Raw genomic sequence first — 57,671 nt, 5'->3', positions numbered from 1 at the left:
CTGACCATCGACTTTTCCTTCAATATATTCAGCGTTTTCGTGATCTAAACGAATGTTTCTAACAGCAGTTCCTTGTTTGGCAACCATGCTAGAGCCTTTTACTTTAAGATCTTTAATCAAAACTACAGAATCTCCGTGTTGTAAAACAACGCCGTTGCTATCGCGGTGAACCAGTTTATTTTCGTCATCTTCTCCTTCTCCTGTTGCTTGCGCCCATGCCAGCGTATCTTCGTCTAAATACATCATGTCAAGTAATTCCTGAGGCCATCCTGCAGCGCGCATACGGCTTAGCATTCTCCAGGCTACAACCTGAACCGGAATGTTTTCATTCCACATGCTGTCGTTTAGACATCTCCAGTGATTTAAATCTACATTATCAGGGTTTTCAATTTGGTCAATACAGGTATTACAAGCTAAAATGCTTTCGTCAAGTCCGCCTTTTTGAGTTGGTAAAACTTGATATACTTTTAGATTTTCCTCGGCGCCACAAAGTTCACATTTCGATCCGCTTCGCTTGTTTAATTCTCTCTCGATGCTCATTATTTCTTGTTTATTTTAAAAATGCGAAATTACTTATAATTTGCTTCGCTTACAAATTTATGGTTGGAAGTGTTAGTGTCTAACTACTTCGTAAATTTTATTTTCAGTGAAAAGTTTTTGCAGCTCTCTTTTGGCTATAGTTTTTTTGTTTACATAATTTTCTTTCAGATCAATTTTTCCAGTTTCCTCTTTGTTGTCAATTTCCATATTGTTGACTAACAATACCAAACTGTCTTTTGAAATTTCATCCAATTGCATTGTTGAGTAAAATCCAGTTGAGCTATTTATAAGATAAACGTCGCCAATTTTTGGGCTTTTAATGAAATTTTCAGTATCTTTTGTTGTTTGTACTGAACTGTAAAAGCCATAAAGAATAAAAGCACTTACAATCATCAATCCTGAAAACATCCAATAGGGACTGTTGACTTTTCCTTTCGATCGGTCGATTTTTTGCTGAGTTGGCGTTGGAAGTTCGTGTCTTTCAAATGTCTTTTTACAGGAATTACATTCTGCAAAAATTAATTTTTTGATTGGAAAAAAAGGAATCCAATAGATGTGAACATATTTTTCAAATATGCTGTATCTCATGGAAACTTTCGAATCGCAATGTGAGCAATCTACGTTTAAAACTTGGTCATTTTTGATGTTTGCAGCTTTGGTTCCGTAAAAAATCATTATTTAGGTTTTAAGTGTTAGGTAAACAAAAATAACGATTTATCTTACCTGTGCAAATAAGTTTGCTTATTCCCTTATTTCGTAACTCTTACAGCGTCTGGAACTAACATTTCATATTCGCCGCCATTTCTTAATACATCACGAACAATACTTGAACTGATAAAAGAAGTTTTTGCGGCGGTCAATAAAAATACCGTTTCGATTTTTGAAAGTTTTCTATTTGTATGAGCAATTGCTTTTTCGAATTCGAAATCGGCTGGGTTGCGTAGGCCTCTCAAAATGAAATTGGCTTTTTCTTTTTTTGCCAAATCAATCGTCAGTCCTTCGTAAGTTATTACCGAAATTTTCGGCTCGTCTTTAAAGGTTTCTTCGATGAAACGTTTTCTTTCTTCTAATGAAAACATGTATTTTTTCTCGGCATTTACACCAATAGCAATTACGATTTCATCAAATAAAGAAATTCCTCTTTTGATGATATCTTCGTGTCCTAACGTAATTGGGTCAAATGATCCCGGGAATATGGCTTTTCGCATTTTTTTTGAGGTTCTAAGGTTCTAAGGTTCTAAGATACTAAGATTCTAAGTTTTTTTCTTGGATGTAAAATCTCAGAACTTAATTATTAATCAAGTTTTTTCTGGAGATTTTTATGATTTCGTCGTCTTTATATAATTTTAAAAGTTCTTTTCTGGAATACGAAAACTTTTTGTCTGAGTAATTTTCGGGTTTGTTTAAGTCATCAACTTCATAAGACATGTATGCATTAAAATCGTTGTGAGTTGCATAAATACTATCAGTGGTTACTTTGTCTATTCTCATATTGGAATAATAACCATTTGAGAATTTCAAATTATAGACATCACCTTCAGCCGGATTTTTTATAAAAATAGCCGTTTCATTCTTTGCATTGAAATAGTTGTTTAGAAAAAAAATGAAAACTATTAAAATAATTATAGATCCCGAATATGTCCATAAAGAAGGATCTAATTTTTCAGATCTAATTTTTAATTGACCAGTTTCAGATAAATCTTCATAATCAAAAGGTTCTTTGCAATTATTGCATTCAACGATTAAAATTTTCCCAACAGGAAATAAAGGAATAAATGTAAGATGTGTATATTTTCTATAAATACTAAAATGCAACGAATTTTCCGCATTGCATTTTGGACATTTTTCATTTGAAATCACTCCATTTTTTACATTAAAATCTCGAGTCCCGACTAGAAATAGCATTTTTTAGATTTTGAGTGATTAAATTTAAAACAAAAGATGCTAAGATCTTAGAACCTTAGCATCTCAGTATCTTAGCACCTTTAAGAAAGCGCTAGCTCTATCGCATTTGTAAATAAATCTTCCAAAGAAATTCCGGCTGCTTTTGCTTGTTGCGGAATCAAACTTTCGGTTGTTAATCCTGGAATAGTATTCATTTCGAGCATATATGGTTCGTTGTCTACGATGATGAATTCGCTTCGTGAGAAACCTTTCATTTTTAAAACTTTGTAAGCACGCTTTGCTGTTTCTCCGACTTTTTGAGTTAACTCATCAGAGATTCTTGCTGGCGTGATTTCTTGTGATTTTCCTTCGTATTTGGCTTCATAATCGAAGAAATCATTGTCAGATACAATTTCTGTAATTGGCAAAACTTTGATTTCGCCTTTGTAATTGATTACACCGACAGAAACCTCAGTTCCGTCAAGGAAACTTTCAATGATGATTTCGTTATCCTCTTTATAAGCAACTTCAATTGCGATTGGAAGTTCAGCTTCTGATTTTACTTTTGAAATTCCAAAACTTGACCCTGCTTTATTTGGTTTTACGAAACAAGGAAGTCCCACTTTTTTAACGATTTCGGCAGTATTGATTTCGTCGCCTTTGTTTAGATAATATGAAATTGCCGTTTTGATTCCGTATGGTTTTAAAACCGATAATAAATCTCTTTTATTGAAAGTCAAAGCCGATTGATAATAATCGCAAGATGATTGTGGAAGACCAATTAATTCAAAATAGGCCTGCATTAGTCCGTCTTCGCCCGGAGTTCCGTGAATGGCATTGAAAACACAGTCAAAAGTGATTTTTTCTCCGTTTACAGTTACAGAAAAGTCGTTTCTGTCAATTGGGAATTCGGCGTCGTTTGCGTCTACATAAACCCATTTTTCTTTGAAAATATGAATTCGGAATCCGTTGTATTTTGTTTTGTCAAGATATTGGTACACAACGTTTCCGCTGATAAGCGAAATTTTGTATTCGCTTGAATATCCGCCCATTATTATGGCAATGTTTTTCATTGACTTGTTATTTATTTGTTTAATCGTTAATTTGTTTAACTGTTGATTCGTTTAATCGTTTTGTTTGCCACGAATTTCTCGAATTATTTTTTGTTCGTTTTGCTTGTCAGACTGAAAATGTCTTTTGAAACCGAGTGACCTAGCCCTGATGGGAGCGACATCCTTTTGTGCCGGGGTTCGGCGCAAAAGATACAGCGGACAGCAGGAAACAGCTCCTAAAAATTGAAATTTTAAATTCTAAAATACCAAATTCCAAAGATTTTAGTTTTTAATAGAAATAACAATCGCAGGGCATTTTTGTTTTAAACAAAATTATCATTTTTTTTGAAATGAAATACTTTATCTTTGCGTTCAACTAAAAATTAATTTATGAGTTTACGTAAGTATTTAACTAGCCGCGTATTTTTTTTACAATTGTTGAGTGCGGCAGCTATCATTGCAGTTTTGGGTTATTTGTTTATGCATTGGCTGACTTTTACGACTGATCACGGACATGAAATTGCGGTTCCGAATTTAGCAAGATTAACTGAAGAACAGGTTGAAGAGAAATTAGACGAACTGGACTTAGATTATGTGCTTTTGGATAGTGTTGATTACCGAAGTGAATTTCCGAAATTCAGTGTTGTTGAGCAGGATCCATTGCCGGGAACTAAGGTAAAAGTTGGAAGAAAAATATATATTAAAATTAACGCATCAGGATTTTCATCTGTTAAAATTCCTGATTTAATTGAAAAAACATATCGTGAAGCAGTTCCTACTTTGAAAGCTTTAGGGCTTGAGCCGGGAACGATTACTTATATTCCGAATCTTGGAAAAGATATGGTTTTGGAAATGCGTTACAAAGGAAGAAACTTAAAAGTAGGAGACCGCGTATTGAAAGCTTCTAAAATTGATTTGGTTTTAGGAGACGGAAAAGCGAGTTATGTAGATGACAGCCAGGCAGACAGTACGGCAGTGCCTGTAGAAACCCCACAAGATGAACAATAATATTGAAGAAAATTTAGATCTGGAAGACGAATTATTCGAGCATTACAGATTTGAAGTCCCTAAAGGTCAGGCGTTTTTGCGTATTGACAAATATTTAATGTATTTGATTCCGAATGCTACACGAAATAAAATTCAGAATGCAGCAACTAATGGAAATATCTTTGTAAACGATATTCCGGTAAAATCAAATTACAAAGTAAAACCTTTTGATGTGATAACGGTAATGTTGTCGCATCCTCCATTTGAAAACCATATTCTTCCTGAAGATATTCCGTTGAATATTGTTTATGAAGATGACGCACTTTTGCTAATTAATAAAGAGCCGGGAATGGTTGTGCATCCAGGGCACGGAAATTACACTGGAACGCTGGTGAATGCTTTGGCGCATCATTTTGATAATTTGCCAATGAACAGCAGTGAACGTCCGGGATTGGTTCACCGAATTGATAAAGATACGTCAGGACTTTTGGTTGTTGCCAAAACTGAAGCGGCAATGACACATTTAGCGAAGCAATTTGAAGCTAAAACTACCGAACGTGAATATATTGCTCTTGTTTGGGGAAATGTGGCTGCAGAAAGTGGTACAATTGAAGGAAACTTAGCAAGACATTTGAAAGACCGTATGCAAATGGCTGTTTTTGCTGATCCAGAAATTGGAAAACCGGCAATTACGCATTATAAAGTTTTGGAGCGTTTTGGTTATGTGACTTTGATTTCATGTAAACTTGAAACAGGAAGAACCCACCAGATTCGTGCACACATGAAACATATCGGGCATCCTTTATTCAATGATGAACGTTACGGCGGACATTTGATTTTGAAAGGTACGACGTTTACTAAATACAAACAGTTTATTGAAAATTGTTTTAAGGCTTTACCACGTCAGGCGCTGCATGCTAAAACACTTGGTTTTGTTCATCCAAATACGGGAGAATTGATGCGTTTTGATACGGAATTGCCGCAGGATTTTCAGGATTGTATCGAAAAATGGCGTACGTATGTGAAATCACATAATACTGAAGATGACGAGAATTAATTAGATAATGTGTCAATTAGATAATTAGATAATTTCTTAATGAGAATAAAAAAAGCTCCTATTTGGAGCTTTTTTTATTCTGCGGTAATATCAAGTAATTTTCTAATTGACACATTATCTAATTGACTAATTCGGAATGAAATTTTATTTTTCCGATTGAACCTGTTGGATTTGGCAAAAGCTCGAAAACAGAAGTAGGAGCGAGGCCAGCTTCAATTCGGTGTGAAACGTATAAAATAGCAACGTTTGTTTCTTGTTTTATGGTATTGATAAGCTGAATTACTAAATCTACATTTTCGTCGTCTAGGCCTTCTACAGGTTCGTCTAAAATTAATAATGGCGGATGTTTTAAAACGGCGCGAACAATCAGCGCCACTCTTTGCTGACCGATTGAAAGATCTATAAAGCGTTTTTTACGCAAATGCGTCATTTCAATTACATCAAGCCATTGATTTACAATTTGCAGTTGATGCGTCGTTGGTTCGTTATAAAGTCCGATGGAATCAAAAAAACCGGAAAGAATCATTTGTTCCAAAGTATGACCTTTTTGAAATAAATCGGTCATAGAAGTGGTGAAGATTCCGATTTGTTTTTTGATGTCCCAAACGCTTTCTCCGCTTCCTTTTTTTCTTCCAAATAAATATAAATCCTGACCAAAACCTTTTGGATTATCGCCCGTAATCAATGATAAAATGGTGCTTTTTCCAGAACCGTTTGGGCCAATTAACTGCCAAAATTCACCTTGCTTTATTGTCCAGGAAATTTTGTCAATAATTTTGCGTTCTTCGTAGCTTACCGAAACTTCTTCCATTTTGATCAGCACACTGTCATGAAAAGAATGTGGTTCAATTGCTTTTGGAATTGCAGCTGTATTTAAGGTTTTAAAATGATTTTCGGTTTTTAAAATAGGATGTAATTCAAATGAATTGTCTTTGATTTGCGCTTTATTCGGAACAAATTCTAAAACATCTGAAACGCGATTTACAATTTGGATTATGGCAATTTCATCTGTCAATTTTTTTAAGGATTCTGCTAGCACAACACGCGATGCCTGATCCAAATGATCAAATGGATTATCAAAAATGATAAAATCAGGTTTTTGGATGATGCAGTATTTTAAAAACTCTTTTTTGCGTTCGCCAGAAGAAAAAGTCCTCAATTGACGATGCGATTCCGGAGAAGCTTCTACGATATCATATTGATACTCTTTTTCAATGAATTTTTCAATTGCGATATCTGAGAACAGAATTCCTTTTTTATTGTTGAAAAAGGCTAATTCTCCTTTTGATTCGCTATTGAGTATATTGTCAATAAAAGCTTTTTTGTTTACCTGGTTAGATAAAAGTATGTCCCAGTGTTGCATTATAAAATCTTAAAAATAATTATTCTAGTTTTTTTGTTGCCATTTCGCGGTCATTTCTCGACCATTCGCTCCATGAGCCAACATATAGTTTTGGAATCGGAATTCCGGCATAATCCATTGCAAGTAAGGTATGGCAGGCTGTTACACCAGAACCGCAATGCACAATTACATTTTCTGAATTAATATCGCCTAAAATGGCACTGTACTTTTCTTTTAAAATTTCAGGAGATTTGTAAATTCCTTCTTCATTTAAATTTTCACTAAACGGAACATTAATTGCGCCTGGAATATGTCCGGCAATTAAATCCAATGGTTCTGTCAAGCCGTCAAAACGATTTTTATCTCTAACATCGATTACTATATTTTCGCTGTTATTTCGAGCTTTTTCAACTTCTTCAATATCGGCTAAAGCCAATTCCCAATTTGAAACGGGATAATTGCTTTGTTCAAATTGCTCAATTTCTGAACTTATTGGAAAACCTGCTTTTACAGCTTCCTGCAAACCTCCATTTAAAACCTGAACTTTTTCGTGTCCCACTGCTCTCAGCATCCACCAAAATCTTGATGCAGCATTTGAGCCGTTTTTGTCATCATAAATTATGACATGGCTTTCGGGCCAAATTCCTGTTTTAGAAAGTACATTAGCGAACTTTTCTAACGACGGAAGAGGATGTCTTCCACCATTTTTCGGATTACAGTCGACTGTTGCCAAATCTTTGTTTAAATCAATATATCTCGCACCTTCTAAATGCTCTTTTTGATAATTTTCTTGCGCATTTAGTCCGGCTCTGGCATCGATTAAAACAATTGCTTTTGAATGCGACAATTGAATTAATTCTTCAGAATTTATAATTGGAGAAAGTTTGTCTGACATTTTGAGATTATTTACTTTTTTTATTTCCAAACAAAAGCAAAGCATTCAAAATTACTTTGTTTTGTATTTCATTTTCAAATGTATACGAAAGAGTTTTGTTTGTCTTACCTTCATAATCAATATCATTATGTCCCATATTTACATAAAGCATTTTGTATTTTTTATTCGTCCAAACAACTGGATAATAACCGCTGTGCCAAATTTCATGTGCTTTCGGGCCTGTTCCTAACGGAAAACTACTTTCGTTAATCGCTAACAGAATTTTAATGTCTGGATTTTTTGTCAAATCATTGCCCCATCGGTACCATTCGTTTGGTTGTGATTTGAAAGTTTTAGGAATACTTTTAGTTATCGGATCCTGGTTTTCAACTCTCAAAATTGCTGATGTTGGTTTCCAGGTATTACTTCCATATTCTCCAGAACCCAGAAAAGTATTGTGGTACCAGTCCCAGTTTTGTGGATAAGAGGAATTATTTAATGCAAAAGCCGAAAAATGAAACCCGAGGAAACATCCGCCATTTTCCATATATTTCTGAAAAGCTTCGCGTTGTGATGGTGTTTCTGGTCTTGTATCTAAAAATAAAACGACCTGATAATTAGCTAAAAACTTTGCATTCAGATTGTCCCAATTGCTTGTTGAATCGTATACAAAATGATTTTCTTCGGCAATTTTTGGAAACCATTTATTGGCTTCGTGCACAAAACTGATGTGTGCCTGATCGTTTTTGCCTGTATAAAAAGCAATTACTTTAAATTTTGGTTTATCTTTTTTATGTTGTGAAAATCCTGTAAAGCAAATTAGAAAAAGTGCTCCTAAAACTAGATTTATTATTTGATTAAAAATCTTCATTCTTTAAAAATTAACTAGGGATTTTTTCGATTAAAATTTCATTTTCTGCTTTATCAAAATAAGTACAAGTCATTTCGACAATATTAACACGCCATTTTGCGATTCCGCATTGTGCACATTGCATACAAAAAGTCATATAATCGGATTCACCATGCTGATGCTTTACCAAAAATTCAATAAAAAGTTCTTTATTAGGAAAATCAGCGACTTTTATTTCAGGATATTTTTCTTCAGCTGCAGCGGTATAATTATTTAATCCAAAATAAATTACACTTCCGTCATGCACAAAAGTATCATAACCTTTTACGCCAAGAATGATTAAATCTTGAATATAATTTGGAAAATCAGCACCGCTTTTGACTTTAGAATGTGCTTCTTTGATTTGGTCGATAGTAAACATAATAGTGTGGTTTTAAATAATTATTCTTTCAAAAATACGATTAATGGTTTTATAAATTGATCAAAAGATTCAATATGTGGCAAATGCCCTGTATTTGGAATTTCGACCAATTTTGAATTCGGAATTGCTTTTTGAGTTCGTTTGCCTAATTCGGTATAATTTCCCATTGTTGCCTGAATATCTTCTGAAACTAAAGGTTTTCCTAAAGCTGTTTTGTCTCTCGTTCCAATAATTAAAAGTGTAGGAACCTGAATATTTTTGAATTCATATAAAACAGGTTGAGTGAAAATCATATCATACAAAAGCGCCGAATTCCACGCGACTTTTTCATATTCTGGATCTTTTGTCCAACCAGCGCTAAGTTCGGCCCATTTTTGATAATTGGCATTCCACTTTCCGTTATAATAATTAGCCATTTGATAATTTTTGATGGTCTGAAAGTTTTGTTTCAATTCTGATTCGTACCACCAATCTACAGGTTTATAAGGAACGACTAATTTCCAGTCTTCCAAACCAATTGGATTTTCTAAAACTAATTTTTCCGTCATTTCCGGATACATCAAGGCGAAACGGGTTGCCAGCATTCCACCCATAGAATGCCCTAAAATAGTCGCTTTCCCGATTCCAAGATGATCTAATAATTTTTTGGTGTTTTCTGCCAATTGCTGAAAAGTATATTGAAAATTATCGGGTTTAGATGATTTTCCAAAGCCAATCTGATCTGGAACAATCACCCGAAAACCTGCTACGGTTAAAGCTTTTATGGTAGTTTCCCAATACGCTCCGTTGAAATTTTTTCCGTGAAGAAGTATCACATTTTTGTTGTTGTAATTTTCCGGAGTTATATCCATATAAAACATTTGCATGTACTGACGCTGGCTGGTCAATTCTAAAAATTGAACAGGATAAGGATATTCGTAATTGGTCAAATTAATATCTAGAGGTTTAATATTGGCATCTTGTGCGAAAACCAAAAAAGGAAACAGGAACAATAAAAGCTTTGCAATTTTCATTTCAGGGCCGATTATGGGTTAAGAAGTATAAAATTACCGTTAACCATTTGGAAATGCAAAAATTAATGTCTTAAAGTTATCAGAAAAAGAGCATCAAGAATAATTTAATGATTTTTAATGTTAATAATCGATGATTTATTTAAATTTTGTCGATTAAATGACCCTGATTTTAAAAATAATGCATTTTAACGGGTAATGTAGCATTTTAGGGAACATCTTTACATTAATAGTAAAAATGTATGTAACTTAGTATCAGAATGTTGTAAGCTAAAAAATAGTATTATGAAAAAAACAATACTTTTATTCCTGCTCACAGTCCCCACATTTGCCCAAGAAATCAACACATTTGATTTCGCCGTTATAAACTCAACCTTAATTTCTGCAAATATCGATCTGGATAAAGGGCGAAGCGTTGTCGCGGCCAATAAAGATCAATATTCGGCTTATTTTCAGTATGCTTTTAGTATGTGTGATGACGATATTATTTTTGGCGCTGGAATTGACAAATCGGAAATTGACCGGACTTACATTGGCTATATCGGAAAAATTTGCGGTAAGTTCAGAGCCACCATTGGTGTAGGATATCTGGAATCGCGGAGTGGTTATGATGGAACTTTTACAGGTTTTAGCGTTTCATGGCATTTTTCTGAAAACACTTATATTGGCGGAAATCTTGAAAATCTGCATTCAACAAGTGTGGATTATGAAACCGATGAAAGTTTTGATTATTATAAAAAATTGGTTCCGAAAGTTTTTGGAAGCTATGAAATTATACCCCATGTGATTGCTTTTGGACAGCTGAGTTCAAGAGTGAATGATATTGGTTTGAAATATCAGGTTCATCGATTTTCAGCCGGCGGATTTTATTCAGGGCATTCGGTTGGAGGAATCTTCGGAACTGTCAATGTTGGCCGGTTTGCTTTTTCCTGCAGTACGACTTTTGAGAAAGTAAATTTTGGGTTAAAGTTTGAATAAAATAACGTCTATATTTTCTAACACATAGAAACATAGATTTTGTTTAACGAAAAGAGTTGAGAAAGAAACTAGTTTCTAACACATAGTCCCGAAGTCTCGGGATGCATTTAAATTAGTGTAATGCCTTATTTTGAGTTATAGGATCTATTGTTTTATGTGTTGAAATTTATTACTGCTTGATCGTCACCACTCTTTGCGGATACGGAATATCGATTTTGGCTTCATCAAAACGTTTTTTAATGCTTTGCAGTAGATCGCAATACATTATGAAACCGTCTGTAGAGTTTTTTGCCCAAGCCCAGGCTTTTAAATTCACGCTTGAATCGGCGAGAGCTACAACTCGCGCCACAACAAGAGGTGCTTTTTGATTTTTGGCTTCTTTTGTGCGTGTATCAATAAAAAACGGATGTTTGGCAATTTCCTCTTTCATGATTTCCAATGCTTTTTCGAGATCAGAATCATAACCAATTCCAATTTCAATTATTTTGCAACATTTTGTATCGTGCATATTTGTATTGACAATAATTTGGTTGCTGATAACGGAATTTGGAATTATAATTCGGTTGTTTTCAGCATCTTTCAAAACGACTTGTCTTAAATTGATATCTTCCACAGTTCCAACAAAATTGTTGATTGTGATTTTATCGTTGATTTTGAAAGGCTTAAAAATCACCAAAAAGATTCCGCTGACAATATTGCTTAAAGCTTGTTGCGACGCTAAACCAGCGACGAGGGAAATAACGCCGGCACCAGCTAAAAATGAATGCCCAATGATTTTAAATTCAGGAATTTGGATTAAGGCAAAAGCAAATCCAAGAATGTAAATTACTGTTATGATTAAGTGCTTTAAGAATCTAAAACCAGTGGCGTCATATTCTTTGTCGTTTAGTTTTCGATATAAAAAATAACGAAGAATTTTATCTGTTAAGCGCCCAAAACTATAGTTACAATGGCGATAATAACGATAAAAAATACAATTCTAAAGTCTTTTACGTAATCAATCATAGATTTTGATTTTGAGAAAAAAAATCCAAAAAACAATATTCACAATTGTTTTTTGGATTTTATAAAGTTAAAATAAATATTACCAGTTAGGTGTAATACATGAAATTTTTATTTAACACATAGAAACATAGATTTTATTTGTAAAAAGAGTAAAAAAAGAAACCAGTTTCTAACACATAGCTCGCTATGTTTATTTAAAACAAGTGAAACGCCTTTTTAAGCATCCTAAATCTATGTTTCTATGTGTTTGAATTAATTACACCCAATGGGCTAAATTTTACTAGTTTTTATAGTCCAACAAAATCGTCGCTTTTTGGGAAAATGCTTAGCGCTTCGATTGCAATTTCTGGCGTTGGAGAAGCCAGTTTTCGTAATTTTGTGTCCATCCATGCACCGTCAACAGTAATTGTTGCGCAAAGTGTATCGTCTTCTCTTCTAAATTCATGAATGATTGACCAGCGTGAAGCATCGGCTTTCATTTTTGAAGTTTTGGTATGAATGAAAATTTTATCCGAAAGTTTTAATTCTTTTCTAAAAACACATTCTTCTCTAAACAAAACAGGACCAAAACCCTGCGTTTGCATTACTCTCAAAGTCAATCCTAGCTCTTCAAGGATTTCTATACGATGCTGTGCACCAAAATCGTAATAAGCACTATGACGAACGTGAAAATTTGGGTCTAAATCTGACCAGCGAAAAGAAATTTCTTTAATAAATGAAGCCATTTTGTAATTGTAATTTTAATGAGAAATCGAAATTACGAATAAAAAATAAACGAATATCATAAAATTACTATGCGTGCATATTTTTTTATTTCATTAGATATAAAAAAACATTTTCAATTATACTCGTTCGACTAAACAGTTATAGCAGCCTTGTCTTGCATTATGGATGTGAATGTAATTTATTTTTTCGTTTTCAAAAGTTTTAATAATACTTTCTTTGAGAGTATTTCCTTCTGCGACAGATGCTTCTTTCATTATGCCATTTTCGTCATAACCACGTAACGAAAGTAATCTGTGATTAAGCATGAGTGGAATTTGGTTGATTTCGAATGTTGGCGTAGTGGTCTTTTTTCGTATAAAAATCGGTCCGCTTGCTTGGTAAGGTGAGGCTGTTTTATGATGGTTGTAGGGCAATAGAATAACTTCTTCACCAATTTGAGCATCTTCCAGACTTATTCTGCAAGGAAAACCTGGGAATTTATCTACAGTCATTTTAATTGCGCCGATTTTTTCTAGTTCTGGATTTGTTAATTCGAAGTAGCCTGAAAATTCTGTATGATTTAAAGGCTTGATTTTAAAATTTGTTTCCATAATATTTTTTAAGCAAAAATCACATTTGTTAGGAAGCAAAAAAATCCAAATCTTGCTATGTTTCTTTAAACCATATTTACAATGTCATAAGTTTTATTTTGAAAGAAGTTTTTTGATTTCAGCGGCAAGATTATCTAGATTTCCTTCTACATTTCCTGTGGTTGCAAATTTTATAACTCCATTTTGGTCAATAAGGAAGTTTTTTGGAATTGAACTGGTGGCATAATCATTCCATATTTTTTTATCTGGATCGATTCCATAATTAAAATCAAGACCATCCTTTTTTAGTTTTGTTGCTTTTTTCACAACGAGATTTTCAGCTTCGCCACTTGAGATGGCCAAAAATATAAAATTATCGTTTTTAAATGGTTCTGTAATTTTTGCCGGGACATCGTAAAATTCCTGAAGACAAGGTGCACACCAAGTAGCCCAAAAATTAACAAGAACCACTTTTCCTTTTAGATCGGAAAGTTTTATTGTTTTGCCATCAAGGAGTTTCAAAGTAAAATCTTTAGCAGTATCATTTATATTTAAAAGATATTCCTCAGTTTTCTTTGGAATTTCATTTCTTGGTGCATCAGCAACGCTGCTTTTTTTTCCAAGGTTTTCTTGTTCAGTAAAAACCTCAACAACTGTTATAAATTCTCTGTCTCCAATTTTATCGCCATATTTTTCGGCTAATTTGTTTCTTTCTTCTTCAGTAACGCCTTTATTCATTGATTTAATTCTGCCTTCCTGAGCATATTTCTCAACTTGTGCCATTGTTACAATTTCATTGTTGATTATAATGACAGTTTCGGGCTTTTTGGCGACTTTATTTTGTGCGTAAAAAAATGATGTAATTAAGAGAAGAGTAAAACAAATTAATTTTTTCATGTGGTTTGATTTGATAGTTTTGTGATAAATATACTATTTTTTTAAAAGAGAACTTTTAAATTTTATGGCTTAGAGCAAAATGTCGTTTGTGTTAAGCACTTAATCTAGAGCGGTTTTTTCTTTGTTCAGAAAATTTAAGAAGAAAATCAGCAATCATTTCAATTTCGTCATTTAGAAAGCTTGCGTCGAAGTATTTTATATAAGGAAGTAATTCGTCTAATGTGACAATTTTTACAAATTCAAATTGCTCTAAAGGTTTATTGTTGGTGAAAACAATTACGTTTTTGATAGGTACTTTTCTATTTCCCCAGTAATGTTGGGCAAAATTTTTATTCAAGCTGCCTAATTCGGTATTAAGCATTTTATACAATGCAAAATTAGTTCTGAGAATTTGCCGAACGGGAGATCGAAAATCTGGATTATCTATTGAATTGTTACTCCAATTTTTTGTTTCAATTAAAAAGATACCAGCTGGCGATAAAAGCAAGTGATCAATCTGAATAGAATGAATGCGATCTTTATCGTTTTTATTATAAATTGGAGGATGGAAAGAGCAACAAAAATCATTTATCAAAATATAATCGTTAGAGAGTTTTTTGAGTACAGTTTCTACTTTTTGTTCGCCAATTGCGCCGTAAATTATGTTATTTAGATTTTCAACGATTTCTTTTTTCTTTTCTAGCGCTTGTAAATCAGGGAAACAGCTTTCATTTACAGCATCTTGAAAATTTGTAGAAAGATATTCTAACCGTTTATTTTTTTTGGAAAGTATTTTTTTTGCTTGATAATTAAAAAGTAAAATATCAAAATGGAATTTAAGTTGTACCAACCAAAATTTTATGCAGATAACAAGGTTGAACCAGTAATCTTTTATTGTTGGAATAATTCTGGAATGGGTTTCGGGGAGGTATTCAATTTGCAGATTTAAATCTTCAAGTTTTTGTTTTAATTGTTCTTCAAGATCGATTTTCTTTTGTGGAATAACTAGGTTTAATTCAGCAATATCTTTTTCAACACTTTTTTTTTCTTCTTCTATAAATAGAGAATGATCAGCGATAATCTGTTCTTCAGTTGCACGATAATTTTTCCGAAAATTAATCAGCTCATTTAATGTGTGAAAGTGATCAGCATTATATCTGATAAGTTGAATTTGTAAAGTATTCAGACATCCAATGGTATTATAAACTCTACACATAATCTTTCTCGATTAATTACCATATGATATATTTTATAGATGTTTATGACTTCATTTTCGATAATTCAACTTCGAGTTTATCAAAGTTTTCTTCATTTTTATCGACAACGTAAGGTTTCAGTTTTTGGCATTCCTCAACAGTTTCAAAAAGCATTTTAAAAACTACTTTCGTTTGATTTTCGGCAACGGTTTCAAATGTGGTCAGAATTTGGAACAGCGGTTTAGAATGGCGTTTCCATGCAATAAGATTCGGTTTGTCTATTTTTATGAATTCACATTCATTGGCATAATTTCCAACTTCGGGGCCGTGCATAATAAAGCTCCATTTTCCACCTTCGCAAAAATTAAATTCATGAAAAGTATTGGTAAAACCTTTTGGTCCCCACCAATTTTTTAAATGGTCAGGGTCACTCCAGGCTTTAAAAACCAATTGTTGCGGAAAATTCAGAATTCGTGTGGTAACAATTTCTGATTCTGGCGTGGTTACTGTAATTTCTGATTCCATTTGATATAATTATTTAATTAAAAAGATAGTATCAGGGTCTTTCTAAGTTATCCCATTCATATTCAATTTTATTAATTTTAATGAAATAAGGAATTAACAATAGAAGTTCTAAACGTAATTGAATATGTCCATCTCCAGAAGTAAATGGAAGTACAAACATCGAAATAACACAAATTACAACACCAATAATTGCATCAATTTTGGCAATTGAAATCGCATTTGCTTTTTCGAACCAAAGTGAATATCCTGCATAACCTTTTAAGGTCATAACTGCTATAAGAAAAATTCCGATACCAGAGTATGCAGTGTTGGTTTCAAAGCCATATAACGAAAGTTGAACATTTGTAGAGAAAGCACTTCCTATCAAGGTCCCTAATCCGCAAAACGCTAAAATCATAAAAATCCAGCAGAATGTTTTCATCCACCAAGGAAGTAATTTTCTTCTGATTATTTCTGTTTTTTCAAATTCGTCAAAATTGCTTTGTAATTCTTCACTCATTTTTTTGTTTTTGGGCGTTAGTAAATGGTTTATCGAAAGTACGTAAAATATTAAAATTCGTAAGCGTATTTACTTATAAATTACTTCTGAGCGAGCTCTTTGTCTTTATTGGTTGAGTTTATTTTTTTAACTACCCACGGTTAATGGTGGCTGAAATTTCAAAAAAAATGATTCTTGGATTAATCTCGATTTCATTCATCGTCGGAATAATCTGATTGCAACCCGAACAATAATCAAAATAATAGGGAAGGGCAGTTTTGATTTTCCGGCAAAAGCAGAATACCGATTACAATGGTTAATATGAAAATGATTATGGTGTAGTTTTCCACTTTAATTATTCAGCTGTTTTTCTAAATTTTCAATTTCAGATGGCCCGCTTAGTCTTTTATTAATGATATTTCCATTTTCATCTGTCAAAAAATGCCACGGAATTCCAATGGACTGACTACCATATAATTGTCTTAAATCAGCATCTAATTTTTCATTTGCTCTGATATGAAAACCTTCTAAATTGTAAAATTGAACCATTTCCTGCCATTGTTTTTCGCGATTATCTTTGTCGATTGAAACGTAAACCATTGTAATGTTTTTGGATTTTAACAATTCATACAATTTTGCATTACCTTTAAATTCTTCTTTGCATGGCCCGCACCAAGTTGCCCAGATATCAACATAATATTGTTTACCACTTAATGTTTTCAGTGCGTCTCTTACCGAATTGAAAGTTGTTGTGTTAGCAATGAATTTTATTTTTTCATTTAACGGTTCAGCCTGTTTTTTATGAAAAGTAATAATGGGAATAATTACAGGTTCTAAGAAATGGGTGTACGAACTTGATGGATATTCTTTTTTGAATTGCTCAAAAAGCGTTATCAGTTCCTTTTCATAATTATTATTAATGGCTTCGTAATAAATGTACGCAGCGAAGTAATATTCTAATTGAAGACCTGATAAATGTTTTTTAGCATAATCAATATTATGAGTATGAATAAGTCCTTGTTTATTAAATTCAGTTAAAGTTGACCTATCTATCGCATCTATTATTAACTCATTATAGCGTAAATAATTTTCGACATAAAAATAAAACCATGGCGAACCTAAAAGCTCAGGATTTGTTACGGGATTTGTCTCGAAAATTCCCGCCCAAAGCTTTTTATATTCAGCAGGAGAAAATGAATTGTTTTTTTGCGCCGAAATCAAATAATTTATAAAAGCAAGACTTCCCTGCATACCTTTATAGAAATAATCTCGGTCTGATTTTACCAGATTATAAAAATCTTTAGAAATGGTTTTGTCTTTTAGTAATTGTTGAAATCCGGAAATTTCGAGTTCTCTTTGGTGTTCAATTTTTTGTTTTACTTCGGAGGAAACACTGTCATTTTTATATTTTTTTGTTTCGGATTCAAAATGACCATCACCAGTAATCATGTTTCGGGTTGGAATTTGATTGTATAAAGTTTGTCCTTTCTCATTTTTAGAAGTAACCCTAAATTTATTTTCAGGAGATTCAGTATTGATGGAAATGTTATAAGTCATTCCAGGTTCTGTAATTAAAGTTCCGAATGATTTGTAACTATTTGATAAATCTATAAAACAAGCTTTATTGGAATAAACATTAATTTCAAAATTCCCCTTCGAATCCGGCTGTATGGAATTGGTAAAACCAAAATATTCAATTCCGTTAATGGGTAAAGTATATTCAATTGTTTCAGGAACTTTTCCGGCTATTTTTCCGATTATCTTAATATTGTCCTTTTTGGTTTGGCAGACTGCAAAGAAGGGAAACAGCAGTACAAGTATTAATTGAAACAACTTCATGGTTCGAGGTTTAATTAATTTTGATCATCTCAAATATAGATTTTTTATTCGGAAAAAAGAGATTTCAAAAGAGATAACTGCCTTGTAATTATATCATAACCGGAAAGTTTGTTGAATATTAATGACAGCTTTAAGGCTAATATGCCATGCATGTCATGTATTTAAAATGTCATGTTGTCAGATGATTTTTAAACTCCCGACAGTAAAACTGACAATTTTATTTAGTTTTTTATCTTGGCACAAAGATTGACTTATGCCACATGAGTTTAAAATTTAAATCAAAAATTAAATATATAAAAAATGGGTAAAATAATCGGAATTGACTTAGGTACGACGAACTCTTGTGTTTCTGTAATGGAAGGTAACGAAGCAGTTGTTATCCCTAACGCAGAAGGAAAAAGAACTACACCATCTATCATCGCTTTTGTTGAAGGTGGAGAAATTAAAGTAGGTGATCCTGCAAAAAGACAAGCAGTAACGAATCCTACAAAAACGATTGCTTCTATTAAACGTTTTATGGGACACACTTTTGCTGAAACTCAAGATGAGGCAAAAAGAGTTCCTTACAGTGTTGTAAAAGGTGACAACAATACGCCACGTGTGGATATTGACGGTCGTTTATACACTGCTCAAGAATTGTCTGCAATGACACTTCAAAAAATGAAAAAAACTGCTGAAGACTATTTAGGTCAAACAGTAACTGAAGCGGTTATTACGGTTCCTGCTTACTTTAACGATGCGCAACGTCAAGCTACAAAAGAAGCTGGTGAAATCGCTGGTCTTAAAGTTATGCGTATCATCAACGAGCCAACTGCTGCTGCACTTGCTTACGGATTAGATAAAAAAGGAAATGATCAAAAAATCGCGGTTTACGATTTAGGTGGAGGTACTTTTGATATCTCTGTTCTTGAATTAGGAGACGGTGTATTTGAAGTATTATCTACAAATGGTGATACTCACTTAGGTGGTGATGATTTTGACCAAGTTATTATTGACTGGTTAGCTGACGAATTCAAATCTGAAGAAGGAATTGATTTACGTTTAGACCCAATGTCATTACAGCGTTTGAAAGAAGCTGCTGAGAAAGCTAAGATTGAATTATCATCTTCTGCTGAAACAGAAATCAACTTGCCATATGTAACGGCTACTGCTTCTGGACCAAAACACTTAGTAAAAAAATTATCTAGAGCTAAATTTGAGCAATTATCTGATTCTTTAGTAAAACGTTCTATGGAACCAGTTGCTAAAGCATTAAAAGATGCAGGTTTATCTACATCTGATATCGACGAAGTAATCCTTGTTGGAGGTTCTACTCGTATGCCAAGAATTGCTGACGAAGTGGAGAAATTCTTCGGTAAAAAAGCATCTAAAGGTGTTAACCCTGATGAGGTTGTTGCTATTGGAGCTGCTATTCAAGGTGGAGTTTTATCTGGAGATGTAAAAGATGTATTGTTACTTGACGTAACGCCTCTTTCTTTAGGTATCGAAACTATGGGTGGTGTATTGACTAAATTAATCGAGTCTAACACAACTATCCCAACTAAAAAATCTCAAGTATTCTCTACTGCTGCTGATTCTCAACCATCTGTTGAAATCCACGTATTACAAGGAGAAAGAGCAATGGCTGCTGATAACAAAACTATTGGTCGTTTCCACTTAGATGGTATTCCACCAGCACCAAGAGGAGTTCCTCAAATCGAAGTAACTTTCGATATCGATGCTAATGGTATCATCAAAGTTTCTGCAACTGATAAAGGAACTGGAAAATCTCACGATATCCGTATCGAAGCTTCTTCTGGATTAACAGCTGAAGAAATCGAAAAAATGAAAAAAGATGCTGAAGCTAACGCTGATGCTGACAGAATTGCAAAAGAAAGAGCTGAGAAATTGAACGAAGCTGACAGTACTATTTTCCAAACTGAATCTCAATTGAAAGAGTTAGGAGATAAATTGACAGACGATCAAAAAACAGCTATCGAATTTGCTTTAACTGAATTAAGATTTGCTCACCAATCTCAAGATCTTGAAGCAATCCAAAAAGGATTAGACAATGTTAATGCAGCTTGGAAAACAGCTACAGAAGCAATGTACGCTCAAGGTGGTGATCAAGGCCAACAAGCTGCTCCACAACAAGAGCAATCAGGAGACAATGTTGAAGACGTTGAATTCGAAGAAGTAAAATAATTTACTCTTAAATTGAATATGAAAACCGAGTCAGAAATGGCTCGGTTTTTTTATGTTTAATTTTTATTAATGTAGAAAAGAATTGCAGTTTTTCTGCATTAAGGTTTCTACAAACTGACAATTGTCATTTCCCATTCCAAATCTTTTTCGTAATATTACTATTGTAAATTTTCATGAATGAGAAAGATAAAATACAAGAAAGGACGCAAAGTTCAGCATATAACATTAGAGTATACAGGATTACATAAAGAGCATGAAACTGAAATGCAACTTTTTGTATATGATGATACAGATGTTGTTGAATATGATAAGTTTACGGTTTTAGCATTGAATTCTTGTTTTGATTATACTAAAAACAATTGGTTAAATGTTCATGGCTTAAATGACATTGGCTTGCTTAAAACAATTGGGGCACATTTTAAACTTGACGACTTCCTTTTAGCAGACATTTTAAATACAACGAAAAGAACTAAATTAGAAGAACAACCAAATATTTTATTTTTCAATATAAAATCACTTTTGCCTTCTGAGTACTCTGATAATATTAGTGTTGAGCAGCTTAGTTTTATTTTGAAAGAAGGAATTCTGATTTCATTTCAGGAAAAACGAAGTGATTTTTTTACGCATATTCGTGAGCGACTTCGCACACATGCAGGAATCGTAAGAACTAAAAAAGTAGATTATTTGCTGTATTTGCTTCTGGATGCCGTAATGGAAAACTTCTACATTACGATTGAAGATGAAGAAGATAAAATTGAAGAATTAATTAATCAGGCCAAAAAAGGAGCGCATCCGGTTATTCTGGAAAAAATTGAGAATCACCGAGATAATTTTAATTTTTTAAAACGTTCCATTGTGCCGCTTCGAGATTCGTTGTATTATCTGAAAACAATTAAAGATGATGATGAAAATAATGGCTTGATTCAGAAGGAAACATTTAATTTCTTTATTAGACTTCATCAAAAGAGTTTAGAGCTCTTAGAACAAATAGAATCCGATATGAGCGCATTAGAAAGCGCATCCAATTTTTATTTTTCGGAACAAAGCCGAAAAATGAATGAGATTATGAAAACGCTGACTATTATTTCGGCTATATTTATTCCGCTTACCTTCATAGTTGGAGTTTATGGAATGAACTTCGAAAATATGCCAGAACTCAAAACCCAAAACGGCTATTTTATTGTCATGGGAATCATGTTTTTATTAGTTGTTGCCCTGATTATATATTTCAAAAAAAGACGTTGGTTTTAATGCCAATTAATAAAATATCAGCAAATTAAAAATTTAGTTTAAAAATATAAATTATGAGCAAAGCAATTTATATTGCCACAAGTGACCACAATAGCGGAAAATCAATTATTACGCTGGGAGTGATGAGCATTTTGATTGGCAAAACGGCCAAAGTGGGATATTTTAGGCCAATAATTGAAGATTTTGTAGACGGAGAAAAAGATAATCATATTGAAACTGTTTTGTCTTATTTTAATCTTGATATTAAGTTTGAAGATGCTTATGCAATTACCAAAAGCAAACTGATCAAGAAGAAAAATAAAGGTAAAATTGGAGAGGTTTTAGATCTGATTATTGAAAAGTATAAAAAACTCGAAGACCGCTTTGATTTTGTTTTAGTGGAAGGAACTAGTTTTACTGGCGAAGGAACATCAATTGAATTAGATTTAAATGTTTTAATTGCTAAAAATCTTGGAATTCCAACGATTATTATTGGTTCAGGGGTTGGAAAAACACTGGAAGAATTGGTAGACAGCTTATATCTGGTTTATGATTCTTTTAAAGTAAAAGAGGTTGAGGTTTTATCTGTTTTTGCTAATAAAGTACAACCAGAAAACATCAAATTGGTAACCAAAAGTCTGCAAAAAAGTCTTCCGCCAAATGTTTTGGTCAATACAATTCCGCTGATATCGAGCTTAGACAATCCTACAATGCAGGAAATTGTAAATGAGCTTGGTGCCAAAGTTTTGTTTGGAGAAAATTATCTTAATAATGAAATTGGACATTACAGTGTTGGAGCGATGCAATTGCATAACTATTTGGTTCACTTGCATAACAATGCTTTAGTAATTACTCCAGGAGACAGATCTGATATTATTTTAGGCGCTTTACAGGCCAATGAATCGGCAAATTATCCAACAATTTCCGGAATCATTTTGACAGGAAATATTGTTCCTGAAGAAAGTATTTTAAAACTAATTGAAGGACTTTCAGCCGTTGTTCCTATTATTGCGGTTGATGGCGGAACATATAATATTACAAATAAAATCGGTTCGATAAAATCAGAAATTTATGCTAATAACACACATAAAATTGAAACCTCGATAAGTACATTTGAAAAATACGTTCAAATAGAAGCTTTATCTGAAAGGGTAATTACATTCGAACCAGAAGGAATGACGCCAAAAATGTTCCAGTACAACATGGTAAAAAGAGCCAAACAGCACAGAAAACATATTGTACTACCAGAAGGAAATGATGATCGAATTATTACTGCTGCATCAAGATTATTGGATATGAATGTAGTTGATATTTCTATAATTGGCGACAAAAAACAAATTGAAAGCAAAGTTGTTGAACTCGGACTAACATTTGATTTCTCAAAAGTCAATATCATCAATCCAAAAGAATCTCCGTTGTATGAGGATTATGCCAATACGTATTATGAGCTTAGAAAAGCGAAAAATGTAAGTATAACTATGGCAAGAGATTTAATGGAAGATGTTTCGTATTTTGGAACTATGATGGTTTATAAAGGTCATGCAGATGGAATGGTTTCAGGAGCAGCGCATACCACTCAACATACTATTTTGCCCGCTTTGCAATTCATTAAAACAAAACCAAATTCATCTGTAGTTTCTTCAGTATTTTTTATGTGCCTGGAAGATCGAGTTTCTGTTTTTGGGGATTGTGCTATTAATCCAAATCCAACTGCGGAACAATTGGCAGAAATCGCAATTTCATCAGCAGAATCAAGCTCTGCATTCGGAATTGAACCAAAAATTGCAATGCTTTCGTATTCATCTGGAGCGTCTGGAAAAGGAGATGAAGTAGACAAAGTAAGAACAGCCACAGAAATCGTAAAACAAAAACGCCCAGATTTAAAAATCGAAGGTCCAATTCAATACGATGCCGCAGTCGATCGTGCTGTCGGAAAAAGCAAAATGCCAGATTCAGAAGTTGCCGGACAGGCGAGCGTTCTTATTTTTCCTGATTTAAATACAGGAAATAATACATACAAAGCCGTTCAACGAGAAACCGGAGCTTTGGCAATTGGCCCAATGTTACAAGGTTTAAATAAACCAGTAAACGATTTAAGTCGCGGCTGTACAGTCGATGATATTATCAATACGGTGGTAATTACGGCAATTCAAGCACAGGGATTGTAGTTAATTGTGAATTGTAAATTGTAAATTATGCCGAGTCTTTAATAAAAAGCTTAGCACCTTAGAAACTTAGCATCTTAGCACCTTTTAAAAAAAATGAAAATACTAATTATAAACTCGGGGAGTTCGTCAATAAAATATCAATTAATGGTTATGCCAGAAAACGAAGTAATTTGTTCAGGTATGATTGATAGGATTGGTTTAGAAACTTCAAACGTGACTTTTAAAACAGCTTCAAATTCGATAGAGGAATTACTTCCAATTCCAAATCACAAAGTTGGTCTGCAAAAAGTAGCCAATATGCTTTTGGATGCTGAAAAGGGCGTTATAAAATCAACTTCAGAAATTGCTGCAGTCGGACATCGCGTGGTACATGGGGGTAGTGATTTTAGCGATACAGTAAAAATTGACGAGAAAGTAAAATCAAAAATAAAACAACTTTTTGAGTTGGCTCCGCTTCATAATCCTGCAAACTTAGAAGGAATTAATGTTGCTGAAGAAATATTTAATTCGGCTGAACAGATTGCTGTTTTTGATACCGCTTTTCATCAAACAATGCCAGAAGTGGCATACAAATATGCAATCCCGAATTATCTTTTGACAGAAAACAAAGTACGCGTTTATGGTTTTCACGGAACAAGCCACAAATATGTTTCTGAAAAAGCAATTAAATTTCTAGAAAATCATTCGAAAATAATTACCGTTCACTTAGGAAATGGATGCAGTATGGCAGCTGTAAAAGACGGAAAATGTATTGATACTTCAATGGGATTTTCGCCTTCAAATGGTTTGATTATGGGAACGCGAGCAGGAGATATTGACCAGTCAGTAGTTTTTTATATGATAAAAAACCTCGGTTATACTCCAGATGAAGTAAATGCTGTTTTGCTAAAACAAAGTGGTATGCTTGGTCTTACTGGTTACAGCGATTTGCGCGATATTGAAGCTGAAGCAGCAAAAGGAAATAAGGATTGCCAACTAGCTTTATTGATGAATGCTTATCGAATTAAAAAAACAATTGGAGCTTATGCAGCTGCTTTAAATGGATTAGATGCTATTGTTTTTACGGCCGGAATTGGTGAAAACTCTTCCTATATGCGCAATCTGGTTTGTACAGATATGGATTATTTCGGAATTGAAATTGATTCTGAAAAAAATCAAATTCGCTCAAAAGAAGTTAGAGAAATCAATAAAATCAATTCAAAAACTAAAGTCTTGGTTGTGCCAACAGACGAAGAATATGAAATTGCAAATCAGGTTTATCAGTTATTGAACAGTTAAGATTTTAGCCAATTTACATAACAAAGCTTCTCGTTAGAGGAGCTTTTTTTACGCCTGAAATTAAATATTTGTCAGTATCTTTGACTATAAAACCGAATATCTTGAAATCGATACTTTTTAAACTAGTTTTCTTCTTTTTCATTGCTTCGAACTTACAAGCACAAGAATTACTTCCTTTTGTCGAAAATTACAATAAATCAGATTATCAGGGCGATAATCAAATCTGGAATATTGTTCAAGGACAGGACAAAGCCATGTATTTTGCTAATAATCATTATCTATTGCGATATGATGGTGTTGTTTGGGAAAAATATTCTTTGCCCAATAAAACAATCATTCGTTCCATTTTAATTGAAGGGGATCGAATTTATTCAGGTTCTTACAAAGAGTTTGGTTATTGGCAAAGAAAAGATGGAAAAATGTATTACGTTTCGATTACAAAAAATCTGCGTTTGTTTGATGAAAAAGATAATGAAGAAATCTGGAAAATTTTTAGATTCAACGGTTCATTGTATTTTCAATCTTTTAATGATGTTTTTATTTATGACGGCAAACACATTAAAAAAATCAAATTTCCTTTTCTGATATCCTATTGCTTTGTTGTTGATCAAAATCTTTATGTAGCGTCTGTCGATAAAGGAATTTTTAGAATGAACGGATCAAAAATTGCAAATCCGAAAGGATGGAATGTTTTAAAAAATACCGTTGTTCATGCTATCGAAAAATACAAAGGCAAAACTTATATTTTTACTCATAAAAAAGGAATTTTTATTGTTGAAAAAAATGGATTATCAGCTTGGAAAAATCCATTAAATGAAACGCTGAAAGGAACAGGAATTAATGTCGCAAAATTTATTAAAAACAATAAATTGGTCATTGGGACAGGAAATAAAGGCGTTTTTATTTATGATTTCAGTACTCAGACTTTTAAAAATATTGACCGAAATAATGTTTTGATGAACAATTCAGTTTTATGCATTGGTTTTGATAAAGAAGAAGATTTGTGGCTCGGACTTGATAACGGAATTGCACATGTTGAGGTAAATTCGCCAATTTCATTTTTTTACGATAACTCAGGCATTTTAGGTTCTGTTTATTCGGTTGCTACAATTGATAAAGGATATTTAATTGCATCAAATCACGGTATTTTTGAATTTGATTCGGGTAATTTTAAAATGTTGCCTAATACACAAGGACAAGGCTGGAATATTACCAAAATCGCTAATAAATATGTTATAGGTCATAATGACGGAACTTTTGTTTATGAAAATGGTGCATTGACAAAAATCAATAATGTCAGCGGTGGATGGAATTTATCAAAAAGCATTATTAACGATACCTATTTTCAATCTACTTACAGCGGAATTTTAGTTTATAATAATGCTTCAAAATTGACAGAAAGTTCTAAGTTTAATGATCTTTCAAAACCAATAAAATATGTTGCACAGAACAAAAGAAATGAAATTTGGGCAGCAGATAATTACCGCGGATTATATAGAGTTCTTTTTGACGACAATTTTAAAACGACAAAAGTCGAAAATATCACACAGCAAAGTAAAATTGAAAATGATTTTGGCGTTAAGATTTTTGAGTTTAGAGAAGAAATCCTCTTTTTAATAAACAATGTTTGGTACACATTTAATTCAATTACCAATAAATTAGAAGAGAATGAATTGTTCAATACAAACTTTAAAAATATTTCTGATGTCGTAGCGATTGACGAAAACCATTTTATAGTACTTCAGGAAGGAATCTTATATCATATTTATGCAAATGGAAATAAGTTTGTCTGGAATATGATTCAGGAGAAATATTACAAAGGAAAATTAATTAATGAAAACCTGCGCATCTTCAAAAGCAAAAATCATTATTTAATGAATCTTGATGATGGTTTTATTTCGTTGCAGCTGTCATATGAAAACAAGCAAAACAAAGGAGTAAAAGTTGAAGCATTCAACAATAATATTTTGTTGCCGAATGAAGGTAAAATAAAACACAATACTGAATTACGTATTAATGTGATTTCAGGAATTTATGGAGCAAGCAAGCCAAATTTATTTTACCAGATCAATGGAAGTAAAAATTATATTCCAATTTCAAATGGAACAATTGTCTTAAATAATCTTAACAGTGGTTTTCATTCTGTCGAAATTTTTAAACACGACGGAGCAAATTATGATAATGTTGCAACATTTGAATTCAAAGTTGCTCAACCCTGGTATTTTTCTTTTTGGATGATTCTGCTTTATTTATTGGTAATAGGCGCTGTATTGTTCTTTTATTACAAATGGAACAAACTTCGATATACGCAAAAATTAAAATTGCAGGCAGAGGAACTGAAACATCAGCGTGAAATTCTTGAAATGGAACTGAAAAAAGAGAATGAATTGAATGTTCAGGAATATGAAAAGCACATTTTAGAATTAGAATTGCAAACAAAATCCTCAGAAGTTGCTGGTAAATCATTGTCCATTGCAAAGCAAAGCGAAATGATTGAGAATATTCAAAATATTTTGGACTCTGAAAAAGATTTCAATAAGCTTAAAAGCGAAATCAAAAAAGCGATTAAAATTAATGAAGTGAATAAACACGAATGGGAGATTTTTGAAACCAACCTGAATCAAATCCACAATGAGTTTATTATTAATCTTTCCAAGAAATTCCCAAATCTCACTCCGAAAGATATAAAACTGTGTGTTTATCTAAAAATGAACCTTTCTTCAAAGGAAATTGCCCCTATGATGAACATCTCTTTTAGAGGTGTAGAATTGCATAGATATCGCTTAAGAAAGAAACTAAACCTTAATCAGGAAGAAAACCTGTCAAAGTTTTTATTAACTGTGTAAGATTAGCATTTAAATTTTAAAGATATTCTATTTTTTTAGTTCTTTTTTTATATAATTCCAATACATCATTACTACATCATAAGGTTATGTTAAAGAGAATAAATTAACATTTATATGGCTGAATTTTAGTTAGATATATTAAGTTTTTAACATAATGATGTAGCTGTGTAGTAGTGGTATTTGATGTACTACAACGTTGTAATTGTTTAATTTGGCTCTACTAACTTAAACGATTACATACTGTATGAAAAATTTTATTTTTAGCTTTTTAGCGCTATTGCTTCTTCCAGCATATATGTCTGGACAAGCAATTAAAGGAAAAGTAGTAGACGGTAGCGGAATGGGGGTTCCAGGGGCGGTTATCAGCGCTTCTAATTCCAGAACAACTGCTGATGCTGACTTCGACGGTAATTTTACAATCAATGCCAAGGAAGGTGAGATTTTAAAAATCTCAATGCTGGGTTTCGATGCTGTCTCTGTACCAGCAACCCTGACACCAATGCGAATTACATTAAAAGAATCTGATGACACTGCTTTAAAAGAAGTAGTTGTAATTGGATATGGAACCAGAAAAAAGGTCGATAATACCACAGCAATTTCTTCTATAAAAGCAGAAGAGATTACGAAAACAAAAGTTTTAAACGCATCTCAGGCCATTCAAGGTAAAGCTGCTGGTGTACAAGTTACTTCATCAGATTTGCCAGGAAGCACACCATCTGTTGTTATTAGAGGTTTAGGTACGGCTTTAGGAGGAAGAACACCACTATATATAGTTGACGGAATGGCAACGGAGAATATAAACAATATCAATACTAATGATATTACTTCGTATGACATTTTAAAAGATGCATCTGCATTAGCTATTTATGGAACAAGAGCTGCAAATGGAGTTATCATTATTACTACTAAAAAAGGTAAAGGTGATAAAGTTTCTGTTGAATTTGAAAGCTTTGGAGGTATAAGAACACCGCTTAAGAAAGTAAAAATGGCTGGTAGTAATAAATTTGCATATTACACAAACTCAGCTTTACAATCAACAACTTTTTCTCAGGATCAGCCAGTTAATACAGATTGGTTTGATGAAATCACAAGAACTGGAAGTTATACGCAAAACAACGTATCTGTTTCAGGAGCAACTGAAAGTATTAAATATTTTTTCAGTTTAGGAAACTATGAAGAAGATGCAATCTTAAATGGTCTAAGTTACGGACGTACTACATTTAGAAACAATAATGAGTTTAAAATTTCTAAGAAATTAACTTTAACTCAAAACTTTAGTTTAACATCAACTAAATCAGCTCCAAAACCATTGTCAGCATTTACTAATGCTTACAAGCAATCACCAGTTGTTCCAGTATTTTTTCCTGATGGTAAATATGGAGTTTCTCGTGTTGGAGATAACGGTTTTGCAAGCGAAACAGGAAGTTCAATCAACAACGTTGGAAATCCAGTTGCACAGTTAGATTTTTATGATGAGCAGCAAAGAAGTGTTTTCTTGCAAGGAGGTTTAAAATTAGATTATGAAATTTTGCCATCTTTAAAATTTACTTCACAATATAACGGCGAGTACTATACTTGGAAACAGTATAATTTCGACGATACAAAAAATATCTGGTTAGCTGCAAATCCAAACAAAGTAGCTAGTGATTATGAAAAAGAATTTCCTAATGCTAACATTAATTTATTAACAAAAGGAAGAGAAGATTATTACAACTGGAGTTTGTCTAATTATTTGACATACAATAAAGTGTTTAATGAAATTCACGATATCGAAGTTACTGCAGGTATCGAGACATATGTAAAAGGAGCTAGAGAAAAACTGACTATCAAAAGAAAGAATGTGAATTCTGATGCTGATTACTGGTCATTAAAAGATGTTGAATATGCTACAAATGTAACTAGTTATAAAGATGAACTTTTTAATGAAACTAAACTTGCTTCTTATTTAGGTCGTTTTCAATACAAATTAATGGACAGATACTTATTAACTGGAACAGTTAGACGTGATGGTTCGTCAAATTTTGGAAAAGACTACCGTTGGGGAACTTTCCCAGCATTTGGAGCAGGATGGATTATTACAAAAGAGAAATTCTTAGCGGATGCAAAAGGTATCAACTTATTGAAATTAAGAGGAAGCTGGGGTAAATTAGGAAATCAAAATGTACCGCTTAACAGCCAAGGTTATACTTCAGGTTTAAATGCTTATTTAGGAGGTTCAATTTTGAATGAAGGAACAACTATCAACTCTCAAATTGATCCAAGTTTATCTTGGGAGATTACAGAAGAAATTTCTGCAGGTTTGGATTTTGAATTTTTGGACAGCAGATTAAAAGGAACTTTTGATGTGTATGACAAAAATACAAACAATGTAATTTTAAATACAAAACCTTATTTTACATCTGGAATTACTGCTGCTTCGCCTGCACACGTTGGAGAAGTTTCTAATAAAGGATATGAAATCTCATTACGTTGGGATGATAAAATTGGTGAAAACTTCAGCTACTACATTGGAGGTAACTTTTCAAACAATAAAAACGAGCTTACTGGTTTAAAAAATGTTGTTTTGTCTCCAGTAATTGGTGGCGGATTAGGAAATGGTCAAGATACAAAATTACTTGACAATACTACTGTAGGTCAGCCATTAGGAAGTTTTTATATCTATGAATATGCTGGTTTTGACCCAACAAATGGAAAAATGTTGTACTACAATGCAGCAGGAGATAAAGTAACTCAGGATGCTTTAAGTGCTACAGCTGATAAAAAATATGTTGGTTCAAGTTTGCCAAAATCTAACTATGGAGTTTCTTTAGGATTTGTTTACAAAAACTTCGATTTTTCTGTTGACGGATATGGTACTTCTGGAGCAAAAGTTTACAACGGAAAAAAAGCACAACGTTTTTATGGTGAAAACATTGAAAACTCAATTGCTACAGATTTCTGGACACCAAATAACTTAACAGCTTCAAATCCTGCACCATTTAATCAGGTACCAGTTGCTTCTACTTATTATTTAGAGTCTGGTGATTTCTTTAGAGTGAACAACATTACTTTAGGATACAAACTGCCATTACAAGGAGATAGTTTTGTAAGCGCATGCAGAATCTATGTAAATGCTATTAATCCATTTATTACACAAAAATTCTCAGGATTTTCTCCAGAGTTAAATGGTGATGGAAATCCTTATGGAACTCAAGGAGTAGAGCTGGATGCGTATCCAACTTTAAGATCATTTGTAATTGGTGCTAATTTAAAATTTTAATATTATGAAAAAGACATATATAGCGGCGTTTGTATTATCAGCGTTCTTTTTTACGGGATGTGCAGACGACTATTTAGACGTAGATCAAACAGAATCTATTTCGACCGGCGATGTAGAGCTGTTTAACAATGAGGCTGGGGCGGCTCAGTTCGTAACGGCAATTTATAACAAATTTTTAAATTGGGATATGACCTCTTTTGGTTGGATCGGTTTATCAAGTATTACATCTGATGATGCTGATAAAGGTTCTTCTGCAGGTGATACAGGAACAGATAAAGACGTATTAGATGCTTTGACTTACAATGCTTCTAATCCTTCTGCTGAAAGTACATTTATTGCCAATTATGATGGAATCAACAGATGTAATCAAGCTTTAAATATGCTTCCAAAATTAGATAAAGTTGATGCTAATTTAAGAAACAGATTAGCTGGTGAAGCTAAGTTTATGAGAGCTTTTATGTATTTTACTTTAGTAAAATGTTATGGAGGTGTACCAATCGTTGATCACTTGCCAGTTCCAGGTTCAGATGCAGATAGAATTATGCAGTTAACACGTAAAACGTCTGCAGAAGTTTATGCTTTTATTGAGGCTGATTTGAATGATGCAATTGCAGCATTACCTGAAAAAACAGCTTATTCAGCTAATGAAAAATCAAGAGTTTCAAAAGGTGCCGCTTATGCATTATTGGCAAAAGTAAGTTTGTACCAAAAGAAATGGCAGCAAGTAATTGATAATTGTAATAAGGTTACAGGATATTCACTTGTAAGTGATTATGCATCGCAGTATAAAGCGACAGGAAAATTTGATTCTGAGTCTATTTTCGAAATCTATGCGCAAGGTGCTGTACCTGCAAAAGGAATCGAGGGCTATTCTAATACACAAGGCGCTCGTGGTACAGGAGGCTGGGGTTGGGGCTTCAATACGCCATCTCAAAGTTTAGTAAATGCATACGAACCTGGTGATGTTAGAAAAGCGGCAACAATTATTTTTAGAGGGCAAACTTTATATGACGGAAGAGTAGTGCCAAATACCGTTGAAAATGAAAGATACAACTACAAAGCTTATTCATCTGCTTATACAGATGCGTGGGAAACAGATGTTGATATTAAATATTTAAGATACGCTGAAGTTTTATTAATGAAAGCGGAAGCATCAAATGAATTAGGACAAACTTCTGCCGCTATTCCATTATTAAACCAAATCAGAAACAGAGCTGGATTAGGAAATACTACTGCAAGCTCTCAGGCTGATGTAAGAACTGCAATCTGGAAAGAAAGAAGAGTTGAGATGGCTTTTGAGCACGACAGATTCTTTGATTTAGTGCGTACAGGTCAGGCTAAAGCTGCTTTTGCAGTTGATGGTAAAACTTTCACAGAAGGTAAAAATGAATTATTCCCAATTCCGGCATCATTCATTAAACAAGCTGGTGGTTTATCAGCTCAAAATCCTGGTTACTAATCCTTAATTCTAATTAAAATGAAAAAAAATAAATCTATTTTATTACTTTCTTTTGCTTTGGCTTCACAAATTTTTGTAAGCTGTGAGGATAGTATAGATAAAGTTAATAGTCCAATTCCATACGAGTCAATTGGCGGATATGAGAATTCAGATGAAGTAGCTGCAACACACTTAGTATCTAAATTAAGTTTTGACGGAAATATTACTGATTCAAAAAGTAATATAACAGGTGGAGTAGGAACAAACGTAGGATATGATACAGGTATAAAAGGGCTGGCTTACAAAGGTTCTAGTTCAGAAGCGAGATATATAATCGGTAATGCTACAACAAAAATTACTTCCTTAAATGATTACAGTATTTCATTTTGGATGAATACGGCTAATACTGTTCCCGATGGTGGAAGTCCAGGACAAGGAAAAGGAGCACAAGGTATTTTTTCAATTGTCAGACCAACTGAGTTTTGGGGAGGAATTAATTTGTTTTTAGAGAATCCAGATAACGCTAATCCAAATAGATTAAGATTAAAACTTGGAGTTGAGAATGGAAGAGATGGAGTAGCATGGAGAGGTCAAAGTGTTATCGTAAATCTTGATAATAGTTTAAATACATGGGTGCATGTTGTTCTTGCATATGATTCTAAAACAAGTACAATGAATTGTTATACTAATGGTGCAAAAAGTGCAAATGTTGGTGGGTTTCCTTATGCTCCTGCAGCAGGGGTTGTTGGCACCGCTATTTGGTATGCTGACGATCCAGGAACTTATGACAACGCTAAAAATGCTCCTAAATATGGTGCTTTTCAAATGGTCGGCACAAATGGTAAAGTAGTTTTTGGGACACATCAATTTGAAACTACACCACCATTGAATAATGGATCAGATCAAGGTTGGGCTACAAGTTATGTGGGACTAATGGATGAATTCAGAATTTATGATGCAGCACTTACAAGTAACGAAGTTTCTGCTCTTTATAAACTGGAAAAAGATAAGAGATAAGTATTTTTCAATACACCTGGAAGGTTTCTTCCAGGTGTATTAATTTGTTAATATTATTTAGAATAAAATGAAAATTTCAATATACCTAGTTGCTTTTCTGAGCTTTTTTAACTCATGTTCTTCATCAACGCCAGATGGTTCAAGCGGAGGCACTCCATTACCGACAAATCCAACAACGCCAACTAAACCTTTGACTGATGCCGAGGCAATGGATCTGATTCAAAAAGATGCAATAAAATATTTTTGGGATTATGCTGACCCTAATTCAAAATTGGCAAGAGAAAGATACTTGACAGAAGATCCTAATTTTGAGTCAAATATTATAACTACAGGAGGTTCTGGATTTGGATTAATGAGTATAGTTGTAGGCGTAGAAAGAGGTTTTTTGCCAAGAGCTGAAGCTGTTTCTAGACTTACTACGGCATTAACTTTCCTAGAAAAAGCCGACAGATTTCACGGTGCTTGGCCACATTGGATGGACAATAAAGCGGGTAAAGTTATACCATTTGGAACAAAAGATAATGGTGGAGATTTAGTAGAAACTTCTTTCGTTTGCCAAGCTTTAATCACGATTAGAGAATATTTTAAAGACGGAAGTACATCAGAAAAAGCATTAGCAGCAAAAGCAGATGAACTATGGAAAGGTGTAGAGTGGGATTGGTACACAAAAGGAGAAAATGCACTTTATTGGCATTGGTCACCAAATTATGGTTGGGAAATGAACTTTAAACTTGAGGGTTATAACGAATGTTTGATTACATATGTAATGGCAGCTTCATCTCCAACACACCCAATTTCTGCAGAAGCTTATCACCAAGCTTGGGCAAGAAATGGCGCTATAGTAGATGGCAGATCTCAATATGGAATTCCAGTAGTTTTAAATTATAATGGAGCTTCAGGCAATGTTGGACCAATGTTTTGGTCGCATTATTCGTATTTAGGTTTAGATCCAAATACATTAAAAGACAAATATGCCGATTATTGGCAATTGACACAAAACCATGCAAAAATCATGGTTCAATACAGCGTTGCTAATCCAAAAGGTTTTAAAGATTATTCAGATAAATGCTGGGGATTAACTGCAAGCTATACTCGTAATCCTGACGGAACAACTGGTTATACAGCGCATCAGCCAAATAATGATAACGGTGTAATTTCACCAACTGCGGCATTGTCATCTTTCCCATATACTCCAGTAGAATCTATGAAGTTTTTACATTATATATATGATGATAATAAAGCAAAACTTGTTGGAATTGCAGGGCCATACGATGCTTTTTCACCACAGTTTAATTGGGTAACAGCTCGTTATTTGGCAATTGATCAAGGAACTATTGCTCCTATGATCGAAAACTATAGAACTGGCTTGTTGTGGAAGCTGTTCATGAATGCATCGGATACAAAACAAGGTTTGAAAAAACTGGGATTTACATCGGGTAAATACGGAATTTAATTGTTTTTAAATGAAATATAAAATCACGCTTTTTGTCTTATTATTTTCTGTTATTTCTTTTGCTCAAAGTGAAACAATTGGGGAAATTAACACGGTTATAATGTCCAAGTATGAACTGGGTTATGCACTGCATAAGCCTGCAAATATAAAAGAGAAGAAGCCGTTGATTGTTTTTATTTCGGGGGATGGAGAAAAAGGAACCGATATTGAAAAGGTGAAAATTCATGGTCCTTTCAAATATTTAAAAACACATCAATTAGATGCTTACATTCTGGCTCCGCAATGTAAAGAAGATGAAAATTGGGATATAGAATCGATTTATGAGCTGATTTTAAAAATTCAGAAAGAAAATAAAATTGATTCAGAAAGAATATATGTTACTGGTTTGAGCTCAGGAGGTTGGGCTTCATGGAATTTGGCTTTTGCACATCCGGATCTATTTGCAGCAAACGTACCTGTCGCTGGTTTTGTAGATTTAATTCAGTTAGAGAATGCTTGTGAAATAGCCAATATTCCAACCAGAATATATCATGGATTACTAGATGATGTCGTAAATGTAAATTATGCAATCACGATTTACAAAGAATTGAAAAAGTGCAATGCAAAAGATGTAAAGCTTACCATTTTTGATGATGCAAATCACGACAGCTGGACAAGAGTTTATGATAATGCAGCTATCTACGATTGGATGTTGCAGCAGAAAAAAACGAATACAAACAAATAAATAAATTATAATGAAAAACAAATTAGTCTTGCTTTTTTTAGGATGCGCTGTTTTGGGTTACGCTCAAAAAAAGCCTGCTAAAAATACAGTAAAAATTAAACCAAAGTCTGAATTTGTAGCAGAGTTAATGTCAAAAATGACTTTAGACGAGAAATTGGGTCAGTTAAACTTGCCAACATCTGGTGATATTACCACAGGGCAGGCAAACAGCTCAAATGTGGCAAAAAATATTGCTGAAGGTAAAGTGGGCGGTTTGTTCAACATTAAGTCAGTTCAAAAAATTAAAGAAGTACAAAAAATTGCCGTTGAGAAAAGCCGTTTAAAAATTCCATTACTTTTTGGAATGGACGTTATTCACGGTTACGAAACAACATTCCCAATTCCGTTAGGATTGTCTTGTACTTGGGATATGGGCCTAATTGAAAGAAGTGCTCAAATCGCTGCAAAAGAAGCTAGCGCAGATGGAATCAACTGGACATTCTCTCCAATGGTAGATATTTCTCGTGATCCACGTTGGGGAAGAGTATCTGAAGGTTCTGGAGAAGATCCTTATTTAGGAAGCCAAATTGCAAAAGCAATGGTTAACGGTTATCAACAACATGATCTTTCTAAAAACAACTCCATTTTAGCATGTGTTAAGCACTTCGCATTATACGGAGCTCCAGAAGCCGGACGTGATTACAACACAGTTGACATGAGTCATATCAGAATGTTCAACGATTATTTCCCGCCTTACAAAGCAGCAGTTGACGCTGGAGTAGGATCGGTTATGGCTTCTTTCAACGAAATTGATGGAATTCCGGCAACTGGAAATAAATGGTTAATGACAGATGTTTTAAGAAAACAATGGGGTTTCAAAGGTTTCGTAGTAACTGATTTTACCGGAATTCCGGAAATGATCGAGCACGGAATGGGAAATCTTCAAGATGTTTCGGCTTTAGCTTTAAATGCAGGTGTTGAAATGGATATGGTTGGAGAAGGTTTCTTAGGAACTTTGAAAAAATCTCTAGATGAGAAAAGAGTTTCAATGGAAACAATCGATAATGCGGTTAAACTTATTTTAGAGGCAAAATATGATTTAGGATTATTCGAAGATCCATATAAATACTGTGATGAGAAAAGAGCTAAAACTGAAATCTTTACAATGGATAGCAGAAAAGAAGCACGTCAAATTGCAGCTCAATCATTGGTTTTATTAAAAAACCAAAACCAATTATTACCTCTTAAAAAATCGGGAACAATTGGTTTGATTGGACCATTGGCAGATGCTAAAGAAAATATGCCAGGAACATGGAGTGTGGCAACTAAAATGGAAAATGCTGTTTCATTATTAGCAGGTATCAAAGAAGTTGCAGGACCTTCAACTAAAGTTTTATACGCTAAAGGAAGCAATTTAGATTACGATGAAACTTTCGAAACAAATGCTACAATGTTTGGAAAAACATTACACCGTGATGGACGCTCAAAAGAAGAATTATTGGCTGAAGCTTTAAAAGTAGCAAATCAGTCTGATGTGATTGTTGCAGCATTGGGAGAATCTGCTGAAATGAGCGGAGAATCAAGCAGCCGTACAAACTTACAGATTCCTCAAGCACAAAAAGATTTATTAAATGCTCTATTAAAAACAGGAAAACCAGTTGTTTTAGTTTTATTTGATGGACGTCCTTTAGTAATTACTGACGAAGAAAAAACAGTTCCAGCTATTTTGAATGCTTGGTTTGCAGGTACAGAAGCAGGTTATGCAATTGCAGATGTTTTATTTGGAGATGTAAATCCTTCTGGAAAATTGACAGCAACTTTCCCAAGAAGCGTTGGTCAATTGCCAATTTACTATGCACACAAAAATACAGGAAGACCACTTTCTAACACAGAAGGTAAATTTGAGAAATTCAGATCAAACTATATTGACGAAAGAAACGAGCCTTTATTCCCATTCGGATTTGGATTAAGCTATACCACTTTTGATTATTCAAACCTTAAAATTTCTTCTGATAAAATGAATTTCAGCGGAAAATTAAAAGTAACGGTTGATGTTACAAATACTGGAAATTTTGACGGAAAAGAAACCGTTCAATTATATATTAGAGATTTAGTTGGTTCAGTAACAAGACCAGTTAGAGAACTAAAAGGTTTCCAAAAAATAGCACTTAAAAAAGGTGAGAAACAAACGGTAAGTTTTGATATTACGGTTGAAGATTTAAAATTTTATAACTCTGATTTACAATTCGTAGCAGAGCCTGGACAGTTTGATGTTTTCGTTGGAGGAAATTCAACTGCCGAAAAGAAAGTTAGTTTCGAGTTAACTAAATAGTTGGTTTATTGGTTAGTTAAAAGCCCTTCATTTGGAGGGCTTTTTTTCTAAAAGACAAAACCTTTTTAATTTTTAAAAGTCATGAATATTTTCAAAAAATCCCATACTTTCTTTTTTTTAAGTTTATTATTTGCTTTCTCTTTTTGTAATGCCCAAAAGAATGCAATTGTAGCGCATAGAGGTGCGTGGAAAAAAAATAATCTTCCGGAAAATTCCATTGCTTCCTTAAGACATGCAATTGATTTAAAATTGCCTGGATCAGAATTTGATGTTTGGCGCACTGCCGATGATTCACTGGTAATTAATCACGATGCGCATTTTAATAAATTACTGATCGAACAAACCAATTACCCTGATTTGATGCAGTTTAAATTATCAAATGGTGAAAAGCTTCCAACACTTTATGAATATATTTCGGAAGGAATAAAAAACAACAAACGCACTCTTTTGGTTTGCGAAATAAAACCTTCAGAAATAAGCAAAGAAAGAGGCCAAAAAACAGCTTTAATGGCCGTTGAAGTCATTAAAAGATTAAAAGCAGAAAAAAAGACTTGTTACATTAGTTTTGATTATGATATTCTAAAGCAAATTAGAGCGATAGATGCTAAAACTTCTCTTCAATATTTAGAAGGAAATAAATCTCCAAAAGAAGTTAAAGCGGACAATATCAATGGTGTTGATTATCATTATTCCGTTTTTCAAAAACATCCTGAATGGATCCAAGAAGCAAAGGACAATAAAATTATTCTAAATGCTTGGACTGTCAATGATGCAAAAGATATGGATTGGATTATCGATCAAAAATTCAATTACATCACGACAAATGAACCAGAACTTTTAAAGGAAAGATTAAGTATTAAAAAGTAATCTTTAATGCCTTTACCAAACAAATCAAATCAGATCATGAAAAAAATATATAAACAACTGATACTGCCGTTTGCATTGTTTTTGATTGTTTTCAATAACACTGTATTAGCGCAGAATACTGGTAAAACTGAATGGTTTGATCCATCTAAACCGGCAACAACATATTGTAATCCAATTAATATTGGATATAATTATACAACGTACAATCATAACGGAATTCCTTATTCTCGACGTTCAAGCGCAGATCCGGTGATTATTACATACAAAGGCGAATATTATTTATTTGCAACCAATCAAGCGGGATTCTTTTGGAGTAAAGACATGTCTGATTGGAATTTTGTTTACGGAAGTTTTCAAAGACAGCCAGGAGATGATGATCAATGTGCTCCTGCAGCTTGGGTTGTGAACGATACATTGTTTTACGTAGGTTCAACTTGGAAAAGAGATCATCCAATTTGGAAAACAGCCGATCCAAAATCAGGAAGATGGACGCGTCATGTTGATAAAGCAATGTTGCCAACTTGGGATCCGGCTATTTTTCAAGACGATGACAAAAAAGTATATATGTACTACGGTTCAAGCGGAAAACTACCTCTTGTAGGAACAGAAGTTGATTATAATACTTGGCTTCCAAGAGGAAATCAGGCTGATTATGCACAGTTATACAAAGCAACTGAAGTAGAAGATATTCAGCGACCGTATGGGCAAATTAAAGAAGTTGCAATTCTAGATCCTTCTGCTCATGGTTGGGAACGTTTTGGACCAAATAATGATATGGAACCTGCGCCTTGGGGGAATTTCATTGAAGGTGCCTGGATGACCAAACATAATGGGAAATATTATATGCAATACGGCGCGCCGGCGACTGAATTTAAAGGTTATGCAAATGGTGTTCATGTAGGGGATAATCCGTTAGGGCCTTTTACGTATCAAAAACACAATCCGATGTCATATAAACCAGGTGGATTTGTAATTGGAGCGGGACATGGAAATACATTCGCAGATAATTACGGAAATTACTGGAATACGGGAACATGCAAAATTTCTATCAAAGACCGTTTTGAGCGTCGTATTGATATGTTTCCTGCCGGATTTGATAAAGATGACGTAATGTATTCTATCACAGCTTATGGAGATTTCCCGATTGTGCTTCCAACAAGCCAGCGCGATCAAACAAAAGGTGCTTCATCTGGTTGGATGCTTCTTTCATACAAAAAGCCAGTTACAGTTTCTTCTTCTGAAGAATGTATGGAAGTAGAAACGCACAGAATGGATAATGGGGGTAAAAAAGTATATGAGAAGTTCTGTTACGGACCAGACAATTTAACGGACGAGAATATCCAAACCTATTGGTCAGCAAAAACAAGTAATCCAGGAGAATGGCTTCAAATGGATTTAGGAAGACCAATGGAAATTAATGCCTTGCAAATTAATTACGCTGATCATAAAGCAACGCAGTACAATAAAGCAATGGATATTTATTATCAATATAAAATTTTTATGTCTGATGATGCTGTAAACTGGACTTTGGTTGTAGATAAATCCAAAAATGATAAAGATGTACCGCATGATTATGTAGAGCTGTCAAAATCGATAAAAGCGCGTTATATCAAAATGGAGAATATTCATAATGCATCTGGTTTATTTGCAATCTCTGATTTTAGAGTTTTTGGAAATGGTTTGTCAGAAAAACCCAAAGCAGTTTCCGGATTTAAGATTGACAGAAATAAAGCGGATTCTCGTAACGCTATGATATTATGGAAAAAGCAGTCAGACGCAATTGGCTATAATATTTTTTATGGCATAGCTCCTGATAAACTGTATAACAGTATTATGGTTTACGGAGAGAACTCGTATGATTTTAGAGGTCTTGACAAAGACACAAAATATTATTTCACTATTGAGCCTTTTAATGAAAACGGAATTGGTACAAGAAATAAACTTATTGAAGTAAAATAAATTTTATGTAATACAATATAATAGCTCTGATTTGCAAATCGAAAGATAATTGCAATCAGAGCTTTTTTTTTGACAAAAGTCTGCAAAAAAAAGTCTGACAGTTCTAAAGATTTTTGTTCCTTTGTAAAACAACCCAAAAATGCTATAAAAAACATGAAAAAAACCATTCTTTTAACTGCTTTAGTTTTAAATGGATTGACCGCATCGTTTGCACAATCAAATGATGAAAAAAACATTAAATTATTTTACAAAAAAGCTTTAACCGAAGCCAAATGTTATTCTTGGTTAGAATATTTATCAAATGATATCGGAAGCCGTTTATCTGGATCAAAAGGTGCTGCAGAAGGTGTAGAATACACAAAAAGACAATTAGAAAGTCTTGGTCTTGATAAAGTTTATTTACAAGAAGTTATGGTCCCTCACTGGGTTCGTGGCGAAAAAGAAACTGCTTTTATCTTAGACGGAAAAGTAAAAACTGCTGTGCCAATTTGTGCATTGGGAGGTTCAGTTGCAACTCCAAAAACCGGAATTACAGCAGAGGTAATCGAAGTACAAAGTCTTGATGAATTAAAAGGACTTGGTGATAAAGTAAAAGGTAAAATTGTGTTTTTTAACAGACCAATGAATCCAGAAAATATCGGAACTTTTAACTCTTATTCTGAAGCAGGAGATCAAAGAAGAAGTGGTGCAAAAGAAGCTGCTAAACTTGGTGCAGTTGGAGCGATTGTACGTTCTTTAAACTTACGTTTAGATGATTTCCCACATGCAGGTGCTCAAAGCTATGGCGATTTACCAAAAGAGCAATATATTCCGGCAGCAGCAATTAGTACAAATGGAGCTGAATTGTTGAGTAAATTATTAAAATCAAACCCAGCTATAAAATTATATTTCAAGCAATCTTGTGAGACATTGCCAGATGCATTATCTTATAACGTAATTGGAGAATTAAAAGGTACAGTAACTCCAGAAAACATTATTGTTGTTGGTGGGCATTTAGATTCTTGGGATTTAGCTGATGGTTCTCACGACGATGGAGCAGGAGTAGTACAAAGTATGGAAGTAGTTCGTATCCTAAAAAACTTAAACTATAAACCTAAAAATACGATTCGTGTTGTATTGTTTATGAATGAAGAAAACGGTGGAAAAGGTGGCGCTAAATATGAAGAAGTTGCAAAACAAAAAAACGAGAATCATATTTTTGCTTTAGAAAGTGATTCAGGCGGATTTACACCAAGAGGATTTTCAATCGAAGCTGATGATGCTAACTTCAAAAAATTACAGGAATACAAAAACCTTTTTGAGCCTTATTTAATTCACAGTTTTGTAAAAGGACATGCAGGATCAGATATTGAGCATTTAACATCTAAAACAATTGTTAAAGCAGGTTTACAGCCAGATTCACAGCGTTATTTTGATTACCATCATGCAGCAAACGATAAATTTGATGCAATCAACAAAAGAGAATTAGAACTTGGTGCGGCAACTATGACTTCATTAATCTATTTAGTAGATCAAAACGGAATTGTTCTTCCTGCTTCAAATTAATTTTTGATAATTCTAAAAAACAAAAAAGCTATGAGTTTTGCTCATAGCTTTTTGTTTTAATATCTGTATAAGTTTAATAAGTGTCAATAACCGTTTTCAATAAATCAGAATCGGCAAGATCAGAAGGTGCAACTACTTTTTCTTCCAGTGGAATTTCATTACCGTATCTTTCTTTTAGTATTTTCTGAACTCGTTCGTCAGCTAAATTAAAATCTTTTAATTGTTTAAGTTTTGATAATTCGATGCCAGCGACGTTTTTATATATTTTCCAAATTAATTCAGAACAATAAATTCTGGTATCAGTCCACTCAAAATAAGCGTCATATTCTTTTCCGTTAAATTGCTGACTGTAATCTTTCATTTTCTCCAAAGTTGAAGGCGTTAAAACTTTGTCTGCATTTTTTAGTCTTTTTATGAGATATTTATTGTCCTTCCCGTGTTGGATCCAATCTTCCAAACGAGTTAATTTTACAGGCTGAACGGCTTCAAAAACAAATAGATTTCCGTTTATTTTATAGATAATGCCACAATGGGAAAATTTAGAATTTGTGGCAATTCGTACTGCTTCGCATTGTGGAGATTCTGAAGTTTGAAAAATAATATCGCCATCCTGAATTTTATCTGAAACTGTATTTTGAGGCTTTTTTCCCGAAAATGGATTGTTCGGAAAAACTTTCATCGCGACAAATAAGGCACATCCAAAACTCAATAAAAAGGTAATTATAAGAAAGAGATATTTTTGTTTTTTCATATTCAAATTTTTAAAATTTAAAAGTATAATTTATTCTTCAGTTTTTATTCGTAATTAACAGATACAAAAAAGCAGAATTTCAAATGAATGAAATTCTGCTTTTATTATTTTGTAAAGTAATCTTTTTAGATTCTGAAAATTCCTCCAACAGCAATAATTCGCTGAAAATAAGTAAAGTGCTGAGAAGCTTTATCTTCATTGCTTATTGTGGTTTTAATATCTGGCATATCAATATAACCACCTTTTAACTCTCCCTGAACATAGAAGTGTTTAAAAAAGGTAATGTTTAAACCAGCTTTTGCAGAAACACCATAACCAGAAACGTGAAAATCATCGTGACGTTCTTTACCTAAAATTGTAGTATTGGTTTTAGGATATAAAACTCCAGCACCAATACCTTCGGTTAAGTTAATCTGAACTTTATCAATATTTGGTAATCCAAACCATTTTGAAACATCATCAAATCTCGCCACCTCAGTATTAATGTAGTTTAAACCATCTGTATGTTCATACATTAAAAAAGCAGGACCGTTTGGATTTATTTCACCTTTGTTATAACCGCCTTCTATAGCTCCTCCCTGAGACATATCTACAGGTGTGTTATTGTAATTTCCATTGTAAATTGATGCAGGATCATCGGCAGGTAAATTGATGTTTCCGTTCACGTTAGCAATTTGATTTTGTGACATTACATATTTCATGTGGTCCACACCAATTGTAACACTATAATGATCGCTGAAAAAATAACCTAATCTCAAATTCGTTTGAGGAATTGTCATATTTGCAGGATTGATATAATCTACATGCCATCCTTTTGGTTTATCATGAGCTTGCATGTTCTCAACTGTAAAGTTGTAATCTTTACCTCTGAAATTTACATCAGATTTAGAGTAACTTTCTCTGTTACCACCCCACATCACAAAGAATTTTCCTTTATTGTGTGCAGCGTATTTTTGTACCGGAATTTCTTCCTGAGCAAAAGCGTTTAGTGAAACGCAAGCCAGAAGGAAAAATAAAATTTTTGTTTTCAAAGAACTTAAGTATTATAAATTAAAATGCGTTAACCGTTTTTCTAATGGCAACTAATTTTGTCATCAAACCTTCAAAATAGTCTAAATGAAGCATATTGGCACCATCACTTTTTGCATTAGCCGGATCAAAATGTGTTTCGATAAAAATACCATCAACACCAACTGCAATACCCGCTTTAGCAACCGTTTCAATCATATCAGGTCTTCCGCCTGTAACACCTGCAGTTTGATTTGGTTGTTGTAAAGAATGCGTTACATCCAAAACTGTCGAAGCATATTGCTGCATAGTAGGAATACCTCTAAAATCAACAATCATGTCCTGGTAGCCAAACATAGTACCACGATCAGTAACCATAACGTTTTCATTATTACAGTCCAAAACTTTTTGAACAGCATGTTTCATGCTCTCCGGACTCATAAATTGCCCTTTTTTCAAGTTAACCGTTTTTCCTGTATTTGCCGCAGCAACAACAAGATCAGTCTGACGAACCAAGAAAGCTGGTATTTGCAATACATCAACGTATTGCGCTGCCATATCAGCATCTTCGTTTGTGTGAATATCAGTTACAGTTGGAACATGAAAAGTTTCAGAAACTTTTCTTAAGATTTTTAAAGCTTTTTCATCTCCAATTCCAGAAAAACTGTCAATTCTAGAACGGTTTGCTTTTTTAAAAGATCCTTTAAACACATAAGGAATCTGAAGATTGTCGGTAATACCAACTAATTTTTCAGCAATTCTCAGCGCCATTTCTTCTCCTTCGATAGCACAAGGCCCCGCCAATAAAAAGAAATTCCCGCTGTCAGTATGCTTAATTTGTGGAATATGTTGTAAGTTCATAAAATTATTTTTTTGCACTGCAAAGGTAGTTATGATTTATGAGTTTAGGATTAAGATTTAAGATTATTTTATGAACCCTGATAGCTATCAGGGGCTGCTATTCGTTTCAATATTTTTCTCTACAACTTTTTTTTCCAAAGTCTGTTCAGGAGCTTCCTCCGGTCGCTCTGCCAGTCAGGAAAAAATAAGTTTTAGAGAAAAATGATTTCCACTTCTATCAGGGCTAGATTTAGTGGAATTATGAGAAATTAAGTTAAATTTTTAAATTAATTGATTCTATTTATAAAACATAAAGTCTAACAAGTTTTAAAAAATAATCTTCCTCATTTTTATTATATTCTGATTGATTTTTTTGTAGAGAAATAACTTTAAACTTTTCTAGTAGTTTATTTGCAGTGTACAATTCTATAATTAAATCATCTCCAGAATTATAACATCTTAAATTAATCCAATTTTCTGGTTTTGTGACTTTTCTGGTTAGGGGTTCATTACAGTAATCAGCATCACCAATAACAAACGCATCTTTTTTATAAAAAGTCCAGTTTATTATTTTACAATAATTCCTTTTGAAGCTTTTGGCATTTTTAAAACTAATCGTATCATTTTTATAATAATTACCATTAGTATTGTCTGTAAACCAAGGATTTGAATCAGTGTCTATTGTTTTTCTTGTTTGAACAATTGTTTGTTTAAATGCTTGTAATAATTCGTTTTTGGAAACATTTTTTTTTTGCGAATGCCCAGAATAATACATAAGTAATAAGAAAAAAACTAAGAAGTATTTCATTATAATAATTTATGTGAATTTCTAGTTCTGCTTCAAACTCAATCCCATCGGAACCATTAAAATTCCTTTTTCATAAATGTTTAAATACAATATTACAGGCTTTTTCTGTCCTTCCCAAGTCAATTCATAAACATTCAAAAATCCTGCACCCATATCGCTTCTTTTTGTTGGAAACGGGCAACATGTTTCTAATCGTTTATAAGTGATTTTTTCGCCACTTGGACCAGCAAGCGCATTTAGAAAACGAGTTTCGTTTAAGGTTTCGTCTTTAGTATTTCGGTAGAAAATATTTACGGGATAATCAGGATCGTAGCCATATTTTTTGTCTTTGGCAAAAAGTGTAATGGCAAACGTATTGTCTTTCTTTAAAATTAAATCGGGAGCATTATCATCTACATTCTTTAATGTTGATTTAGTACTAATACAAGAAGATGCACTGATTAATAAAATTAAAAAGATGAATATTTTTTTCATGGTTATGCTTTTTTGGTCTTGCAAATTTAAAAGGTTTTTCCGTCACTGCTAACAGCTATCAGAGAAATGATTCTTAAGATTTAAAACATAGAAATCCTAAGGGATGTTAGTCCGCCTTTTTTGGATTCAGTTTTAATATTCCAATTACAATCAGATATTGTGCCACAAGATAAGTAAGCATAATGAAAAACGAACTTTTTTCAATTGGCGTGTAGAATTTGTTTATGGCCAAAATACTATCAGAAATGACAAATATTGCTGCTCCCGAAAAAACATATAAACTTCCTCGTTTTTCCCAAATTAAATAGCCATTAAAAGCAAATAAAAGCATAATTGAAATAACACTTGCATATACTATTACCGGAATTTGCAAATCGCCTAAATTGGGTAATAAAAACGAAAGCATTCCAATTAAATAAAGGGCAATTACAACACTTCCAATTCCAAAAAACAATAAGTTTCTCTTGACTTGTCTTCTATTCTGTTTGTTGAACAAAACGCAATAAGTAATATGTGAAATAAGAAAAGCAACCAATCCTAAAATAAAATAAATCTCACCTAAGTCGGTAAAAAGCAAAATTACATCACCTATCCATGAAAAAAGCAGCGCAAGGAGCAGAATGTCTTTTGTTGGGAATGTTCTGTAAAAATAAATTCCAAAACTTAATAGCGGAATTAAAATTGGTTTTAAAAACAAATCTAAGTTTTCATACCCCAAAAGTAAAACAATGAGGTATATGAGGCAAAATGCGAGGTAAATTTTAAAATAGGTAGCGTTTCTCATAAGGGGTTGAGTGAGTTTATGGTTTGGTTTTGGTTATTTTTAAAATCAACGTTTACAAAATATATTGTGGTTAAAAATGATAAACCTAAATAGGTTAAAATGACAAAATTACCTAATGAAAAAATAGCATTTAAGCCAAACCAGTCACTATTGTAAACTATAATTGCTGCAGCAATACTAAATCGGAATCCTTCCCACACGATGGCATATTTGCTTTTGTCCATTAACTCGCTGTAGCTATAGATTGTTATAAATATAAAAAATCCGTATATAAAAATGTTTGGCAAACCAATTTTAGCAATATTATCAAAAAGATAACTCACAAATAAAAGCGTAATGAAGACTTGTGCAACCGACCAATAAATGAGTTTTTGAGAGTTTTGAGTTCCATATTTTTCAAAGTCGAATACATTTTCGATTTTATTTACCGGATATTTTTCTTCAAAATTTTCTGGTCTCCAGCCAGTTGGTTTAAACCAAATTGTTAATTTGTCTTTCCAGTTTTCGGCACGCCAAGCATCTTTGATAAGAAGCGTTAAATGCTGAAAGTTGATTTTAATTGGATTCCAGGTATTTGCTGGTCTGGTAATTCCAAAAACTGGTGGAACTTCGTCCAATTCAGCTTGGAAAGTACCAAACAGTTTATCCCAAAAAATAAAAATCTGCGAATGGTTTTTATCTAAATATTCCGGGTTTATTGCGTGATGGACGCGATGATGTGATGGCGTCACAATAATATGTTCCAAAAATCCCATTTTGTTAATGTGCTTGGTGTGATACCAAAACTGCATAAATAAATGCAAAGGAAGCGTAATGGCAATCACAGAAGCCGGAACTCCCAAAAGTGCTGCAGGAATCAGCAAAAATGTAAACAGATTTACCAAGCTTGCAATTGGTTGGCGTAATGCACAGGCAAGATTAAACTCTTCACTGCTGTGATGAATAGCATGTTTGTTCCAAAGAAAATTGATTTGATGTGCTAAGCGATGGCTCCAATAACCATAAAAATCAATCACGAAAAAAGCGATGAAGTAGGAGAGAACACTTGGTTCTAAATGTTGTAAAGCAATTTTAGAAACCAGCCATTCATACGAAAGAAAAGTAATGCTAAGTCCCAAAACATCTTTTACCGAATTAGTAATTCCGGAACTGATGCTCGATACACTGTCGATTAAAGGTGCAGTGTCATTTTTTTTATAAATGCCGTAAATTTTTTCAATAATAATTAAGGCCAAAAAAATAGGCATCGCAATGATTAATATTTTTCCGTATTCTTCCATAAAAAAAGCATTCTATTTTATCCAAATATAGAATAAAATAGAATGCTTTTTAAATTATTTGCGATTAAACAATCTCGGCGCTCAATCCAGCTTCTAAAAGTTGTGTGCATTGCGGTTTTAACTTGTCAAGCGGACCCGTTTTTACAGTGCATTTTCCGTTGTAATGTACGATTAAGGAACATTGTTCTGCTTGTTCTGCGGTATGGTTGCAAACACGCATTAAAGTATCAATTACATGATCAAAAGTGTTTACATCGTCATTATAAACAATAATTTCGTTATTAAAAACTGTTGCTTCCTTCTCGCGAACTCTTTCTTTTACTTTTTCTTTAGTACTCATCTCATTTGGTTTTTGTACTTCGTAACTTGTGACTAATTTACGTATTTTAATGAAACCCAATTATTTCTTTGAAATTTTTTAACATACGTTAACCCTTTTTCAACGCAGGATGCATCAATAAACGGAATGTCTTCTTCGTAAAAACCGCTGAATAATATAATTCCTTTTGGGTTCAAAGAATCGACATACGCTTGCATGTCATTCAGTAAAATATTTCTGTTGATATTGGCAATAATCAAATCGTATTTGTTACCTGCTAGCAAAGCTGCATCGCCCTCATAAACGCTGATGTGTTTGCAATTATTGCGTTCGGCATTTTCGATAGAGTTTAAATAACACCAATTGTCAATGTCAATTGCGTCAATTGGTTCAGCTCCTTTCATTTCGGCTAAAATGGCCAAAATAGCAGTTCCGCATCCCATATCGAGTGTTTTTAAGCCTTTAACATCCATTTCTAATAAATGTTGAATCATCATGTGAGTTGTCTCGTGATGACCAGTTCCAAAACTCATTTTGGGTTCAATTAAAATATCAAATTCGGCATCTGTTTTTGGGTGAAAAGGAGCACGAACATGACATTTTCCGTCTACATCAATTGGTTCAAAATTCTTTTCCCATTCTTCGTTCCAGTTTACTTGATCGATTTCTTCAATGGTATATTCAATTTTAAATTCTTCAGACTGTAAAATATAAATATCATCCAGAATATTTTCGTCCCATAAATCTTTCTTCACAAAAGCCGAAATTCCGTTTTCTGTTTCTGTAAAACTTTCAAACGCTTTTTCGCCTAATTCTGCCACTAAAATTTCTGATCCTAGTTCTTTTGGCTCAATCGTAAAATGATATCCTAAATATATATTTGACATAAAAAAAATTTTTGCAAAGGTAAGAATAGAAAGCAGAAGTTGTCTAAAAAACTAAAAGAACATTCTTAATTTAAGAATAATTTAAAACATAAAAAAAAAAGCGACACATAATGTATCGCTTTGTATTTTAATCTGTGGCAAAAAATAAATCTTAGATAGCAGTTACAATAGCTAAGAAATCGTCTGCTTTTAATGCAGCACCACCAATTAAACCTCCGTCAACGTCTGGTTTAGAGAAAATTTCTTTAGCGTTGTCTGGTTTAACTGAACCACCGTATAAAATAGAAACTTCATCAGCGATTTGAGCTCCAAAAGCTTTACGGATAGTTTCTCTGATAAATTCGTGCATTTCCTGAGCTTGCTCTGGTGAAGCAGTTTCTCCAGTTCCAATAGCCCAAACTGGCTCGTAAGCCAAAACAATTTTCGACCAAGATTCTTTTGCAATATGGAAAACACCATCACGTAACTGGTTTTCAACAATATTGAAATGATTTCCAGATTGGCGATCTTTTAATTCTTCACCAAAACAGAAAATTACTGTCATGTCATGTTTTAAAGCAGTGTCAACTTTGTTTGCGATTAATGCATCAGTTTCGTGGAAAATAGCTCTGCGCTCTGAGTGACCTAAAATTACTGTATTAACGCCAATGCTTGTCAACATATCTGCCGAAATTTCTCCTGTAAAAGCACCACCTTCAGCTTGGTGAACATTTTGAGCAGATACTCCGATAGTTGTATTTTTTAATTTTGTAGCAGCAGCTTGTAAGTTTACAAAAGTTGGCGCTACAAATACTTGTGCATTAGTTTTTGCTGGAATTTTAGCAATTAATTCGTTTAATAATTCTTCAGTCTGTGCAGCATTTTTATGCATTTTCCAGTTTCCTGCAACAATCGATTTTCTCATTTTGGTAGTTTTTATTATTCTTTTAATTTTTTGTTTTTTAAGTAATTATTAAGCTTGTTTTAAACCTTTCAAAGCTTCGTTGATTTTATCAAAATCAGTTTCAATAGCACGGTAAAGCACTATATTTCCTTTTTTATCAACGATGATGTAACGGGGAATCCAATCTAAGTCGATCGCTTTTCCGAATAATCCTTTCATACCGTCATTCATCATGTAATGATCACCTTTTAATTCGTGTTTTTCGATTCCGGCTTTCCATTTATCAGCTGTTTTGTCAGCAGAAATGAATAAATAAGACACATCTGGATTATTGGCTTGCAATTCTTTTACTTTCGGCATTGCTTTTACGCAATCTCCACACCATGAAGCCCAAACTTCAATAACTAAAGTTTTTCCTTTGTATTTTTTTAAAATCTTGTCGAAGGCAACTTGTTTTCCATTTGAAGCCAATAATTTTTCAGACAAGGCTTCTTTTGAAAATTCTTTTTTCTGAGCCTGAGAGCATGAAAATGTAATAAAAGCTATAACGACTAGGGCTAATTGTTTCATATTATATTAAAATTATTTTTATTTAGTACTGAATTCACAAAGTTAAACAAACAAATTGAATGCCAATTGTACATTAACAAAATTTGAAGAATCGTTTATTTTGTAACAAAATGTGAAATTTGGGTTACAAAAAACAGAATGAAATCGTAATAGTTATGGCTAAAATCCGGTAAATTTTTAATTAGATTTTATAACGGATGAAAAAACAAGTAAAATTTTGATTTTAAGAATGGGTTTTTAACTAAAAAAAACGTCAGCTTTTCAATAAAAAAGCTTTCAATAATTTAATTTATGGAAGCATTATTTTTAATTCAAATCATAATTTCCATTTGCCCATTTTTTACTTGGAGCAATCCAGTTATCGGCAGCTTTATATAAAAATCCGTGTTTTAGATTTGTATTCAATTCGATTTCTTTGAAATGATTTATTTTCAGTTTTGAAGTTTCTTTTCTTTTAATTGCTGAAACACCGTAAATGTCTGATTTTTCATAAATCGTCAAAATATTTCCGCAAAAATTGATCTCCGGAGCTTGCTCAATATCACTATCTCTAAAACATCCAATAAAAACAAAATTCACATTTGAATTGGCTAAATAAGTTGAAACATATTGCGCAATATAACCGCCCTTTGAAGTTCCAATTACAGTTATTTTATCTGGAGAAATTCCTTTTTTTAATAATGTTTTTATTTGCTTTACAATTTTATTGGCATATTTTGCTGCATTAGTATTTTTACTTCTGATTTCGCTGTAAACAATAAAATTATCTTTTCTGAAAGAAGCCAGAATTTCGTTGTATTCAGCTTTTCCATATTCAGGATGTGGAACATTTAATGGATTTTGCTCTACATATGCATTGTGTAAGAAGAAAATGTAACGTTGATCTTTGTTGGTTTGAGCAGAAATCTGAATACTACAAAAAGTAATAAATAGTAGAATAGCAATTCTTAAGAATCGGGTCATAATTTAAATCGGTTTTGGAATAGTTTGTAAACCAAATATAAACAAACAATTGGTGGATTTAGTATTTTTCTTACGAAATAAAAACGCCAATATTCCTAAAAAAGAATATTGGCGTTTAATAGAATTATTTATGCTTTTAAATACCGTAAGCTACATCAGATAACTTTAAATCGTCAACATCATTATAATGCACTTTTTGAACGATAGTTCCTTTGTGTAAAACTACAATACTAGGATTTGCTCTTTCAACTGTTTTTAAAGCTGTTGCATCACAGAAATAAAAATCAACATTTAAACCATATTGTTTTTTAGCTTTTGCAATTTCTTCAGTTCCAGAAGCCGTCATTCCAATAACCTTATAACCTTTAGCTTTTGCATCTGCAGCAACTTTTGCTAATTTTTTCATTCCTTCAGGATTTGATAAAGCTAAATCGTAAGTAACAAAAAGTACTAATTTTGGTTCTTTCAATAATTCTTCTTTATAATCAGAATCGTCTTTTGTCATCGTGAAATCGTGAATTGGCGGTACAAAACCTTCAGTGATTACTTTGTCTTTTCTATCCACGAAAGTTGCACCTTCGGGAATATTCATTAAATCTTTTTCTGTAAATTCTTTGTCAACGCCGTTTACTTTGTAAATGAAAATCATTTCAACAACCGACTTTGGTGCGCCTTCCGGAATTTCCATTCCTTTCTCAATGTTTGTTCCTACTTTATACGGACGGAAATCTTTAATCGGATTATGGTTTAAAACCCAAACTGCCATGAAAACACATAAAACAATGCTTAACAAAGTAAGAATGTTGGTCACCATTTTTGAAAATAATGGTTTTACTAATTTTTTATTGATGAATAAAATCAGAATAAAGAAAAGCAAAACAACATCTTTTGTGAAGGATTGCCAAGGCGTTAAGTGTAAAGCATCTCCAAAACATCCGCAATCTTTTACTACATCAAAATAAGCAGAATAGAAGGTAAGGAACGTGAAGAAAACAATTAAAAGCAATAATGCCCAAATGGTCAATTTTGATTTATAGCCAACTAACAACATTACGCCTAAAACTACTTCCAGAATAACTAAAAAGATTGCCATACCTAAAGCCAATGGCTCTAAAAATGGCATATTGAAAACCGGCTCGCTGAAATATTCTGCTAATTTATAAGAGAAACCAACAGGATCGTTTAGTTTGATTAATCCGGAAATGATAAATAATACACCGACAAATAAGCGGGAGAATTGGGTAAGGATGTTTTTCATAACAAATGTTTAAGTATTAAAATTCTAAACTCCAAGTTTAGCATTGGAATCTGGAATTTCTTTTTTTTTTTTGAATTTGATTTATTTTATCGGATTTAGAATTAATGCAAAAACAGAGTAATTAATCATATCCTGATAATTAGCATCAATGCCTTCAGAAACTAAAGTTTTTCCTTTATTATCTTCAATTTGCTTAACGCGAAGGAGTTTTTGCAGAATCAAATCGGTTAAAGAACTCACACGCATATCACGCCAGGCCTCACCGTAATCGTGATTTTTCGCTTCCATTAAGTCTTTTGTCAGTTTTACTTTAGCGTCATATAATTCAGTTGCTTTTTCAACATCCAAATCTGGTTGATCAACAACGCCCAATTCTAACTGAATTAAAGCCATAATCGAATAATTGATTATTCCGATGAATTCTCCTTTTTCATCTTCATCAACTTTACGGATATCGTTTTCCTGTAAACTTCTGATTCGTTGCGCTTTTATGAAAATTTGATCGGTTAGAGAAGGAAGTCTTAAAATTCTCCATGCACTGCCGTAATCTTTCATTTTATTGATGAATAAGGTTCGGCAAACCGCGATAACATTATCAAATTCTTGGGAAGTATTCTTCATTTATATGCTGTATATTTGCTTAAATTTTTCCAAAAATAAGGATAATTTTTTAAGAGTTTCAAGTTTCAGGTTTTCTTTGTTCCAAGTTTTTTCTAAACAAAGTGTTAACGGTTATAACTTGAAACCTGAAACAAATAAAACTTGAAACAAAATGCTGATTAACTGCAAAGGCGAACTTATAGATTTATCAATCCCTAAAGTGATGGGGATTTTAAATGTTACGCCAAATTCTTTCTTTGATGGAGGAAAATATAAAAACGAAGACGAAATTATTTCACAAGTCGACAAAATGCTTTCCGAAGGTGCGACTTTTATCGACATTGGAGCTTATTCAAGCAAACCAAGTGCCGAATTTGTTTCGGAACAAGAAGAAATTGACAGAATTGTTCCAGCCATAGAATTGATTTTAAAGCATTTTCCGAAAACATTATTATCAATTGATACTTTTAGAGCAGAAGTTGCAAAAGCAAGTATAGAAAGTGGCGCAGCAATTATAAACGATATCGCTGCAGGGGAGTTAGATGACAAAATGTTTGATGTGATTGCAAAATATAATGTTCCTTACATTATGATGCACATGCGCGGGAATCCACAGACAATGCAGAGTTTGACACAGTATGATGATATTGTAAAAGAAATACTTTTTTATTTTTCTGAAAAGGTAAAAAAGGCGAGAAGTTTAGGAATCAACGATTTGATTTTAGATCCAGGTTTCGGTTTCGCCAAAACAACGGATCAAAATTATGAAGTGATGCAGAAAATGGAACTTTTTAATTTATTAGAATTGCCTGTTTTAGCAGGGATTTCTAGAAAATCGATGATTTATAAAGTACTTGATATTACAGCTCAGGAAGCTTTAAACGGAACAACGTTTTTGAATACAATTGCTTTGACAAAAGGTGCTAAAATTTTGCGTGTTCATGATGTGAAGGAAGCTGTAGAATGTGTTGCTTTATATAATAAATTGTACATTTAATTCCCTAGTTTCTCGGAATGACAAACCGGGTTTAGAAAAATTATAAAAATGAAATACTTTACCTTAATTATTGCTTTTCTTCTGTTTTCCTGCGGAGAAAAAAAAGACGTTTTACTTCCAAAATCAAACGTTACAATTGTAAAAGACGTTCAGGATCATTCGCCAATTTACATCTTTTTCAAAACGGAAGGAAAAGACACAATTGCAGATGTAAATCGAAAAAACAGCATCATTTCGACCAATTGGATTTTCAATATCGACAAACGTTTGCCATTGAAATTAGTAATTCCAGAAGTAATAAAATTACAGGAAAAAAAACGTGGCGACAGCGCACACAAAAACGAAAATGCACAAAATTATTATTCTTACGCTGATTCAATCGGAAAGAATTTAGCTTTTTTACCTTTCACGAAAGTGTATTATAAAATGGAAATTGCAAATAACAGAAGCCAGCTGTATTTTAAAAAGAACGGAATGGTGAAATACAATGGAAGAAAAACCTATGATTTTCCAAAAAGTAATTTAAAACCATTTTTAGATAGTTTAGTTATCAATCCAAAAGCTCAGATCACATTTTCATATGATAAAAATCTGAGTTATGAAGAATATATTCAATGTAAGGTGTTAGTGAAAACTATAATTGATAAAAAGATTCCGTTTGTCTTTATAAATGAAGACGAAGAATTTATTTTTTAGAAACTGCGATTAAACAATTAAACAAATTAACGATTAACAGTTACTGATGATGATAAGGTTCATTTCTTAAAATTGTAAATCCACGGTATAATTGTTCGATAAAAAACAAACGAACCATTTGGTGCGAAAACGTCATCAGCGAAAGCGAAACTTTTCCTTGCGCTTTTTTATAAACGGTTTCAGAAAAACCATAAGGACCGCCAATTACGAAAACCAACGTCTTTACACCAGAATTCATTTTCTTTTGTAATTCTTCAGAGAAACCAACACTTGAGAAAGTTTTCCCGTTTTCATCCAACAAAATTAATTGATCGGTTGCAGAAAGCTTTGAGAGAATCAATTCGCCTTCTTTTTCCTTTTGCTGGCTTTCAGACAAGTTTTTTACATTTTTGATATCAGGAATAATCTCCAAATCAAATTTGATGTAAAATGACAAACGTTTGGTATAATCGTCAATCAAAGTCTGAAGCGATTTATTATCTGTTTTGCCTATTGCGATAAGTTTGATGTTCATGTGATGCTTTTTTTCTTTTTGCCACAGATTAAAAGGATAAAAAAGGATTTTTAAAAATAATCTGTGAAAATCTTTTTAATCTGTGGCAAAACTATTTTTTATTTTCAAAAACGGTTTCAAAATGTTCTACAACAGGAAACGGTTGATAATAATGATGCAAAATCTTTTTCCATTCTAAATACGCTTCAGAATTTCTAAAACCGATTGTATGATCTTCCAACGTATTCCAATCGACCAACAAAAGATATTTATTTTCGACTTCCAGACATTTTTCTAAACGATGTCCTAAATAACCTTCGATCGATGAAATGTATTGACTTGCTTTTGTGAAATCAGCTTCAAATGTTGATGCTAATTCTGGTTTTATAAAAAGATATACGGCTTCTAGAATCATATTTAATTAATTTTTTATCTGCCAGATCTGCTAAATCAGCGGGAAAAAAAATATACTCTCGCAGATTTAGCAGATTTGGCAGATTTTATGTTTTTATTAGTTTTTAGAAAACTTCGATTCAAAAACTTTAAATCTATTATCAAGATCTTTAATTAATTGTTTTTTAACTGATTCATCCTGAATAAAACTATAATTGATACTGTTGTAAACATATTTTTTTATTGTCCCATACGAAACGTCTTGATATCTTTTTGCTAATAAAACATATTGCTCGGTCATATTGCTTCTTAAAATTCCTGCATCATCAGTGCTGATTACAATTGGCACATTGAATTCTTTGTAAAGTGTAAACGGATGTCTGTTTTCTTTTACTTTCAAAATGAATTCATTACTTGCTAAATTAATCTCAATCGGAATATTATTTTTCGACATATATTTCAATAAATCATATGAATTTGCTTCGTAAGCGATGTCAACTCCATGGCCAATTCTGTTAGCTCCTGCAACATAAATAGCATCGTTAATATGCCAGGTTAATTCTTCGGGCTGAACCAAACCTAAAGTCAATTCGCCTGCATGAAGCGTGTATTTTACATTCGGAAATTTATCGTGGCAGTATTTAAACATAACCATGTGAAGCCAATAATCTCTCATAGAAGTTTGTCCATGTTCTGGAGAAACGATGTTTACGCCGGCAGTTAATTTGCTTTCGCTTGATGACATAAAAGCAATAACCAGATTTTTGAATAAATCTACTGGTTCCATAAAGCGCAATACAAAGTTTTGATAACGCATCGTGAATTTTTCGTCATCAATTTTAAAGTCTTTGTGAAGTTTTGCTAAGAAATTAGTATTGAAATCTTCGGCGTATTTTTTGGCATCTTTTTTCTGAAGCGATTTGTATAAATCGTCTAAAAGTTTTAGAACAGCTTTTTCATCTTTTTGCGCTGATGCCTGACGCAATTTTAAATTAAAATCCGATAAATCTGAAACATTCATATCACACGGAATGGTTGATAATTGTGTTTCGATATAAATTACATTTTCGGCAACGGCACGCTTTTTCAATTCGAGCATTCCTTCAGCAAAATGACCAGGAATTGTCGGCTCAAATTTCATAAACGAATCAAAAAACAAATCATCAGAAGGAACAGAAC

The 57,671-nt window shown here is 33.1% G+C and carries 55 protein-coding genes (2 of these 55 cut by a window edge); 20 read left to right on the top strand and 35 right to left on the bottom strand.

Translation table 11 applies throughout. The features are described 5' to 3' along the window. The 5 genes from ACWA1B_RS07335 to ACWA1B_RS07315 form a co-directional block, all read right to left on the bottom strand. Positions 1–540, bottom strand: partial view of a PhnA domain-containing protein gene (locus ACWA1B_RS07335; protein WP_035648371.1) — the 5' portion only. 39 nt of this gene lie to the left of the window's left edge; the window shows 540 of its 579 coding nt (coding positions 1–540); the start codon lies at positions 538–540; its stop codon lies beyond the left edge, outside the window. 72 nt (positions 541–612) lie between these two features. Continuing rightward, positions 613–1,215, bottom strand: a complete 603-nt coding sequence (locus ACWA1B_RS07330) for a zinc-ribbon domain-containing protein (protein ID WP_456905517.1) — start codon at positions 1,213–1,215, stop codon at positions 613–615. 74 nt (positions 1,216–1,289) lie between these two features. Then, entirely contained in the window at positions 1,290–1,748 is a 459-nt protein-coding gene (gene coaD, locus ACWA1B_RS07325; RefSeq protein WP_456905515.1) for a pantetheine-phosphate adenylyltransferase, read from the bottom strand. A 79-nt stretch (positions 1,749–1,827) separates the two neighbouring features. Beyond that, positions 1,828–2,445 carry a zinc-ribbon domain-containing protein gene (locus ACWA1B_RS07320; RefSeq protein WP_456905513.1) on the bottom strand — a complete coding sequence of 206 codons (618 nt, stop codon included), beginning with the start codon at positions 2,443–2,445 and terminating at the stop codon, positions 1,828–1,830. An 80-nt stretch (positions 2,446–2,525) separates the two neighbouring features. After that, positions 2,526–3,497 carry a D-alanine--D-alanine ligase gene (locus tag ACWA1B_RS07315; RefSeq protein WP_456905511.1) on the bottom strand — a complete coding sequence of 324 codons (972 nt, stop codon included), beginning with the start codon at positions 3,495–3,497 and terminating at the stop codon, positions 2,526–2,528. Between the two features lie 369 nt (positions 3,498–3,866). Here ACWA1B_RS07315 and ACWA1B_RS07310 point away from each other — a divergent pair, with 369 nt between their 5' ends. After that, positions 3,867–4,484, top strand: a complete 618-nt coding sequence (locus tag ACWA1B_RS07310; protein WP_035648362.1) for a PASTA domain-containing protein — start codon at positions 3,867–3,869, stop codon at positions 4,482–4,484. Continuing rightward, positions 4,474–5,520: an RluA family pseudouridine synthase gene (locus ACWA1B_RS07305; RefSeq protein WP_426485669.1), complete on the top strand. Its 1,047-nt coding sequence runs from the start codon at positions 4,474–4,476 to the stop codon at positions 5,518–5,520. Before ACWA1B_RS07310 ends, ACWA1B_RS07305 begins: the two co-directional genes overlap by 11 nt. Positions 5,521–5,638: 118 nt before the next feature. On the opposite strand, the gene ACWA1B_RS07300 is transcribed toward ACWA1B_RS07305, so the two are convergent. The 5 genes from ACWA1B_RS07300 to ACWA1B_RS07280 are packed head-to-tail and all read right to left on the bottom strand — an operon-like array spanning position 5,639 to position 10,020. After that, positions 5,639–6,883 carry an ATP-binding cassette domain-containing protein gene (locus ACWA1B_RS07300; RefSeq protein WP_456905508.1) on the bottom strand — a complete coding sequence of 415 codons (1,245 nt, stop codon included), beginning with the start codon at positions 6,881–6,883 and terminating at the stop codon, positions 5,639–5,641. Between the two features lie 19 nt (positions 6,884–6,902). Further along, positions 6,903–7,757: a sulfurtransferase gene (locus ACWA1B_RS07295; RefSeq protein ID WP_456905506.1), complete on the bottom strand. Its 855-nt coding sequence runs from the start codon at positions 7,755–7,757 to the stop codon at positions 6,903–6,905. A gap of 7 nt (positions 7,758–7,764) precedes the next feature. Beyond that, positions 7,765–8,607 carry a ThuA domain-containing protein gene (locus tag ACWA1B_RS07290; RefSeq protein ID WP_456905504.1) on the bottom strand — a complete coding sequence of 281 codons (843 nt, stop codon included), beginning with the start codon at positions 8,605–8,607 and terminating at the stop codon, positions 7,765–7,767. A 10-nt stretch (positions 8,608–8,617) separates the two neighbouring features. Continuing rightward, positions 8,618–9,007, bottom strand: coding sequence for a DUF1398 domain-containing protein (locus tag ACWA1B_RS07285; protein ID WP_456905502.1), 390 nt, complete (start codon positions 9,005–9,007; stop codon positions 8,618–8,620). 20 nt (positions 9,008–9,027) lie between these two features. After that, positions 9,028–10,020, bottom strand: a complete 993-nt coding sequence (locus ACWA1B_RS07280; RefSeq protein WP_456905500.1) for an alpha/beta fold hydrolase — start codon at positions 10,018–10,020, stop codon at positions 9,028–9,030. 282 nt (positions 10,021–10,302) lie between these two features. On the opposite strand from ACWA1B_RS07280, the gene ACWA1B_RS07275 reads away from it, so the two are divergent. Then, positions 10,303–10,995 carry a hypothetical protein gene (locus tag ACWA1B_RS07275; protein WP_456905498.1) on the top strand — a complete coding sequence of 231 codons (693 nt, stop codon included), beginning with the start codon at positions 10,303–10,305 and terminating at the stop codon, positions 10,993–10,995. Between the two features lie 169 nt (positions 10,996–11,164). Here ACWA1B_RS07275 and ACWA1B_RS07270 read toward each other — a convergent pair whose 3' ends face one another. Then, complete coding sequence (locus ACWA1B_RS07270; RefSeq protein WP_456906494.1) at positions 11,165–11,668, bottom strand: mechanosensitive ion channel family protein; 504 nt, start codon at positions 11,666–11,668, stop codon at positions 11,165–11,167. On the opposite strand from ACWA1B_RS07270, the gene ACWA1B_RS07265 reads away from it, so the two are divergent. Beyond that, on the top strand, positions 11,595–11,819 hold the full coding sequence (locus ACWA1B_RS07265) for a hypothetical protein (protein ID WP_456906506.1): 225 nt from the start codon (positions 11,595–11,597) through the stop codon (positions 11,817–11,819). The two genes, ACWA1B_RS07270 and ACWA1B_RS07265, sit on opposite strands and share 74 nt — an antisense overlap. A 468-nt stretch (positions 11,820–12,287) precedes the next feature. Here ACWA1B_RS07265 and ACWA1B_RS07260 read toward each other — a convergent pair whose 3' ends face one another. From ACWA1B_RS07260 to ACWA1B_RS07230, 7 genes are all read right to left on the bottom strand, one after another. Then, positions 12,288–12,725, bottom strand: a complete 438-nt coding sequence (locus ACWA1B_RS07260; RefSeq protein ID WP_026982233.1) for an acyl-CoA thioesterase — start codon at positions 12,723–12,725, stop codon at positions 12,288–12,290. A gap of 117 nt (positions 12,726–12,842) precedes the next feature. Next, positions 12,843–13,316 (bottom strand): DUF1203 domain-containing protein, encoded by a 474-nt coding sequence (locus tag ACWA1B_RS07255; protein ID WP_456905496.1) that lies wholly within the window; start codon positions 13,314–13,316, stop codon positions 12,843–12,845. 93 nt (positions 13,317–13,409) lie between these two features. Continuing rightward, positions 13,410–14,192, bottom strand: coding sequence for a TlpA disulfide reductase family protein (locus ACWA1B_RS07250; protein ID WP_456905494.1), 783 nt, complete (start codon positions 14,190–14,192; stop codon positions 13,410–13,412). Between the two features lie 91 nt (positions 14,193–14,283). Then, positions 14,284–15,387, bottom strand: a complete 1,104-nt coding sequence (locus ACWA1B_RS07245) for a nuclease-related domain-containing protein (RefSeq protein WP_456905492.1) — start codon at positions 15,385–15,387, stop codon at positions 14,284–14,286. Positions 15,388–15,430: 43 nt separating this feature from the next. Next, entirely contained in the window at positions 15,431–15,892 is a 462-nt protein-coding gene (locus ACWA1B_RS07240; protein WP_456905490.1) for an SRPBCC family protein, read from the bottom strand. 31 nt (positions 15,893–15,923) lie between these two features. Next, positions 15,924–16,391 (bottom strand): hypothetical protein, encoded by a 468-nt coding sequence (locus ACWA1B_RS07235; protein ID WP_456905488.1) that lies wholly within the window; start codon positions 16,389–16,391, stop codon positions 15,924–15,926. A gap of 330 nt (positions 16,392–16,721) precedes the next feature. Next, positions 16,722–18,209: a TlpA family protein disulfide reductase gene (locus ACWA1B_RS07230; protein WP_456905486.1), complete on the bottom strand. Its 1,488-nt coding sequence runs from the start codon at positions 18,207–18,209 to the stop codon at positions 16,722–16,724. Between the two features lie 300 nt (positions 18,210–18,509). On the opposite strand from ACWA1B_RS07230, the gene dnaK reads away from it, so the two are divergent. From dnaK to ACWA1B_RS07160, 14 genes are all read left to right on the top strand, one after another. Next, complete coding sequence (gene dnaK, locus ACWA1B_RS07225) at positions 18,510–20,393, top strand: molecular chaperone DnaK (RefSeq protein WP_456905484.1); 1,884 nt, start codon at positions 18,510–18,512, stop codon at positions 20,391–20,393. Positions 20,394–20,570: 177 nt separating this feature from the next. After that, the gene (gene corA, locus ACWA1B_RS07220; protein WP_456905482.1) at positions 20,571–21,644 is read left to right on the top strand and encodes a magnesium/cobalt transporter CorA; all 1,074 of its coding nucleotides are present in this window, start codon (positions 20,571–20,573) and stop codon (positions 21,642–21,644) included. Positions 21,645–21,697: 53 nt separating this feature from the next. Further along, positions 21,698–23,791: a phosphate acetyltransferase gene (pta, locus tag ACWA1B_RS07215; protein WP_456905480.1), complete on the top strand. Its 2,094-nt coding sequence runs from the start codon at positions 21,698–21,700 to the stop codon at positions 23,789–23,791. Positions 23,792–23,884: 93 nt separating this feature from the next. Further along, positions 23,885–25,069 carry an acetate/propionate family kinase gene (locus tag ACWA1B_RS07210; protein WP_456905478.1) on the top strand — a complete coding sequence of 395 codons (1,185 nt, stop codon included), beginning with the start codon at positions 23,885–23,887 and terminating at the stop codon, positions 25,067–25,069. Positions 25,070–25,170: 101 nt separating this feature from the next. Continuing rightward, entirely contained in the window at positions 25,171–27,915 is a 2,745-nt protein-coding gene (locus tag ACWA1B_RS07205) for a helix-turn-helix and ligand-binding sensor domain-containing protein (RefSeq protein ID WP_456905476.1), read from the top strand. A gap of 244 nt (positions 27,916–28,159) precedes the next feature. Further along, the gene (locus ACWA1B_RS07200; protein ID WP_456905474.1) at positions 28,160–31,174 is read left to right on the top strand and encodes a SusC/RagA family TonB-linked outer membrane protein; all 3,015 of its coding nucleotides are present in this window, start codon (positions 28,160–28,162) and stop codon (positions 31,172–31,174) included. A gap of 4 nt (positions 31,175–31,178) precedes the next feature. Beyond that, entirely contained in the window at positions 31,179–32,633 is a 1,455-nt protein-coding gene (locus tag ACWA1B_RS07195) for a RagB/SusD family nutrient uptake outer membrane protein (RefSeq protein WP_456905472.1), read from the top strand. An 18-nt stretch (positions 32,634–32,651) separates the two neighbouring features. Further along, positions 32,652–33,629, top strand: coding sequence for a LamG domain-containing protein (locus tag ACWA1B_RS07190; protein WP_456905470.1), 978 nt, complete (start codon positions 32,652–32,654; stop codon positions 33,627–33,629). Between the two features lie 67 nt (positions 33,630–33,696). Then, positions 33,697–35,082: a glucoamylase family protein gene (locus ACWA1B_RS07185; protein ID WP_456905468.1), complete on the top strand. Its 1,386-nt coding sequence runs from the start codon at positions 33,697–33,699 to the stop codon at positions 35,080–35,082. Positions 35,083–35,092: 10 nt separating this feature from the next. Further along, positions 35,093–35,806 carry a carboxylesterase family protein gene (locus ACWA1B_RS07180; protein ID WP_456905466.1) on the top strand — a complete coding sequence of 238 codons (714 nt, stop codon included), beginning with the start codon at positions 35,093–35,095 and terminating at the stop codon, positions 35,804–35,806. Positions 35,807–35,816: 10 nt separating this feature from the next. Then, positions 35,817–38,117, top strand: coding sequence for a beta-glucosidase BglX (gene bglX / locus ACWA1B_RS07175; protein ID WP_456905464.1), 2,301 nt, complete (start codon positions 35,817–35,819; stop codon positions 38,115–38,117). Between the two features lie 81 nt (positions 38,118–38,198). After that, the gene (locus ACWA1B_RS07170; RefSeq protein ID WP_456905462.1) at positions 38,199–38,984 is read left to right on the top strand and encodes a glycerophosphodiester phosphodiesterase family protein; all 786 of its coding nucleotides are present in this window, start codon (positions 38,199–38,201) and stop codon (positions 38,982–38,984) included. 36 nt (positions 38,985–39,020) lie between these two features. Then, positions 39,021–40,943: a discoidin domain-containing protein gene (locus ACWA1B_RS07165; protein WP_456905460.1), complete on the top strand. Its 1,923-nt coding sequence runs from the start codon at positions 39,021–39,023 to the stop codon at positions 40,941–40,943. Between the two features lie 153 nt (positions 40,944–41,096). Then, on the top strand, positions 41,097–42,488 hold the full coding sequence (locus tag ACWA1B_RS07160; protein ID WP_456905458.1) for a M20/M25/M40 family metallo-hydrolase: 1,392 nt from the start codon (positions 41,097–41,099) through the stop codon (positions 42,486–42,488). Positions 42,489–42,561: 73 nt separating this feature from the next. Here the strand turns inward: ACWA1B_RS07160 and ACWA1B_RS07155 are convergent, their stop codons facing one another. The 14 genes from ACWA1B_RS07155 to ACWA1B_RS07090 all read right to left on the bottom strand — a co-directional run bounded on the left by ACWA1B_RS07155 (position 42,562) and on the right by ACWA1B_RS07090 (position 53,934). Beyond that, on the bottom strand, positions 42,562–43,239 hold the full coding sequence (locus tag ACWA1B_RS07155; RefSeq protein WP_456905456.1) for a YiiX family permuted papain-like enzyme: 678 nt from the start codon (positions 43,237–43,239) through the stop codon (positions 42,562–42,564). Between the two features lie 125 nt (positions 43,240–43,364). Continuing rightward, positions 43,365–44,270 carry a hypothetical protein gene (locus tag ACWA1B_RS07150; protein ID WP_456905454.1) on the bottom strand — a complete coding sequence of 302 codons (906 nt, stop codon included), beginning with the start codon at positions 44,268–44,270 and terminating at the stop codon, positions 43,365–43,367. A gap of 19 nt (positions 44,271–44,289) precedes the next feature. Beyond that, the gene (kdsA, locus tag ACWA1B_RS07145; RefSeq protein WP_456905452.1) at positions 44,290–45,108 is read right to left on the bottom strand and encodes a 3-deoxy-8-phosphooctulonate synthase; all 819 of its coding nucleotides are present in this window, start codon (positions 45,106–45,108) and stop codon (positions 44,290–44,292) included. Positions 45,109–45,388: 280 nt separating this feature from the next. Then, positions 45,389–45,895, bottom strand: coding sequence for a hypothetical protein (locus tag ACWA1B_RS07140; protein WP_456905450.1), 507 nt, complete (start codon positions 45,893–45,895; stop codon positions 45,389–45,391). A 21-nt stretch (positions 45,896–45,916) separates the two neighbouring features. After that, a complete protein-coding gene (locus ACWA1B_RS07135; RefSeq protein ID WP_456905448.1) occupies positions 45,917–46,369 on the bottom strand; it encodes a 2-dehydro-3-deoxyphosphooctonate aldolase in 453 nt (150 codons plus the stop codon). 106 nt (positions 46,370–46,475) lie between these two features. Then, on the bottom strand, positions 46,476–47,153 hold the full coding sequence (locus tag ACWA1B_RS07130) for a lysoplasmalogenase (RefSeq protein WP_456905446.1): 678 nt from the start codon (positions 47,151–47,153) through the stop codon (positions 46,476–46,478). Next, positions 47,150–48,433 (bottom strand): sterol desaturase family protein, encoded by a 1,284-nt coding sequence (locus tag ACWA1B_RS07125; RefSeq protein ID WP_456905444.1) that lies wholly within the window; start codon positions 48,431–48,433, stop codon positions 47,150–47,152. Before ACWA1B_RS07125 ends, ACWA1B_RS07130 begins: the two co-directional genes overlap by 4 nt. Positions 48,434–48,497: 64 nt before the next feature. Beyond that, positions 48,498–48,773, bottom strand: a complete 276-nt coding sequence (locus ACWA1B_RS07120) for an ATP-dependent Clp protease adaptor ClpS (RefSeq protein WP_456905442.1) — start codon at positions 48,771–48,773, stop codon at positions 48,498–48,500. A gap of 32 nt (positions 48,774–48,805) precedes the next feature. Then, positions 48,806–49,639: a 50S ribosomal protein L11 methyltransferase gene (prmA, locus tag ACWA1B_RS07115; RefSeq protein ID WP_456905440.1), complete on the bottom strand. Its 834-nt coding sequence runs from the start codon at positions 49,637–49,639 to the stop codon at positions 48,806–48,808. A gap of 151 nt (positions 49,640–49,790) precedes the next feature. Continuing rightward, positions 49,791–50,543, bottom strand: coding sequence for a triose-phosphate isomerase (gene tpiA, locus ACWA1B_RS07110; RefSeq protein WP_456905438.1), 753 nt, complete (start codon positions 50,541–50,543; stop codon positions 49,791–49,793). Positions 50,544–50,591: 48 nt separating this feature from the next. After that, the gene (locus ACWA1B_RS07105) at positions 50,592–51,092 is read right to left on the bottom strand and encodes a TlpA family protein disulfide reductase (RefSeq protein ID WP_456905436.1); all 501 of its coding nucleotides are present in this window, start codon (positions 51,090–51,092) and stop codon (positions 50,592–50,594) included. A gap of 306 nt (positions 51,093–51,398) precedes the next feature. Next, entirely contained in the window at positions 51,399–52,055 is a 657-nt protein-coding gene (locus tag ACWA1B_RS07100; RefSeq protein ID WP_456905434.1) for a dienelactone hydrolase family protein, read from the bottom strand. A 136-nt stretch (positions 52,056–52,191) separates the two neighbouring features. Then, positions 52,192–53,313, bottom strand: a complete 1,122-nt coding sequence (locus ACWA1B_RS07095; RefSeq protein WP_456905432.1) for a BT_3928 family protein — start codon at positions 53,311–53,313, stop codon at positions 52,192–52,194. Positions 53,314–53,394: 81 nt separating this feature from the next. Beyond that, positions 53,395–53,934, bottom strand: a complete 540-nt coding sequence (locus ACWA1B_RS07090; protein WP_035648267.1) for a DUF1599 domain-containing protein — start codon at positions 53,932–53,934, stop codon at positions 53,395–53,397. 151 nt (positions 53,935–54,085) lie between these two features. Here ACWA1B_RS07090 and folP point away from each other — a divergent pair, with 151 nt between their 5' ends. Further along, a complete protein-coding gene (gene folP, locus ACWA1B_RS07085) occupies positions 54,086–54,910 on the top strand; it encodes a dihydropteroate synthase (RefSeq protein WP_456905429.1) in 825 nt (274 codons plus the stop codon). Positions 54,911–54,958: 48 nt separating this feature from the next. Then, on the top strand, positions 54,959–55,606 hold the full coding sequence (locus tag ACWA1B_RS07080) for a hypothetical protein (protein ID WP_456905427.1): 648 nt from the start codon (positions 54,959–54,961) through the stop codon (positions 55,604–55,606). Between the two features lie 40 nt (positions 55,607–55,646). Here ACWA1B_RS07080 and rlmH read toward each other — a convergent pair whose 3' ends face one another. The 3 genes from rlmH to ACWA1B_RS07065 form a co-directional block, all read right to left on the bottom strand. After that, complete coding sequence (gene rlmH, locus ACWA1B_RS07075; RefSeq protein ID WP_035648259.1) at positions 55,647–56,120, bottom strand: 23S rRNA (pseudouridine(1915)-N(3))-methyltransferase RlmH; 474 nt, start codon at positions 56,118–56,120, stop codon at positions 55,647–55,649. 91 nt (positions 56,121–56,211) lie between these two features. Further along, a complete protein-coding gene (locus ACWA1B_RS07070) occupies positions 56,212–56,514 on the bottom strand; it encodes an antibiotic biosynthesis monooxygenase family protein (RefSeq protein ID WP_456905425.1) in 303 nt (100 codons plus the stop codon). 96 nt (positions 56,515–56,610) lie between these two features. Then, positions 56,611–57,671, bottom strand: the 3' portion of a protein-coding gene (locus ACWA1B_RS07065; RefSeq protein WP_456905424.1) for an adenosine deaminase. Its footprint extends 355 nt past the window's final position; only the last 1,061 of its 1,416 coding nucleotides appear in the window; its start codon lies beyond the right edge, outside the window; its stop codon occupies positions 56,611–56,613.

The sequence above is a fragment of the Flavobacterium xizangense genome (assembly GCF_054075145.1).
Note: the sequence above shows the minus strand (reverse complement) of the source record. Positions and strands in the feature narration are given on the sequence as shown.

What these genes read in the sequence shown, in the direction of transcription:
- ACWA1B_RS07330 (WP_456905517.1), bottom strand. Translation starts at nt 1,215, where the DNA reads ATGATTTTTTACGGAACCAAAGCTGCAAACATCAAAAATGACCAAGTT.
- coaD (WP_456905515.1), bottom strand. Translation starts at nt 1,748, where the DNA reads ATGCGAAAAGCCATATTCCCGGGATCATTTGACCCAATTACGTTAGGA.
- ACWA1B_RS07320 (WP_456905513.1), bottom strand. Translation starts at nt 2,445, where the DNA reads ATGCTATTTCTAGTCGGGACTCGAGATTTTAATGTAAAAAATGGAGTG.
- ACWA1B_RS07315 (WP_456905511.1), bottom strand. Translation starts at nt 3,497, where the DNA reads ATGAAAAACATTGCCATAATAATGGGCGGATATTCAAGCGAATACAAA.
- ACWA1B_RS07310 (WP_035648362.1), top strand. Translation starts at nt 3,867, where the DNA reads ATGAGTTTACGTAAGTATTTAACTAGCCGCGTATTTTTTTTACAATTG.
- ACWA1B_RS07305 (WP_426485669.1), top strand. Translation starts at nt 4,474, where the DNA reads ATGAACAATAATATTGAAGAAAATTTAGATCTGGAAGACGAATTATTC.
- ACWA1B_RS07300 (WP_456905508.1), bottom strand. Translation starts at nt 6,883, where the DNA reads ATGCAACACTGGGACATACTTTTATCTAACCAGGTAAACAAAAAAGCT.
- ACWA1B_RS07295 (WP_456905506.1), bottom strand. Translation starts at nt 7,757, where the DNA reads ATGTCAGACAAACTTTCTCCAATTATAAATTCTGAAGAATTAATTCAA.
- ACWA1B_RS07290 (WP_456905504.1), bottom strand. Translation starts at nt 8,607, where the DNA reads ATGAAGATTTTTAATCAAATAATAAATCTAGTTTTAGGAGCACTTTTT.
- ACWA1B_RS07285 (WP_456905502.1), bottom strand. Translation starts at nt 9,007, where the DNA reads ATGTTTACTATCGACCAAATCAAAGAAGCACATTCTAAAGTCAAAAGC.
- ACWA1B_RS07280 (WP_456905500.1), bottom strand. Translation starts at nt 10,020, where the DNA reads ATGAAAATTGCAAAGCTTTTATTGTTCCTGTTTCCTTTTTTGGTTTTC.
- ACWA1B_RS07275 (WP_456905498.1), top strand. Translation starts at nt 10,303, where the DNA reads ATGAAAAAAACAATACTTTTATTCCTGCTCACAGTCCCCACATTTGCC.
- ACWA1B_RS07260 (WP_026982233.1), bottom strand. Translation starts at nt 12,725, where the DNA reads ATGGCTTCATTTATTAAAGAAATTTCTTTTCGCTGGTCAGATTTAGAC.
- ACWA1B_RS07255 (WP_456905496.1), bottom strand. Translation starts at nt 13,316, where the DNA reads ATGGAAACAAATTTTAAAATCAAGCCTTTAAATCATACAGAATTTTCA.
- ACWA1B_RS07250 (WP_456905494.1), bottom strand. Translation starts at nt 14,192, where the DNA reads ATGAAAAAATTAATTTGTTTTACTCTTCTCTTAATTACATCATTTTTT.
- ACWA1B_RS07245 (WP_456905492.1), bottom strand. Translation starts at nt 15,387, where the DNA reads ATGTGTAGAGTTTATAATACCATTGGATGTCTGAATACTTTACAAATT.
- ACWA1B_RS07240 (WP_456905490.1), bottom strand. Translation starts at nt 15,892, where the DNA reads ATGGAATCAGAAATTACAGTAACCACGCCAGAATCAGAAATTGTTACC.
- ACWA1B_RS07235 (WP_456905488.1), bottom strand. Translation starts at nt 16,391, where the DNA reads ATGAGTGAAGAATTACAAAGCAATTTTGACGAATTTGAAAAAACAGAA.
- ACWA1B_RS07230 (WP_456905486.1), bottom strand. Translation starts at nt 18,209, where the DNA reads ATGAAGTTGTTTCAATTAATACTTGTACTGCTGTTTCCCTTCTTTGCA.
- dnaK (WP_456905484.1), top strand. Translation starts at nt 18,510, where the DNA reads ATGGGTAAAATAATCGGAATTGACTTAGGTACGACGAACTCTTGTGTT.
- corA (WP_456905482.1), top strand. Translation starts at nt 20,571, where the DNA reads ATGAGAAAGATAAAATACAAGAAAGGACGCAAAGTTCAGCATATAACA.
- pta (WP_456905480.1), top strand. Translation starts at nt 21,698, where the DNA reads ATGAGCAAAGCAATTTATATTGCCACAAGTGACCACAATAGCGGAAAA.
- ACWA1B_RS07210 (WP_456905478.1), top strand. Translation starts at nt 23,885, where the DNA reads ATGAAAATACTAATTATAAACTCGGGGAGTTCGTCAATAAAATATCAA.
- ACWA1B_RS07200 (WP_456905474.1), top strand. Translation starts at nt 28,160, where the DNA reads ATGAAAAATTTTATTTTTAGCTTTTTAGCGCTATTGCTTCTTCCAGCA.
- ACWA1B_RS07195 (WP_456905472.1), top strand. Translation starts at nt 31,179, where the DNA reads ATGAAAAAGACATATATAGCGGCGTTTGTATTATCAGCGTTCTTTTTT.
- ACWA1B_RS07190 (WP_456905470.1), top strand. Translation starts at nt 32,652, where the DNA reads ATGAAAAAAAATAAATCTATTTTATTACTTTCTTTTGCTTTGGCTTCA.
- ACWA1B_RS07185 (WP_456905468.1), top strand. Translation starts at nt 33,697, where the DNA reads ATGAAAATTTCAATATACCTAGTTGCTTTTCTGAGCTTTTTTAACTCA.
- ACWA1B_RS07180 (WP_456905466.1), top strand. Translation starts at nt 35,093, where the DNA reads ATGAAATATAAAATCACGCTTTTTGTCTTATTATTTTCTGTTATTTCT.
- bglX (WP_456905464.1), top strand. Translation starts at nt 35,817, where the DNA reads ATGAAAAACAAATTAGTCTTGCTTTTTTTAGGATGCGCTGTTTTGGGT.
- ACWA1B_RS07170 (WP_456905462.1), top strand. Translation starts at nt 38,199, where the DNA reads ATGAATATTTTCAAAAAATCCCATACTTTCTTTTTTTTAAGTTTATTA.
- ACWA1B_RS07165 (WP_456905460.1), top strand. Translation starts at nt 39,021, where the DNA reads ATGAAAAAAATATATAAACAACTGATACTGCCGTTTGCATTGTTTTTG.
- ACWA1B_RS07160 (WP_456905458.1), top strand. Translation starts at nt 41,097, where the DNA reads ATGAAAAAAACCATTCTTTTAACTGCTTTAGTTTTAAATGGATTGACC.
- ACWA1B_RS07155 (WP_456905456.1), bottom strand. Translation starts at nt 43,239, where the DNA reads ATGAAAAAACAAAAATATCTCTTTCTTATAATTACCTTTTTATTGAGT.
- kdsA (WP_456905452.1), bottom strand. Translation starts at nt 45,108, where the DNA reads ATGAACTTACAACATATTCCACAAATTAAGCATACTGACAGCGGGAAT.
- ACWA1B_RS07140 (WP_456905450.1), bottom strand. Translation starts at nt 45,895, where the DNA reads ATGAAATACTTCTTAGTTTTTTTCTTATTACTTATGTATTATTCTGGG.
- ACWA1B_RS07135 (WP_456905448.1), bottom strand. Translation starts at nt 46,369, where the DNA reads ATGAAAAAAATATTCATCTTTTTAATTTTATTAATCAGTGCATCTTCT.
- ACWA1B_RS07130 (WP_456905446.1), bottom strand. Translation starts at nt 47,153, where the DNA reads ATGAGAAACGCTACCTATTTTAAAATTTACCTCGCATTTTGCCTCATA.
- ACWA1B_RS07125 (WP_456905444.1), bottom strand. Translation starts at nt 48,433, where the DNA reads ATGGAAGAATACGGAAAAATATTAATCATTGCGATGCCTATTTTTTTG.
- ACWA1B_RS07120 (WP_456905442.1), bottom strand. Translation starts at nt 48,773, where the DNA reads ATGAGTACTAAAGAAAAAGTAAAAGAAAGAGTTCGCGAGAAGGAAGCA.
- prmA (WP_456905440.1), bottom strand. Translation starts at nt 49,639, where the DNA reads ATGTCAAATATATATTTAGGATATCATTTTACGATTGAGCCAAAAGAA.
- tpiA (WP_456905438.1), bottom strand. Translation starts at nt 50,543, where the DNA reads ATGAGAAAATCGATTGTTGCAGGAAACTGGAAAATGCATAAAAATGCT.
- ACWA1B_RS07105 (WP_456905436.1), bottom strand. Translation starts at nt 51,092, where the DNA reads ATGAAACAATTAGCCCTAGTCGTTATAGCTTTTATTACATTTTCATGC.
- ACWA1B_RS07100 (WP_456905434.1), bottom strand. Translation starts at nt 52,055, where the DNA reads ATGACCCGATTCTTAAGAATTGCTATTCTACTATTTATTACTTTTTGT.
- ACWA1B_RS07095 (WP_456905432.1), bottom strand. Translation starts at nt 53,313, where the DNA reads ATGAAAAACATCCTTACCCAATTCTCCCGCTTATTTGTCGGTGTATTA.
- ACWA1B_RS07090 (WP_035648267.1), bottom strand. Translation starts at nt 53,934, where the DNA reads ATGAAGAATACTTCCCAAGAATTTGATAATGTTATCGCGGTTTGCCGA.
- folP (WP_456905429.1), top strand. Translation starts at nt 54,086, where the DNA reads ATGCTGATTAACTGCAAAGGCGAACTTATAGATTTATCAATCCCTAAA.
- ACWA1B_RS07080 (WP_456905427.1), top strand. Translation starts at nt 54,959, where the DNA reads ATGAAATACTTTACCTTAATTATTGCTTTTCTTCTGTTTTCCTGCGGA.
- rlmH (WP_035648259.1), bottom strand. Translation starts at nt 56,120, where the DNA reads ATGAACATCAAACTTATCGCAATAGGCAAAACAGATAATAAATCGCTT.
- ACWA1B_RS07070 (WP_456905425.1), bottom strand. Translation starts at nt 56,514, where the DNA reads ATGATTCTAGAAGCCGTATATCTTTTTATAAAACCAGAATTAGCATCA.